Here is a 49,324-nt window from a genome sequence, read left to right on the forward strand (position 1 = left end):
GTTCGATGGCGAAATGGATGCCAAGCTGGACATCACCATGCCTGAGTCGCTCGACCTCTCCGTGACCCATCAACTGGATGATCGCTGGACGCTGTACGCTGGCGGTGTATGGACACGCTGGAGCCGCCTGGAAGGTATCGAGGCGCGCAACAGCAACCCGGTCAGCCCGCGCTTTGCCGCCATCAGCGAAGAACTGAACTGGGAAAACACCTGGTCCTTCTCAGTGGGCACGGCCTATCAACTGAACCCGCAATGGGTACTGCGCAGCGGTCTGGCCCTGGACCCATCGCCAACCAGCAACGCACACCGCAACGTGCGAATCCCGGTCGGCAACCGCAAGATCTTCACTCTGGGCGCTGGCTGGTCCCCGAACGCTGACGTCACCCTCGACCTTGCGTATGCCTACCTCTGGGAAAACACCGCCAGCGTGCATCAGAAAGCCGGCTCGGAAATCGCTCCTGGCGTCCTGCTCAAGCAGGAATACAACGCCAAGTACGACAACAGCGCCCACGGCCTGACTGCTCAATTGACCTATCGGTTCTGAGTTTCCGACAGGCAAAAAGAACCCCGCCCCGGGGTTCTTTTTGCCTAACCGCACACTATCAACTCAGCTCACCTGGCGTTCAATCTGTGGCGCCAGACAAAGCTATGGCATCCGTTCTGCGCTTTGTGTGCAGCATTCGCAACTGCGTATCGAGCCGGTCGATCACGGCCTGGGGATTGGCCCAGTAGGCGAGCGACCATAGTCGCAGTATGTTCCAACCCAGCCCCGCCAATACGCTACCGCGTACCAGTTCGCGGTCACGAGCGGTAGCGGCTCGGCGGTAGGTGTCGCCATCGCACTCAATACCTCCCAGGAAATAGTCCGGGGCATCAGGATCGACTACGCCCAGGTCGATACGGAACTGCGACACCCCGATCTGCGGTCGAATGGTCCAGCCGCGCTGACGCAGATCCTCAGCAACTGCGGCCTCCAACGCAGAAGCAAAGCCGCCAGTATCGCCAGGTATCGCTTCAGCCAGTGCGCGTAGACCGCGCTCGGCAAACTCGAGGAAATGCTTCAGATCACGCACCCCAATGGCTGCCGTGCGTGACAGATCGATCTGCTCGGCCCGCAGACTGGAGAACACCTTGAGTTCCATTCGCGCCCGGGTAATAGCCACGTTCAGCCGGCGCTCGCCACCGTTCTGATTCAGCGGTCCGAAATTCATACTGACCCGTCCGCTCTGATCCGGCCCGAAGGTGATGCTGAACAAAATCACATCGCGCTCATCACCCTGCACCGATTCGAGGTTCTTGACGAAAACCGGTTCGATCAGGTCTTCGGCAAAGAATCGGTCCAGTTGCGGATTACGCTGGCGGGCGGCATCCAGCAGGTCGAGAATCAGCATCTGCTGTTTCTGGTTGAAGGTCACCACCCCCAGGCTCTGCTGATTGCGTCCGGGGTCCATCAGCCGCTGCTCGATTTCAGCCACAATGGCCTCGGCCTCAGCGCGATTGGTCTGACTGGCACCGCGCTCATAACAGCCTTCCAGATAGTCCATGCTAACGGCAGTATCGGTAGTGACCGGCGAGGGAAAGGTCACCAGATTGCCGTCGTAATAGCGCTGGTTGGAGAAGGTAATCAGGCTCTCATGGCGCGAGCGGTAATGCCACGACAAGTTGATCACCGGCAGGTTACAACCGAGCATTTCATCCAGAATGCTTTCCAGATCCTGCTCCTCTTCCAGCTCCTCATCGACCTCGGCCTGCGCGGTACTGAAAAAAGCCGTGGGCGGCAATTGTCTGGGGTCACCAACCACAACAGTCTGCCGCCCCCGGGCTATGGCGCCGATGGCATCCCAGACGGTAATTTGCGAGGCTTCGTCGAAAATCACCAGATCAAACGGCGGCTGTTCTACCGGCAGATACTGGGCAATCGACAGCGGCGACATCAGCAGGCACGGGGTCAGTTGGGCGATAGCGTTGGGCGCCTCGCTCATCAGTTGGCGTAGCGCCTTGTGCCTGGTTTTCTTCTCCAGCTCACGGCGAATGATGCCGAACTCGGAATTGCGGGTAACATCTTCTCGCTCCGCCAGCCCGCTGCGCACCAAACTACGCACATACTCGGCAGTCAGCGCCCTGACCTGCTGATCAAGCTCGGCGAAGCGCTCAATGCGCCGCTCGTGCTCAATGCTGAGAAAGCGTCTGAGCAGCGGCGACCGGTCAATCATCCAGGCCGACCACCAGCGCGCATAGTTGACCTCAACCGCCTGCCTGAACTGATCGGCTGAGATCAGCCCCTCCTCCAGCGCCTGCATCACCGCGAGCAGCTCGACCTCTTCGACGTCGTACCAGAGATGCCGCCAGGCACACCAGGTCTGCAGCGGCGTTTTAGCCGTGCGAATGCGTTGATCTATCGCCTCCAGCTCTGCCAGGCTGTCGAGCTGTGCCCTCGCCCTCTGTGGCTCATAGGGGTCGACCTGTTGCACAAAATGTCCCAGTGCATCCTGCAGGTTGCTCATCAGCCCGACAAACTCACTCAGTTGCACGCCGGTAGCACGCTCTGGACGCAGCAGTTCATTGCCATGCACGACCAGCTTGTGCACCGCACTGCGTAAAGCAACCAGGGTATCGGCATCCCTGGCCAGTGCGGCAATCTCTTCGCGCAGGTTGCCGGCCAGCTCACGCAGGGTCTGCAACTGCCCGGCATCGGAGTCCAGCCCAGCCCAGCCCGGTACATCACCCAGCTCTCGCTTGAAGCCATTCAACTCGGCGTGCATCTGTTGCAGCCGATCCAGAATAGCCAGATCAGCGGCAATGTCCGGATTGGCGCCCTGCGCGCCCGCTTGTTGCTGCAACAACTTGCGGCACTGGCGCCGCCGCAGCAGCCGCAACGGCCACCAATCCTGAGTAGCCGACTGCCAGAGCCGGTGCACCTGTGCCAGATCGATACTCAGCACACGCTGGCGGTCATAACCACAGGACAATGACGCCCAGTCCTGTTCAAACGAGTGCAGCAGCTCCAGCGCCCGATCCAATGTCTGCAAGGTACTCGCCAAATCAGGGGCAAAAGCAAAGCGCAGGTCCTTGCCTGCGCTACTCAGCAGCGTTCCCGACAGTGACTTCAGATACTCGAGCGTAGCCAGATTCGGCGCGTCTTCACGCAGCCCCAACAGCAGCAAGATTCCCGGCAATTTCGTGCTCAGGCTACGCGTCGCTTCAGTCAAGGCGGCACCGGCCTCCAGCAGCGTTTGCTGCCAGGACATGCTCCACTCGGTTACGTCGATGATCTGCAACGGATGATCTTTCAGCTCACCAACCTCACCGGCCAGCACCTGCACCCGCTCCGCCAGATCGAGCTTGTAGAGATAACCACCCTCATCGTCTATGGCACTGTGCGGCCAACCAAAATCAATGACCGGCATCCGAGGATACCCGGCTGCCAGACTTATCGACTCACGCAACGTCAACCCCGGCTCGTGCCGGTGATGCAACGCATCGACCAACGCATTCAGCTCCTCACGCACCGCCGCCAACTGGCCGGTACGTTCCAGCCAACGGTCTTCGGTCGACTCACCACGGGCATCCCAGGCCACGCCGAGCTGGCGGATCACATCCAGCTTGCGCGCTTTGTTGGAATGCAGTTCCAGGCAAAATTCACCCAAGCCCTGCTCGCGCAAACGCCGATAAACCACATCCAGCGCTGCGGCCTTCTCCGAGACGAACAGCACCGTGCGCCCCAGCCCCAGGTTATGCACGATCATGTTGGCAATGGTCTGAGACTTGCCGGTGCCCGGTGGGCCGATCATGACGAAGTTCTTCCCCGCCGCAGTAGCCATCACCGCCGCCAGTTGCGACGAGTCGGCGCTTAGCGGGGTGAACTGGCGCTCTGGAGGCAACTGAGCGTCGAGCGTATGCGGCTCGACAAAATCAACCTGGGCATCGAACGGGTCACGCGGCGAGTCGATCAGGTGCCGAACCACGGCGTTATCCTTGAGCGAATCGGTACGATCGACCAGATCCTTCCACATCAGGTACTTGGCAAAGGAGAAGGTGCCCAGATAAGCCTCTTCGCGCACCTCAAAGCCGCTGACGTCACGTATCTCGCGGCGCACCCGGTTCAGAATCGCATCGATGTCGGTGCCGCTGTCATCCTCCGGCAGCGCGCCCTCAAGCCCCTGAATATCCAGTGCGAAGTCCTGGCGCAGCATCTCCAGCAGTGTGGTGTTGAAGCGTGGTTCATCGTCAGCCAGGCTGATCTTGATGCCCGATCGCACCGACTGACGGGTGATGGTGACTGGCAGCAGAATCAGCGGCGCTCGGAAACGTCGTGTGTCTGCTCCCGGGCGCTGCCAATACAGACAGCCGATGGCCAGGAACAGCGTATTCGAGCCTCCCTCCTGCAAGTCGTTACGGGCCTTGCGGTAAAGATCTACCAAGGCTCCGTCGAGCCACTGCTGATCAGCCTGCACATACAGCGTCTTGCGTGTCAGCGCTGCCAGCGCCACGGTCTCATCCAGCCGCTGGCCCGTTTGCCGGGCAACCTGCCTGGCATCACGCAGATCCTGCCCCGGCGCCGCCTGAATGGTAAACGCCTGCCCCTGGGCCATCAGGTCTTCCAGCTTGGCCGGCTGCGGCACCTCAAGCGCAATATTGGAGCGCGTGTTGCGCATGTTCAGCAGCGGATTGCGCAGGCTCAGGTCCAGCAGCCGGCGCTGCCATTGCCCAAGCCGGCCTGTCGGCAAGCCCTGATCCTGTTGCCATTCGACCACCTGGCCGAGCAACGCCGGATCGTCCGGCACCTCTTCCAACGCTGGCGCACTCAGCGTCTCTGCTGCATCGGGCTGGGCCGGGCGCGGCGTATCGACAAAACTCAGCGGCAGAATGCGCTGCTCGCGGGCATGAGCGATATCCAATACTCCCTCAAACAGCGCATCCGATTCGGCCAAATGCTGTTCGGCAGTTTTCAGCGCCATACCAAAGCTGGCGCGCCGGCACAGCAGCGTGCTCTCCATCACCAGCAGTTCACGCAACTGAACCCGTTTACGCAGAGCCAGCAAATCCTGGGTATAGGCATGGGGAAAACCTTCCGGGCGCAACCACACGCCAACATAGGCATGACCATGTTCCAGAATCAGCAGCGGCTTGAGCCCCATCTGCTCGAACAGCGCCGCCAGCAGCAAACTGGTATCCAGGCAGGTAGCGCGGCGGGCATCAACAATCGCCTCTGGCGTGCGCACCTTCTGCCCGGTGCGCTCAAAGCTCTTGGGCGGATAGGCATAATCCAGATTCAACGCCAGCAGCGCATTCCAGACTGCGGAAACCTGCAACCAGATACGCCGTGGATCGGCCACCTCATAGGGGTGCAGCACACCATCATGACCGCCCTCGCGTAGCAGATCCGAAGCGCTGCGCAGCAAACGCTCGATCGTCGGCGCATTGGGCATGCAAAAAGCCGCCAGCAGCTCGGGGCTGTTGCCGTAACCACCCCACTCGTTATACGCCAGCACCTCCAGAGTCAGCCGCTGCTCGGCCAACACCTCGCCAGTGCCGTCCAGCAGCCGGAACAGCAACTGCGCCTGCACACTCTCCTGCAACGTGCGCAGATATTGGCTATCCAGCTCCGTTGCACAATCGGTGATATGAAAAGTACCGCCCGCCGCCAAACGCTCAACCTGCCAGACACGCGGCAATACAACGCCCGGCTCGGTCTGCAGCTCAACCCGCAGCCCGGCGAAGCTGCGCTCGCTGTCATTGATCAACTCGATATCACGAATGACCGGCACGCCATTTTGCTGAAACGCCAGATTGACCTGTGGCGCAGCACTGACAGCCAGGCGAATTAGCGCAGGCTGTTGCAGTGCGGGAGTGAGTGCGTCGGGAGTGAGCTGATCCATCAGAGCGCGTCCTTGAGTGCGGTTATCGAGCAGGCATATGGGGTATTGTGCCGAAGCCTGGATTGGGTGTCATTGTTGGGCTGCTCAGGAGGGGTAAGGTTTAACCGTCAGTATTGGAGAGTCAGCTATGTGCAGACAGGCAGACAGCTTGTGCACCGCTGCAATCACACCACTCCAGATCATCTCGTAGAATGAACGCGCAAATTCTTAAATCATTTTGCGGCCCGGAATCGTTCGAGCTGCGCGACGCAGCCAAGCCGCAAAACCTCGTACTGGCCCGAGGTAAGAACGCCAGTTATCACTTCGTTTTCACCAGACAGAACCACGGCAAACTTGATGAGTTGAGCGCATTGGTCGAGCACGACCACACGTTGGCTCCGTACAGCCCGCCATACTGCACCTTACTTCTATTGATAAAGAAACGCTCGCAATACTGGCAGGAAGCGGTGCAATCATCGCCACTCTGATCGCAATGGTAAAGTTCCCGCCACTGTTGGTAGCGGTTCTACTCGCATGCTGGATCTTAAGCCGGCTGCCAACCGCCGAACCACTGACCATATGACGCCCACCCCCTTCAAACAGCCTTTTGACTGTTTGAAGGGGGCATAGGTTATTTTTTCTTTCGCAATCAAGCTCGACCGCCTACCAATTCAGACAGCCCCATTCAACGGCGCCTGCTGCAGCCGATTAAGCGCCAGCTTCAGAGTAGCCAGATCAAAAAGCTTCAGCTTACGTTGCGCCCAGCTCTCACCGGCTGGCCACTGGCTGACACCTTCTTGCAACGCCTGCGGCTCAGGTGCTACGTGCTCTTTCGCCAACAACCAGTCAACAGTAGACAGCAACTCAAGCCCGAACGGTGATTCAAAGCCATCAATCAGCTTGGATGTCCTTTCGAGGGCCGGTAAATAGGCGCTGGCCTCTGTCTTGAGGTACAGCTCCACAATTTCGCGTTTGGCATCATTGAACCAGATTGGGTCCAGCGGATCAGAATCACTTATGCGTTTATCGCTTTTCAAGTAGCTACCATCCAGAGCATCCAGCAAGTGGCGCAGACGGTCAGCGTAAGGGCCATAATTCTTGGCAACAAAGCGCAGATCTAGCGGCTCCAGTCCCTCTGCCTCGATGGCTCGCTCCAGGAACCAGGCAAGCTTCTGGATTTCCAACAGACTGCACTCCATACCCATCACCCAGTAGCGGCGAACAAGCTCAGCGATCAGGGCACGGGCAGGTGTCAGCTTTTCAACACCCTTGGCTTTGGTAACATTCTGGTAACGAGCTGTGGGCTCATAAATGATGATTTCCACACCCTCCAAGTCACCCAGAGCCTGCTCGATATGCGGTTTGACTTCGTGCCAGTTCAAGCCACCATTCCCAGCCCCCAAAGGCGGGATAGCAATGGAGCCAACCTCATACTCTTCGATAAACCTGCTCAGGTCCGCCAAACCATCGATGATCCACTGCATCTGTGACTTTGCCCGCCAATGCTTCTTGGTCGGGAAGTTGATGATCCAGCGCGGCCCCATGAGCTCGCCCGTTTCCGTGACGAACATACGACCAACCTGCACCTCACCCGCTTTGCAGGCTTTGGCATAAGCAGCCATGTTGTCAGGGAAGCGATCCTTGAACATCAGTGCGATCCCCTTGCCCATCACGCCTACGGTATTGACTGTGTTCACCAGCGCATCAACGTCCGCATCCAGCAGATTACCGGTGGTGTAACTGATCATGCTGTTCTCCAGAATCGAGCCTCAAAAATACCACTGAGGCCTGCAGTGGACACCCAATTGGACACCCGACCTCGCCACCTGTTCTTCTAACTCGCTCTTCACCTGTGGGGTGTTGCACACCACACCCAACAGCGCCTCGAGTGGAGCCTGCCGATAGATCAGCGCCTCTGCCTGGTAACGCTCAACCTTCTCAGGGTCGTTTGGATCCCGCTTGAAATTGCGCTGTTGCAGCAACGGCCAGTCGATGAATCGCAAGTCTGCGAGGTCATTATAGTAATTCGCCGTCTGGGTGTATGCATGGCGATCCGTGAAGACAAACGGCAAACCAAGCTCTGAGAGCCGATACAGGCTGGAGACCAGAATGACGATATCGGCACTGGGTACCTGAGCTACTCCTCCCCGCCCGGTAAGGATGTTGAGGAGCATGGGTGAAAAAGGGGTGAAATAGAAAGGGATAAAATCGTTAAGCTTCCCGCCGGGTGCCAACGGTACCGGGCGCGTGCCTCGACGGTCGATCAGCTCCTGGTTCCCAATAGTCACCCAGTCAGACGATCGAGCCTGGCTATTCACGGCGTGCAGCCCATTGGCCAAAATCCACGGCATATTGCGTCGGTGGGTGATCCGCCAGATCAACGCCTTGTCGGGGTTTAGGTTTTTATAGTTCATCAGCAAGCCTGCTACGATTCACCTTCTGGATGGGCAACCCCCTCTTTTCCCCTGCTTGAGCTGGATCGACTTTGAGCACTTCCGGCACCAGTTTAGCCTCCATTCCTCACTGAATTCTCCGATGCTACAGACGAGCGCATCCGGTGGTGAATCGCCACACGTACGCGTTGAGATTTCCATACCTCAGCACCCCTTACACAATCACCGCCACAAACTCGGCGACAACTCTCACTTCCCCTTCTTGTTCAGGCTCCAGAACCAGTGGCTGGTAATCCCGGTTCAAGGGCTTCAGTGTGATGCGATCATGCTGCCATTCTCCGTCATCACTGGCCACTTTCTCACTGGTATAGACTTTCAGTGTGTATTCGCCACCGTGTTCGGCGTCAGCGACACCCACGTGCCAAACCAACAGCTTGCGACCCTGCCGGCTGCCGGCGGGGACTGGCCTGAACAGGCAGTAACTGCCATCAGGCACCAGTGGCTCCATGGAGTGTCCCACGACCTGAGCCACGAACATGCCCTGCTCCAGTTTGTTATCATCGATGGCCACCCACTCCTCAGCATGTTCCGCCAGATCCACCAGTCCGTTCTGTTCCTGACTCCACGCCCCTGCTGCAGCTTTCAGGCCTATCAGGGGTACGCAATTAGCATAGGGCTCAAAGGCTGAGTCAGAGGGGCTGACCGTTTTGAAGGGCAGCACATTGCTTTTAACCTCACTAGGCTCAGCAGTTACCCTATCCGCCTGATCAAACCATGCATCATCGACAGCCAACTCCTTGGCCTTGGCCCTACCAACGACAGCCCGAGCTATCCGGCGCATGTGCTCCCGCATCACCGTTTTGTCGTAAAGCTCCTGGAACTGGATCTCGATGACTTCGTAGTCGGTATTCAGCAGCTCCTGACGGATCTGGCGGTCCTTGGCGGCTGTCTGGGCGTTGCCATGCAGGTGCTCACTCATGCCGTCCAGGTAAATGCAGACACCTTCAAACTGATCGTTTGGTTCGTGGAAATACACATCCGGACGGGTGGTAATGCCACCAGAAAGCGTTATCGGACGTTCCGTTTCAAATGTCGGCATACCGGCGGCTTTGAGCAGCGCCACCAATTGCTGTTCAGGGGGATTGCCCGGTTGCTGGGTCAGAGTTTCATCCGGCAAAACTGGCGCCAGCTCGTGGCTGAAACTCAGGGTATCGCCCCAGTCATTGAATGCTTCCAGTGCCGTATGGCGGTTCAGCTTGTCGTGATAGAAGGAGTTACGGAAATGCTGCAAGCAATCCACACAGGATGCCTCGCAGGCCGACGGGCACTCCTCGGCCAGTCGGCGCGCTGCGGCCACCACATCTGGCCAGTGGGCCAGCAACTGCTCCAGCAGGCCAGAACCACCCGGCATAGGGTCATACAGCAAGGCATCGACCGTTTCACTGCCCGGCTTGCCAATCACCTGTACCTGAAGGTCGGAAATCTCCATATCCAGCACATCGGCCGCACCCTGTCGCAGCGACTCCATGACGCTGTAGGCTGTTTCCTGGGAGGCACAGTCCTGCAGCACCAGTGCATCAGCGACCACCTCTGCGTAAAAAGCAATGTTCTGAATCGGCCGCCCGCATCGTTCGACGTGGTGCTCGTTAAACTTATCGAGTTCCTGCTGACTGCTCATGGCCGAGCGGCTGGCGCCGCAGACCAGGCACAAGGGATAGCCCAACAAGGCACCAGAGCGTACCTGGGATGCAGCGCCGACATTGACCAGGCGCATGTGCATGCCATGTTTGAGTTGCAGCTGAGACTTACCCCACTCGTAAAGACTGCCACCGGAATGCCGCCCCTGATCCTGGGCAAATACTGCCGTCGCCATCTGGAAGCGGTAATCTTCATCATCGGAAATATAGGAGTGGTGCGGTGCATCCACATCGCAGATAGCGACACCCGGAATTTGCGCTATCGACATCGAGCTGGCTTCGCTGCCCGCCTTGGATGTCGGGCCTGTCTCCTGAACAGATTCACTGGCGACATCCACGGCAAAGGTCAGCGGTTCTTCCGGAATCAGATGAAAATGCCGCGGCACAAACTTGTGGGCGTTGGCATAGATCAAGTTGCCGGGTACATACTCGCGCACAGCGAGTGCCGTGTTGCGACGTAGCTCCCAATCGCTGATATCGCTGCTGTGGCGCGGCGCCACATGGGTCAGAGTCACCGCACCGGTATCCAAGCCATAACCCGGCAGAAAGCCTTCGGCTGCCAGCACGCCGTAGGTATTGATATCGTCGACACCTTCAGCCTGATTGCGGTTACGGCGCGCCTCCCCTTTGAGCTTTTTCACCAGCCGTTCACAGCGGGCGCGTAGCGCCTCTTCGTCGGCATCCAGCGCACCCTTGCCTGCGGCGACCTTACGCAGCCGCTCCAGCTGGGCGAGCGCCCACTGCAAGCGCTGGAACAGGCGATCGATCACCCCTTGCAACTGAGGGGCAAAGTCGCCAATCACCCGTTCCAGCTGCTCACGGCTGACGACTTCGCTGTCGCTTGCCGGCCAGCCCTGCTGGAAGGCTTTCAATACGGCGTCAAGCAAAGCCGGTTGATGTGCCGCGATTTGCTCTGCCAGTGGCGCAACCGACAAAGGTGCCTCACGCACCATGCCTTCGGCAGTAAACAGATAAGGCCGGATCTGGCCTGGCAAACAAGCACCCAGCGCCTGCTCCAGATTCCTTGCCTGCGTGTCTGGCAAGCTGTTGGAGCGCAGCATCTGCAGCAGGGTGGTCAGCACTGTCGCGTTGACATGCTTGGCCACCATCACCGGGTTGCGCAGGTTGAAGCTGGGGGGCTCCACCAACCCTTCGAGCATTTTCAATGGCTCGTTGAAGTAGGCACGGTCATGGCTGGTCGTGCGGGCATAGGTCAGATCCAGCGCCATGCGGAACTGGCGCCCAGCCCGGCCGGCACGCTGCCAGTAGTTGGCCGGCAATGGCGGTACGTTGCGCATCAGCACCGCATCCAGCGCACCGATATTCACGCCCATTTCCAGGGTGGGTGTACACACCAGCGTATTGATGCGCTCACTTTCACCCTTGAAGGCATTCTCGATGCGCTCACGCTCGGGGCCGGGAATCTGCGCCGAGTGCTCGCGGGCGCGCAGCATGGAAAACTCCTGGTCCAGCAGCAGCAAATCGTAGTTGTCCGGGTTTTCCTCCTCGAACACCAGCTTGCCGTTACAACGCCAGGCCATACAGGTCATCCCCGGGTTGACCCGGGCATGCAGCCGACGGCAGGTCTGGCAGCGGTACATGCCGGTGGAGGGCACCAGCATCAGGTTATCCACGTGCACCTGGGTGGAGCCGTGACAGCCCGGCAGGTTCTTGCCACGGGCACCCTTGAGCTGAACCTGGGTGAGCAGCTCAAGCTCATCGCTACACAGGCGCCATACGTCGTGCAAAAACGCCTGAATCTGGTCATGCGGCACACCCCAGGCCGCGGCTGCCTGCTTGGCTGAGCTGTCGTAGTTACTGAACCACTGTTTGATACGGCCCTTGTCGTGCTGGCCATCCCGTTCGAATACCAGCGCCTCAGGCACACCGCGCATGATAGGCAGATAACCGCGCAACACCTCTTTCTCGCCATCCAGCCAGAACTTGGAAAACATACGGGTGATGGGATCGAACAGCATACGCCTGGAGCGGGCGCCATCAAGCAACGAGGCAATGCCTTCGCGCAGATCGTGCGCCGAGCACCCCAGGCTTGCGGCCCATTTCTGAATCACCGGGTGTGCCTCATCCAGCCCCCGGTAACGAATCTTCAGTCGGCCCAGCGGCTCCAGGCCAGTGCTTTGCCGTGCCCCCAACGTCAGCTCGCGCAGTAGCTGGGCACGCAGGAACCATTTGCGTTCCTCGGCGTGCGCCAGACTGGTTTCCGACTTGCTCTCCACCCGCCAGACTTCAGGAATCAAGGCGCGCGACAACTCGTCGTCGGCATCCAGGTACTGATCCAGCCACAGCACCAGATCACTGACCGACACCGCACCGGCACTCAGTTTCTTGTAGATCAACTCCCGCAGACGATAGCGGCGCGAACGGTCCTGCATCCACCCGGCCTGAAAGGCCGCATCCTGTCGATTGTCTGCAAATACCAGCAGACGCTTGCGCTCGGCCCGGTGAATCATGCTTTGCGCTAGTACATGCACGTCGGCCACACCGGTGGCACGCACCGGACGCGCCGGCTCACGGTAACTGCCGGTCACCCGGCGGCCGTGGGCGCCACAGGACACACAGCGGGTCAGGCGACCAATGTGGTCTTCTTTTTGTTGCACAAAATGCAGCGCCTTCAGCACCTTGTTACGGCCGCAGCCGACGCACTCCGGCAACTGCCGGTCGTGGGTGGTGCCGCAGTAGCGGCAGACAAACAGCACTTCGGTGCGCGAAGGCTCCTCCTCCCCATCCGAACCCACCTGGTGGTCCAACGAAACCGCACGCACCCCGCCCAGGGTAATGTCGGTTGCCCGCCAAGCGCGGTTCTTGCCTTCAGCGGAGCCGCCACCCGGTTCGCTGCCGGTGAAGTTGAAGTCTTCCAATCCGTGTTCGAAATAATGCTGCCCACAGGTGGTGCAGCTGGATAGCGGGAAGGGCTTCAACTCTGTGTCACGGCCTGCATCGTCGCTGATGGCATCTTCGGCAGACAGCCACAGCCTGGCAGGCTGACCCTGGCCTTCCTCGAAAGTCACCACAGCACCGCTGACGCCACGCACGAAGCCGTGCACCACCGGGCGCAGCAAAGGGCGGTCGCCATTTCGTGCCGCAGCGCCCAGCGCCAGCCAGATCAGAATTTCCTCTTCGGTAATCGGGCGACCCAGGGCTGCGTTCAAATCATCCAACAGACTGGCGACGGCCCGCGGCCTGCGCAGGGCTTCGGCAATCTGGTAGACCACCTCGTTGTGGCTGAGCCATTGGTTCAGCGCTTCACGCCAGTTATCGCCGGCCATGCGCATGCCGCTGGTGGTCTGGAACCAGATGCGGAAGGCCTGCAAGTCGGCAGCATCAACCTCGGCTTTGTCCAGGGTGCCAAGCATTTCCAGCACGGTTTTCAGCTGCATGGCCTGATCGCCATTGAACGGCGCACTCACGCTGCGCGGCTCGCCCCAGATGTCCTCTTCGTAGGCCTCTCCAATCAGCTCGACATTTCGGCCATCAATGCCAAAAAAGCGGCTGGCAAACTCGCGACCGGCCTCGATGCCGCGACGCGGATCGGCAATGGTGGCCGAGGTGGCGATGCAGGTGGTGCTGTTTTCATCCTTGCCGCAATAGGCGCGCAGTCGGCGGATCAGGCAGGCGGTTTCGGCACCACCGGCGCCGGTAAAGGTGTGCGCCTCGTCGAATACCATAAACTCCAGACGGGCGTTATCGAACAGTTCCAGGTCCTGCTGCCGGGTCAGCAGCAGTTCCAGCTGTTTGACGTTGGTCAGCAGAATGCGCGGCTGCTGGCCGTTGGTGCGCATGGCTTCGCGGCTTACCCGCTCCTCCGCGGGATGCAGGGCGACGTCGATCTTCTGCTGCTGCATCTGCTGCAACTTGCTGCGGTAATCCACCACCGTGCTGCCAGGATCGAGTCGCACACCATTCACGTCCGCTTCGGTACGCGGGGTCTTGCCCACATACATGCCAAAGGTAACGCCTGTGCCTACCAGCAGCTCGCGCATGCGTTGAAGCTGGTCTTCGGCCAGGGCGTTCATTGGGTAGACGATCACCGCCGTCACCCCCGCCTCGGCGCCGTCATCACGCAATTGCAGGCAACGGCTGATAATCGGCAACAAGAAGGACTCCGTCTTACCCGAGCCGGTACCGGTGGCCACCAGCGTGGTACGGCCATCCTTGATGGAACGGAAGGCTTTCTCCTGGTGCAAGTAGGCACCAGGGTATGGGGATAGCTGGCGAATATGCGGATGCAACACCCCTTCCTTGACCAGTTGCTCCAGGCTGGCACCCTTCATAAAGGTGCGAGACAGCGAGATAAACGGCCCCTTCAGCAGCGGCGTATTGCGGGTGTGCTCCAGGTTGAGCAGGTCGCGCATCTGCCGATACAGCCCCTCATCGGCAAAGGCATAGGTGCTGAGCTGGTAGCGCAGAAAGTCGCTGACTACGTCTTCGGTATAGGTAATGGGGTTCAGCATCAGAACAGTGCTCCCTGCGGTGATTCTGTTTTATAGACAGCCGTCGTTTCACCAACGCCCTCGGCCGGTTCTGGTTCGGGCAGCGGCACAATGCGCCTGATCAGCGCGGCATGGGCGGCGCATTCCTGCCATGAGCGCTCCACATCCTCATTGAGTTGCCAGTCATAGAAGCGCGGGCCGAGGCGCGAGGCCACCGGTTGATATTCCTGAGCACGCTCATCGTGACCTAGGCCGTAATCAGCCAGCCGCAACTGCTCCGGTATCATCCAGCCTTCGCCGTTATTCTGGGCGAGAAAGGCGTCGAGACCTTTCTCCTGCAGGTCGTGGAAGGCGATCAGTGACAGGACGGTGTGACGCAGTTCGGGGGGCAACCCTTTGCCCAGACGCCAAAAGCCTTTTGGATTAAGCCCTTTCGCAGCATCCCCAGAAAGCTGATCTGCTGGGCGATCACAATCCTTCAGAATATGACAAGCCCCTTCCCAGTCCAGACCAGCGATTGCAAATAGCGCAGCGTCAATAATAACCCTCAGCCTTGTGCGCTCATGCGCTGAAACAGCAGCCCTAACGTCAGTGCGTTCGAGTAGTTCCAGTACGGGGGAATAAATTGGATTACCTGCTGATATCAGACTGAAAGCTGCCTCTACAAGCGGCTTCGGAACATTTTGTAGCGGAGGTAGTGGTGACTCTTCTGCAATAAAATAGTTGATCGTCAAACCGCCCAGCCTGTTGCGTATTGCAAAATCGAAGACAAAAGAATCCAGACACGCAACAAGTGCGATTCCAGCTGCCTCCCCTTTATCTGGGATCAATAGCGGGACCTTGTTACCGCAAGGAAAATCCCACACAGCAGATGAAATCATCGTTCTTGAGTTAGTGGCAGAACCAACGTCCATATAGCAGGGTTTCAGGCCACGAGCAGTTTTCGGATTTCCGTTCTTGTCAGTAGCGCTGACGTAGTCTGCGAAGCTCATCAAATACTGCGGCTCAATTACCTTCTCTTCGAACGGAATATCCCGCCATACGGCCGAGCGGCCTTTGCCACTCACCCACCCCTTCTCACTGAAATCAAACTGCCCAATCATCCGCCCTTCATAGAGCGGCAACGCCACATCCTCAATCTCCTCCACCCGCATCGCCTGCTGCCCATCCCGCGACAGCACCAGCCCTGGCTCGCGATCCAGAATATGCTGCGGGCCGTGGTAATCCTGCCAGGGACCTTTCAGCCAGTGGCCGTATTCGTCGGGGCGGTAGCCCTTTTCCTCCCATTTGGGCCGCGGCGGGAACAGCTTGGAGTCGTTGGTCATGTGGAATTCGGTGGCGTATTTGATGCCCCAGCCCTTGTCACTCTGGTCGCCCAGCAGTACGCCGTTGGCGTAGATCTTTTGCAGCACGCGCAGATCCTGCTCACTGCGGATCTCCAGAATGGCCTTGGAGTAGGGCGAAAACTCCTCCACCCGCGCCCGCGGGTAGGCCAATACATGGCGCTCGGCTTGTTCCCAGTCGTCCACATTGCGATGCATAAAGGCGGCGCGGATAGCCGTGGTTACCCCACCCTTCTGCACAATCAGCGGGCAGAATTTGAAGCGCGAGTCGATATCAAAAACCTTCTCGCGGTTCTCGAAACCAAACAGCCACTGCCAGTCGCACTGCCCCAGGAACAGCTCGCGCAGGTCGGTGGTGCCCTTGTCGGTGTAGATACCACTGGGCACGATCATGCCCAGCCGCCCCTGAGTACGAAGCAGTGCGTGACTCAGCTCCAGAAACAGCTTGTAGGTGTTCAGGTCGGCCGAACCCTGATGCAGGAAGGGGTGCGCCGTATCGGCAAAGCCCTTGTGCTTTTTGCGCTGCTGCAGCCATTTTTTGTGTACGGCAGCGGAGGCCTCGAAACTGTTCTTGCCGCGCCCGCCCAGATTCAGGTCGTGTTTCTTTTTGCCATCCTTGTCTTCGGTAACGCGATCGCCAAAGGGCTTGCCGACATATTTCGCCCAGTTGGACATTCCTTTGAGATTGGCGTTGTAGGCAATCCAGTCGTGCTCCAGTTGCGGCCAGGCGCTGAAGTAGCCCAACTGCTTGGCCAGCGCATCCTGCTTGCCGTAGGCGCGGTACAGCGGGTCGTGGTTGGAGAAAAATTCCTTGGAGTTGGGCTTCTGGATTTCCCATGGCGGGTTGCCCAGCAGCGCATCAAAACCGTCCTGGCTGGCGGTGAATACATCCGGGAACTCCAGTTCCCAGTGGAAGAAGCGCTGCCGGCGCGCCACCTCGGCGGCAATGGCCAGTGCCTGCTCATCAGGGTTGGCAAACTCGCGTGGCAAGGGCGCCAGCTCGATCTGCTCACCCGGCCAGAACCACAGCGCGCACCACAGATCCATACGCGCTTTCAGGGCATGGTAATGCGGGTTGTTCAGCACCTCCTGCTGGTATATCTCGGCGCGCTTTTCGCTTTCATGCACCGGCAGGCGATGCAGTTTGCGGAACACCTTGAGTAGCTCGTCGTGCACATTGGCCGCGTCCAGCCCGCCTTCCAGGGTCAGCTGACCGCTGAGCAGCGCCTGCAATTGTTCAGGCACGGCTTTGGCTCGCGCCTTGATCGCATCGGTAAAGACGTCGCCCTTGCGCTTGCTTTTGGCGTCCTCGTACCAGTGGTTGATCAGGTTGTCCGGCTTGTTCTTCTGGTAGTCCTTATCACCGCCCTCGCGCTGCCAGGCCATGGCCGGGTAATCGCGGTACGTGTCGAACCAGGTACCGACCAGGGCGTTGCCGACCTTGAGCTTGTGGTCGAGGAAACCAAAGGGCAGATCCCGATCCATGGTTTCCACCCACAGCGCCATGCGCCCCAGTTCCACCGCCAGTGGATCAAGATCCACGCCGTACAGGCAGTTTTCCACGATGTGGCGCTTGAGCTGGGCGCGCAGAGCTTCTTCAAAACCATCATCCTTGGGGTTGAGCTTGGTCAGCTCGTCGCTGAGCAGTTCAGCCAGCTTACCGTCGGCCATGCGCGGCACACCGCCGTCTTCGCTGCGCTCGATCAGTTTGTGATGAAACAGCGACTGGGTGAGCGCTTCGGTGAGGTAGCGCAGGGCGCCAGCAAGGAAGGAGCCGGAACCCATGGCCGGATCGCACACTTTCAGGGCCAGTATCTGTTCCGGGGTTTTCGGTGCCCACTCCACCACGCTGTCCAGGCCGGTGCGCGGGTCGGTCTCGGTTTGCACGGCGTCATAGGCCAGCGGCTGCAGGGTACGGCGCACGGTGGGTGCGGCCAGTTGCGGACGGGTATAGAAGGTGCCCGCGCCCTTGCGGGTGCCACCCCAGCGCACCAGAAAAAACTGGCCGGGCGCCACAATGCGGGCGCAGAGCTGCTTGGCGGCCTTTTCCAGCGCCTGCTGGGCTTCGTCGGCAGCGGTATTGGCTTTGCGGCCACGGGGCTTTTTCACCAGCCCGGCAATCTGCGCGGCATGCTGAAGCCAGGTGTTGGCGCGCAGCAGATGATCTTCGCTGAGGGTCAGCTCTTCGCTGTCGTCACTGGTGTTGGTGTCTTCCTCTGAGTCGTCTTCGACGGCGTCCGCCTCGTCATCGCTGCTGTCATCGAGGTCAGCGGATTCTTCGACGCCCTCATCCGCCTCCTCCTCACTGTCGTCACCGGTGGAGTCTTTTTTCTTCAGCGCCTCAAACAGCTGCTTGATCGCCTTGTCATCCATGGCTTCCAACTGCGACAGGGTCAGCGCCGGCTGGTTGCCCACCGCCAGGAAGATGACCGGGTCATTGTCGGCTGCTTGCTTCAATTCAAAATCAAGCAGGCCTTCATAGAGAATGCCGATGTATTCGGAGGACAGGGTGGAGAAATCCACCGGCGCATCCACCCAGCGGCTGCTGCGGCCCTGCCGCACTTTCATCTTGGTGCGGGTCAGCAGGCGCAGCAGCTTGTGTACCTGCAGGTCGCTGACCAGATTCTGGCTACTTTCCAGCAGCGCCAGCGCGCGCGAAATGCCGTCGTCACTGGCAGGGTTGCCCGGCTCAAACAGCGCGCCACCGTATTGCGGGACACTAAGGCGTTCATGGGCCGAGCCTTCGTGGATCAGATTGAACAAGCCAATCAGGCGCGGCCAAGCACTACGGCCCTGACTCAAGCGCTCGTTGCCGCGGCCACCGGCACGCCGATCCAACTGATGACGCAGCCCTTCCAGGCTGTAGGCCTGCTGATAGATGGGGTTGTCGACCGGCATCAGCCCACGGGCTTCGGCGAACAGGGTAATAATGCAGCGCATGATGATGCGCGAGCCGGCGACGTACAGATCCTTGTAGTCGTGGGCCTGCCCCTGCTGCTGAGCCTGCTCGATAGCGACGTGGGAGGCGGTAATCAGCTCCTCGACGCCCTGACGAACACGCTCGCCCAGCACATTGGACAGTTCCGCCTGGCCCTTGCGTGAGGCGCTGATGGCCTGCAACAAGCGGTTCTGACCTTGCTCTGCCAGCAGGGTGCTGCGGTTGAGCAGCGTGCGCCAGATCAGCGTTTGCGCTGCCGGCTGGCCCTCACTGAACCACAGTTCGATATCCCATTCACACCAGGCCTCGTAATCGGCACCGGCGTGCACCAACCGCCACTGCCGGCCATTGGTGACCAGTGCCAATGCCTGCCCGGTACGGCGCAGCCATTCCACCACCCGGCCAAGCAACTGTTTTGAACGCCCGACACCCAGGCGGCTGGCAAATTGCCGTGAACCGCTATCGTCGGGGGTAAACACGGCCAGGGTTTCGCCGTTTGGCCCCAGCCACAGGCGGCGGGGTTTGATCTGAACACCAGTGAAGCTGCGTACCGCCCAGCGGCTGTCGACAGCCTGGGCTTTTTGCCACTCTTCGGCAGGCAGACCAGAAAGATCCTGCAGGATGTAATCCAGCAGGTTGCCCAGACTCTCGCTGCTGCCATCAAAGGCCGTGAGGGCGCGGCGAAGCTTTTCAGCCTGGTAATCGGACATGGCCGCGGCTGATTCAGGAAAGAACTCATCCAGCTTGGCTGGGGATATCAACAGGCCACCGTGCCGGAGCTGTGCCCATCCTTCTGCATGCAGGCTCATGCCCCCACCTCCGGAAAACGAATTTCAATGGTGACCGGGAATACCTGGGCTTCGCCACGCAGGGCAAAGCGACGCGGCAGCACCTGTTCAAGAATGCGGGTTTTCTCCTGACTCAAGCGCTCCTGCAGATCACCAAACTGGTTCTGACGTCGTTTAAGCTCATCCTCCAGATCCCGCAGGCGCTTTTCAGCCAGGGCGTCGGCATCGTCGAGCAGGCTGTATTGAATGTGAGTGGCACGTTGGGCTTCAATTTCGCGCTTGAGCTTGTCGATACTCTGCACTTTCTGCAGGGCTGCGACTTCACGGATGCGCTGCTCGAAGGCCTCTTTTTCATGGGCTTTGGCCTGGTCATAGGCAGACTTCAGCTGGGTGCGCAGAGTCTGAGTCAGCTCGCGGCGATAGCTAACCAGCAAGGTTCTAATGTCGTCTTCGATGTCATCCCAAAGATCACGGGCAGCGGCCATATCAGCGGCACTTTGCTGGCCCAGCTGGCCGCAGTGCGGCCCGTTGTAGGGTAACGGCTGCCCCAGTGCACTGTTTTGCACCGGCAGTGCGAGGGTGCGCGTCCAGTGGTGAAAGGTTTCACGCAGATCGTTGACGGCCATTTCTTCAACCGTGAACAGCACCAGAGCCTGAGCGCCGGCGGGGACTTCGCCCCGGCTCACCAGCCAGCGGCTGGGCGGCTGAAAGTCAGCCTGGCCACCGGGGAAGCGCAGACGCGCAAAGGCATTGAGCGACTGACGCAGCAACGGATGCCCCAGATGCAGCAGCACCGTGTCTGGCGAGGGGCGAAATACCGGCCGGCCATTGATGTTGTGAATGAAAAAGCGGTTATCAAACACCAGCCAGGGCATAGCGCCACTGACGCCCTTTTGTGAGGGCAACCGCAGACTGTCATCGACGATGGCCTGCCAGCGGCTGGGCAGTGGTGTGCGCAGCCGCATACGGCCCAGTGCATCCGGCCCATCCAGCACATCACGGGTAGCCCCAAGACCCATGGCAATACCCAACGTTGCCTTGAGGGTGTCGGGGCTTAAATCCAGGTCATCCAGCAGCTGCTGAAGGCGCTGTTTTTCCTCTTCGCCGCGCTCTTCGGTGTGAACCTTGGCATCTTCCGTTGCGTTGCGCCGGCTGTTGATCTGCAGATCCAGATCACCCAGCACATCCTGATCTTCATTCATCTCCATCATGCGGCGCTGGAAGGCGGCATCAAAGAGTTCACCAACTGACCCCAGATCCTCGCGGATATCGTTGACCTTGCCGAGTACGCGGGCAACAAACTGCAGATCGCTGTCGTCTTCGCTGGTGAAGTGAAAAATCGTTACATCCCTGGACTGGCCGTGACGATCGATACGGCCATTGCGCTGTTCAAGGCGTGATGGATTCCAGGGGATTTCGTAGTGCATCAGCAGCCGGGCGGTGTGCTGCAGATTGAGGCCTTCAGAGGCTGCATCGGTAGCCACCAGAATACGTACCGGAGAGTCCGGGTCGTTAAAGGCGCGCTTGACGGCCTCGCGCTCATCCTCATGCATGCCACCGTAGAGCTGACAGATACTGCCGGGCTCGGTGCTGTATTCGGCATTCAGGCGATTGGCCAGATAATCGAGAGTGGTTTTGTACTCGGTAAAGATGATCAGACGCTCATCACCTTTCCACTGGTCGGCATTACGCAGTTCCTTGCCAATCAGTTCACGCAAACGCTCGAAGCGTGCATCCGATTTCGGCCTGGCCTTGATAACAGGCTGCTTATCCAGCCCCAGTGACGTGAGCGCATTATCGATCGCCTCAATTTCTGGCTGCAGCAGCTCGACATAGGGATGCATCCAGGCGCCGACCACCTGAGCGGCATGTCGGCTGCGGCTCTCGCGCTCCTGATCATCGTCGATGTCTTCTTCACTGGCGCGGCGAGCCGCTGCCACTTCGGCGGCCTGCAGTGCTTCCTTGGCGGCCAGACCTTCCTTGAAGCGCAGCCAGCTGTCGGCGAAGGCCACCGGACACGACAGCAAGCGCTTGCGAAGTATCTCAATGGCAAAATTGAGCACCATGCGTGCCTCGGGCGCAGTGCGGATGATGCCTTTCAGCTGCGTACAGAACTTGCGAACGGCAACCGCCAACTCCTGTTCCGGCTTGAACATATAAAGCGGCAGCGGTTCAAGATAACGCTTGGCAAATCGAGGCGCGCGGCCTGCCTGACGATCCTGATCGTTGATTTCACTTTTCAGTCGGCGGATCAGCACATCGCCGATCATTTTGCGTTCTTTGTCTGTGAAGTCAGGGGTTTGAGTGAAGCGCACCGGGTCCAACTGCTCGAGCAGGCCGGAGAAGCAACGGGTATGTCCGTTATGCGGAGTCGCAGTGAGGAACAGCCGGTGCTCGAAATACGGCGTCAGCACCCGCAGCATCTTGGCCAAGTCGCTGTCTTCACCAAAGTTGGACGGCATCAGGTTGTGCGCTTCATCGACAATCAGCAAATCCCAGGGCAGCTGCGCCCCACCCCGCTGCTTGATGGACTCGCAGTTGGCAATGAACTGTTCCAGCACATCCGGCTGACGCAGATAGTGATAGGACGTGATGATCCGCGGCAGTGCCCGCCAGGGGTTGGCGTCCAGCCCCATTTCCTTTTGCAGCTTGTGAGTGGCAGCCTTGTCGACAATGTCGAAGCCCAGGGAGAACTTCTCTTCCATCTCCTGCTGCCACTGGGTGCGCAGCGATGCCGGGGTAATGATCAGCACCCGCCGAATGCGACGCTTACGAATCAGCTCGGCGAGGATCAACCCAGCTTCGATAGTTTTACCCAAACCCACGTCATCGGCCAACAACAGCGATACACGCGGCATGCGCATGGCCCTGGCCAGCGGCACCAGCTGAAAATCATCAACACTCACGGCACCGTATACAGGAGCAGTCGGTACCGGTTCGGAGCGCTCAGCCGGATTGCTGGCTGACAGAAACGGCGTCAAGGCACTCCAGCGAGCTGCCCGCTGCAGGGCCAGAAACTCGTCCTGCTGCATCGGCGCTTCGCGGTCTAGTCTGGGTAATGCGTTGGGTTCCAGCACCACCGGCGAGCGCTCTCGCTCCCACAATAGGGATTCCTCGGAATCACCGTCGGCATCGCTGAACTCGATGGTGACCAGATGCAGCAAAGCTGAGCTTTTGCTGTCGTTAAACGGCTCGACGGCGGAGATAACGCCACGACGGTTGCGAACGGTGGCGAGCATGCCAACACGAGGAATAGTCGTATGCCCCCCCAAGTCCTTGGATGTTACTTCTTGCATTTACTGCTCCATTCTTTGGCTAGCGCAATTCCCGCCTACGCTCTACGGGGTAGCAACCAATACAACTCGATGTTTCGCACGAGATTACGGAAGCGCTTTCTTTCCATCTTCAGCTTCAGCTTCAGAGGTATTGAGCATTCATACTTGGATATTGAGTGGCGCCAACCGGAAGGTCAAGGTAGGTAACTTCCACACGGCCGCCTCAAACCTGCGCTCCTGCGCGCGCAGACACCCCGGAGAGGCAAATAAAACTAGTAGATACTGTCACCCAGCATGTTGCTGTGCAAATAACGATCAGCTGCACGAGGCCGCCAAGTCAGACGTCCAGCTTTCAGACATGTAGGGGTATTTGTAGGGGTATAAATCAATAAAGGAAAAACCATCAGCCATAAAAAAATCCAGTCACCGCTAAGTGACTGGATTTTTTCTGAAGTTGGTCGGGACGGAGTGATTCGAACACTCGACCCCTTGCACCCCATGCCGGAGGTCGACCTTATAAAGCATTGATTTTATTAGGATAAATTTGAGCGCTCGCTGCAGCTACTGCTCTACTTTATACAACGGTTTTCAACGATTTCCCGCAAAAGTCCCTGAGCAGATCGGCACCGCCCCAAAAGCCCACTGGCGCTGTTTTCTGTCCAACGACGGCGCTCCCACTCAGCCCCGGCTTACTCAACAAAGCTTCGAAAGCTCGCCCGGTAATCTGCGGATTCCACGGTCATCTGGCCACCCATTCCATGAGCATCTGACCACCGATTCCACGGTGATCCGGCCACCCATTCCACGCGCATCCGGCCACTGATTCCACGGCCATCCGGCCACCCAACCGGGTAGGCAGCTACGCAGGATTTCTTCACTACCATCGACCTCTTTTTCGAAGCAGAGAGGTTGTCGTGGAGCGTTTATCCATGCGTAAGATTCGCGAAGTACTACGTCTCAAGTTCGAGGTCGGACTATCGGCTCGCCAGATTGCGGTCAGCGTGCAGGTCGGTCGTGTCACCGTCGGCGACTACCTCAATCGTTTTGCCGCCAGCGGCCTCACCTGGCCCTGTTCGTTGTCCGATGCCGAGTTGGAGCAGCAACTGTTCCCGCCGGCCCCGACGGTTGCCAGTGAGAAGCGGCCTTTACCCGATTGGGCATGGGTGCATGCCGAACTGCGCCGCCCCGGCGTAACCCTGGCGCTGCTCTGGCAGGAGTACCGCCTGAGCCAGCCGCAGGGCTTTCAGTACAGCTGGTTCTGCGAGCACTACCGGGCCTGGCAGGGCAAGCTGGACGTGGTGATGCGTCAGGAACATCGCGTCGGCGAGAAGCTGTTCGTCGATTACGCCGGGCAGACGGTGCCGGTGATCGACCGCCACAGCGGCGAGATCCGCCAGGCGCAGGTGTTCGTTGCGGTACTTGGTGCATCCAGCTACACCTTCGCCGAAGCCACCTGGTCGCAGCAGCTGCCGGACTGGCTGGGCTCACATGCCCGCTGCTTCGCCTTCCTCGGTGGCGTGCCGGAGATCGTGGTGCCGGACAACCTGCGAAGCGCGGTGAGTAAGAGCCATCGCTACGAGCCGGACATCAACCCGAGCTACCGCGATCTGGCCGAGCATTATGGCGTGGCGGTGGTGCCGGCGCGGGCGCGTAAGCCGCGCGACAAGGCCAAGGCCGAAGTCGGCGTGCAGGTGGTCGAGCGCTGGATCCTCGCCGCCCTGCGCAACCGCCAGTTCTTCTCCCTGGATGAACTCAACAGCGCTATCGCCGGGTTGCTGGAGCGGCTCAACCGACGACCGTTTCGCAAGCTGCCGGGCTCCCGGCAGTCGGCCTTCGAAGCTCTGGATCGTCCGGCGCTGCGCCCCCTGCCGGAGCAACCCTACGTCTACGCCGAGTGGAAGAAGGCGCGGGTGCACATCGACTACCACGTCGAGGTCGATGGGCATTACTACTCGGTGCCGTATCAACTGGTGAAGAAGCAGCTGGAGGTACGGCTGACGGCGCGCACCGTCGAGTTTTTCCACGCCAATCAGCGGGTGGCCAGCCACCTGCGCTCACCGCACAAGGGCCGGCACAGCACACAGGCCGAGCACATGCCCAAGAGCCATCGCGAGCACGCCGAGTGGACGCCACAACGGCTGATCCGCTGGGCTGAGCAGACCGGGCCGAACACGGCCAGCGTGATCAGCCACATCCTCGAACGGCGCATCCATCCGCAGCAGGGTTACCGGGCCTGCCTGGGCATCCTGCGCCTGGGCAAGACCCATGGCGAAGTGCGTCTGGAGCTGGCCTGCCGACGCGCCCTCAGCCTCGGTGCGTGCAGCTACAAGAGCCTCGAATCGATCCTGCGCCAGGGTTTGGAAAACCTGCCGCTGGCTCAAGCCAACCTGCCCCTGCTGCCGGACGACCACGCCAACCTGCGCGGCCCCGGCTACTACCACTGACCCCAAGGAATCCCATCATGCTGCCCCATCCGACCCTGGACAAGCTGCAAACCCTGCGCCTGCACGGCATGCTCAAGGCGCTGAACGAACAACTGAAAACCCCGGACATCGACAGCCTGAGCTTCGAGGAACGCCTCGGCCTGCTGGTCGACCGCGAACTGACCGAACGCGACGACAAGCGCCTGAGCAGCCGCCTGCGTCAGGCCAGGTTACGCCACAACGCCTGCCTCGAAGACATCGACTACCGCAGCCCGCGCGGGCTGGATAAGGCGCTGATCCTGCAACTGAGCGGCGGCCAGTGGCTACGCGACGGCCTCAACCTGATCATCAGCGGCCCCACCGGCGTGGGCAAAACCTGGCTGGCCTGCGCCCTGGCCCACCAGGCCTGCCGAGAGGGCTACAGCGTGCGTTACCTGCGCTTGCCGCGCCTACTGGAGGAGTTGGGCCTGGCTCACGGCGACGGGCGCTTCGCCAAGCTGATGAGCAGCTACGCCAAGACCGACCTGCTGATCCTCGATGACTGGGGTCTGGCCCCGTTCACCGCCGAACAGCGTCGCGACATGCTGGAGCTACTGGATGATCGCTACGGCCAGCGCTCGACCCTGGTCACCAGCCAGATGCCGGTGGACAACTGGCACGAACTGATCGGCGATCCGACCCTGGCCGACGCCATCCTCGACCGCCTGGTGCACAACGCTTATCGGATCAATCTGAAGGGGGAATCGATGCGCAAACAGACGAAGAAATTGACGACACCGAGCGCCTCAGACTAACAATGCAACCCCTGCGTCGCTGCGCTCCGACTGCCCGGCCGGATGGCCGTGGAACAGGTGGCCAGATGGCCGTGGAATGCCTGGCCAGATGAGCGTGGACTGGGTGGCCGGATGGCGTGGAATCCGCAGTAATCGGTCGGCTTAAGGTGAACGTGCCGATCTAGATCCCCGTTCAGAATGAACAGACGCGGCCCCTCCCTGAACTGAAACACCCGGTACAGGTGGAACTGCTCGCAGACCTCCCTGGAGAACTCCAGCTCGTTGTGGCTAACCAGAAATGATGATCCCAAGCCGCCGTTTGTGGTTTTCACCTCGATGAAGCGGTGACGCTCATCGTCTTCAAACGACAAGATATCGAACCCGGCCCCGTCACCCTGGGAGTCCGATACCCAGTCCAATCGTTGGAACAGCTCCGGGCGCCCTGACTCATTAAGGCGCTGTTGTTCGAACTCAATGACCCATTGCTCACCTGCCCTACCCAGCTTCCGATTGGCCTCATCACGCGCGGCGTAATCAAGTTTACGGGGCATCCGGTTTGGCACCTTGCTCGGAGCGCGAACAAGTGCCTCGCGCTTCGGGGCCTCGACAAGGGCTGCGAGGTAGGTCCTTTCACCGGGGAGCTTCACCTCCTCCAATGCATCAACGATGGTAGCGACCGCCTGCTGATTTTTGAGGACATAGGCCTGCACGGACTTGCGCAGCAGAAGCTGGCTATTACCGCGGGGCTTGTATCCGTTGATGTATGGCAGCCCCAGCGCGTCTAGAACGGCGCTGATGTTTTGATGCTTTAGCTCGACAGAAGACTTGCTGCGACCATTGAGTAATCGGCGCAGAGCTTGGTTGTGCTCGGACTTGTTGTAGCTCTGCCCGTCCGCTTCTGCGCGCAGCATCTCAAAGTAGTCGCGCACAGTGGCTTCGACTTCAGCTTCAGACCAGTCCTCGCCGGTTCGGATGATGGTGAAGCCAAGACTGGAGAGCAGCGGAACGACAGTCGCTTCCCCACCGGAAAAACTGTCAGCAGTCAGAGGGCCCTTGTCGGGAAACTGTTTACCGTAGGCGACACCGGCAATGGCTTTGGAATCGCAGTCGACACCAGTTTTCGGATCGCGCACCAGAAAATCTCTGGACTTACCAAAGCCATAGCGTTCAAGAAATTTTGTGCGGCCCAGCTGAACAAATTCGTCGATAGCAGCCTGCACCGCAGAAGGGCTTCGAAGCAGAGAGAGCTGTGACATAACCAGCAAGTCCTTATGTGGCAGAGGTAAGCCCCTCAAGGAGCTTATCGCGTTCAGATGGAGGGACAACCAAGCTTGGCCGTGAGGCTGCAGACCGCACGCGGTCACCTAACGTTAGCTAGTTGTTCTTTTAAACCAACCGAGTCCCAATCAGAGCCCCATCGATTGCATCATCTCACTTTCACTAACCGCCTCTGGTGTCACTACCGCGTCTTTAAGCATCAGCTTTCCGCGCAATAAGCGGTCAAGGTGTACATCGAAGGAATCAAACTGGGGGTGAGTAACGGCAGGCAGATGGATGAACACAGGCTTGGTTTGGCCGATCCGGTAAACCCGATCGGACGCTTGCGCTTCTTTAGCCGGGTTCCAATGACGCTCTAAATGCACCACATGGTTGGCCCCAATCACCGTCAAACCGACACCAGCGGCTACTGGCGACATGATCAGGATGTTGAAGCCACTTTTCGCCTCAAACTCGGCAATTAGCTTCTTGCGCGTCATATCCTCGGCGCGAGTCGCCACAGCCTGGGTGTCGCCATTGATCACCGCTACATTCAGGTCATAGATCTGATCCAGCCAGAACTTGAGGACTCGTTGCAGGCGCTTGGTCATCATGAACAGGATGACCTTTTCACGCTTGCTACTGATCTCATCGAGTAACTGCAGCAGCACCTCCAGCTTGCCGGACTCTATCATCAGTTGTCGCGCCTGCTTGCCATCCTCGCTGTACAGCGCCGACTCATTCTCCAGCCGTGGGTGCAGGGAAATGGAGCGAAGCTGAGTCAAAGCCGCCAGTGCGGTACCACGCATATCCTCAGCGCTTGCACGACGAGCCCGATAGCTGTCGAGGACTTCGTCGTAGGCCTGCAACTGGATGCCTTTCATCACCACACCCAACTGCGCCGCATACCGTTGCAGGCCATGATCGGCTTGCTCGACACCACTGAGAATAGTCTTGGCTGGCAGGCCTTTGAGCTGATCCTCTTTAACCCGCCGCAACATGAATATGCCTACAGCACGCCGCAGCTGCTCGCCCAAACGCGCCCGTACCTCATCACGCTCTTCATCGCTTGCAGCCAGAATTGGCTTGATCCAGGTATCGCGGAAGCTTTCCCAGCCACCAAGTAAGCCAGGCTGCACCGTATGCATCAGGCACCAGAAATCGCCCAGGCTATTTTCTACCGGTGTTCCAGTCGCCAACAGTTTGAAATCCGCCTTGAGCCCTTTAGCGGCAATAGTCTGCAGTGCATTGGGGTTCTTGATGTTCTGCGCCTCGTCGAAGATGACCATGCCCCAGTCGATTCGGCACAAGGAGAACTGATAATCACGCAGGGTCTGATAGGTCGTGAGCACCAAGCGACGATCCATGTCCAGACGATGCACGCCTGCTTCCGGCCCCACATGCAGTGCATAGCGAATGCTCTGCTCATCCAGCATGCCGCTGCTGTTATCAATCATCGACGCCAACTGCACCGACTCTCGCTCAGCACCTTTGACACGATAGTCACGCAGACTACGCCCCGACTGCAGCACCACCACATCGCGGAACGGGATGCTGGCGAAGGTCTTACCGACTTCATCCTCCCAGTTTTCCAGCAGGCTCAGTGGCGCCACCACCAGAACCGGTTTCTGCGGCTTGTCAGCCGCGCGCTGACTGGCCAGATACTCCCCGACTGCGACCAGCGACATGTATGTCTTGCCGAGCCCCATGTCATCTGCAAGCAAACCACCCTGCAGGCGATAGAGATCATCAGTTTCATCCTGCAACGCTGCGCCCATCAGCTTCAGCATCCACTCGATCCCCTCACGCTGATGAGGGAACGGCTCCCGGGCATAGGCCGACCAATCTGGCACCACCAGCGGCGTCGCAGCAGCAGCCTTACGCAACAGCGCAGAATTAATCTCGTCGGCATCCTTGAGAATGACCCCGACTTTCTCCTTGTCCTCCCCAGGGAGAACACCCTCCTCGCTGTGCGGCTCGCTATCGCTCACATGAGCCATGTTCTGGCGAGCCCTGGCCAGCTCTTGCTGAACAGTCGGCGCGTCAGAGATATCGATTACCTCACCCGCGAACGACAGACTCGTCGCGCCCTGTTCATTAGCCGCCTGCAGTACCTCCTCGAAGCGCTGCAAATCCTCAGGAGACTGAATCAGCTTGCTCAGGATCGCTGCAGGTGCCGGGCGCTTATCAAGCGCAAACCAGTCATTCTTGGTTGCATCCAGGACACCGAAATCCATGTGCTGAAGCTTGCCAATACCCGCAACCCGGGCAGAAAAGCCCACCTCAAGATTGACCAGCGCAGCATCGAGAAACGCCGTTGGCGTGGCAATAAACTCGTTGACCTGATCAGCCGGGATACGTTTGTTGGCCAGCACATTGCGGATGCCATCCATCCGCGCCTGATCCAGCAGCAACACACGATTGTCGATGCGCAGCACACCACCATCGGCGGTCATATCCAACTGCGACCAGCGTTTTTCCAGCTGGTCAGCACTGGAGCCATCCCCAAGGCTCGGGCAGAGTTGGAGGCTGCCATCTGGTAAACGCGTAGCGATAACTCCGATGTTCTGAGGCACCACCACATCCAGCCGCTCAAAGTGGCTAAGATCAATACGCATCCCGCTGCGCGCAGCGGTCTGCAGCTCGGCCATCAGGCGCAGATTAGCCGCCTCTCCTCGCTGTTCTGGGCCTAAAGACTCATGCAGTTCCCAAGCCTGCAACCCCATAATTTCAGCCGGCGTCAGCCAATAGCACTCACTGCTGGTCAGGTACAGATAGGGGCCTTTGCGACTGAAGCTGGCAGGGCCGTCTGGCATTTCCAGCGTGATCGCCACACGAAAACCACTGTTGCCCGTGCGCCCACTAATCGAAGTGAGAAAGCGTCCGGGCAGACGTCTTGGCAAGCGCAGGATCTCGGCCTGCTCCAAATCCATCCCGGCAATATCTTCTGCACCGATGTGAAAACCGTTGGCCGTGTTTTCGGCAATCCCTTGCTCAACCAGCATGTTGAGCACGATCAGCTGAATCTTTTCTAAAGCACTGCCCTGCCCGGCTTGCAGTGCCTTGAAGGCCGGCAAGGGCAGGTAGAAATTCAAGCCATTGGAATCAGGCTGAGACTGAAAGCCTTGCTGAGTACTGAGCGCCCCGTCCCGCTCACCAATCAGCGACCGAAAAATATCCATCAAGCTCATTTATTCAGCCCTGTCCTGTTCATCCAACGCCTCAAGCGCGAGACGTGCCGCCTCATTCACCGTCCAGCCGAACTGCTCATCACGCGTGCACATGTCCTTCAACGGGCCATACAAAATCTGATTGATTTCACGCGAGTCCACACCGAAAACATTCGCTGCATATCGGACTTTGTCACCGGGGTTGTCCACGAAGTAGCGCAGTATCTTCAGTGCAGAGGGTTTCAAGCCTGTCAATAATCCTTCACCTACCAGAGACGGACGTGCCGTTGCAGGAGCAGCCGCATCAGGTGAACTGACGGAGTGCGACACTACCGGATCATGCTGCTGGTTGCCTCGCCGTACTGTGGCCGCCTCTTCTCTAGGAATAGCTCTGGAGTCCCTCGCAATCATCTCTGCAGGCTTACGCCCCTGAGGCGCTGACATCGTTGTCGCGCCAGTATTGCCAACACGTGAACGCGCCGGCTCTGCAGGAAAATCTGTCTGACTTGGAGGCGGCACGGGTGTTCGCTTGGCATTGACCACAGGCATACCAAATTTACGCAGGTAAGGCTGGTAGTCACTGCGATTGAGCAACTGCTCGATATCTAGAGCGATGCCGTTATCAGCCAGGAAGCTGAATACCCGGTTCTGCCAGGAAAGAGGGGGGTGATGCGTGAAGGCATCATAGGGCAACTCAGGATACAGTCGCTTGTAGGCCTTAGGAACAGCCGTAGTCAGATCGGAATGACTGAAGCTGGAGCGCTCGTAGGAACGCAAAGCCTCCCCCGGTGCGGCGAGATAGACCCAGATCTTAAAACTGTGGGAACCCTCGACCAGATGAAAGTCTCCGCAATCGAGATAGATGACCGCCTTGTCATTCATCTGCCCGTCCATGCTGGCAAAACTGGTTTGCACATCTTTACCGAGAATGCGCTTAACCGAATGCTGTGCCCGCCCGCCAAGCAGCAAGCGGGTATTGCGGATCAGTTTGAGCTTAAACAGCCCCTCTAGGAACTGCTTGCGTGCAGGGAACATGCGCTGCAGATCGTCGTTCTGCGTTTCGATTCCAAACTGTTCCACCGCCTGCAAAAACAGCCGTAAATCTTCCTTGGACAACCAGCCCCGAACCTTCTGCACCCGCTCCTCACCGAGGAACTGCCACCACTCGCGGTAATTGGGGGAGTTACGTGAGATCCGAGGATCCCCCGCCAGATTCAGAATAAAGTTCTGCCAGACCTCACCCGGCTCCTGTCCGGCACGATCGATCAGAATCTCCAGCGCAACATGGCCGATACGACGCTCGCCCTCGTACGGAGCCTTGGACACAGCGGGCTTCTGCAGCTCATCCAGCACGGGGTCGTATTCACCGGGCGAAAGCCCTCGTAGGGTTTCCAGGTAGAAGTGGGCCCGGCAGATATCGCCATAACGCCCGTCATCAAAGCCCTGCAATCCCATGACCTCAAAGGTCTCGCCCAGCTCATGGCCGCTGTCGCGCACCCGCTCAACCAGTTGGACTGGCCCGTCAGGCGGCAACAACCAATGACCATCACGCTTGAGCGTTACCAGCGGATCAGCCTGGGGGCCACTTACTTTGGGCTCGGGCAGTAAATGCAGTTGCTGGAGCAAAATCTGCTCAAGCTGCTTACGCAGCCCATCGTGCTCATCCAGCTTGTCGAAGCGACGAAAGTAAAACTGAGCCAACTGCTGCAAGGTGATACGTGTCAGTCTCGGCTGCTGAGCATCGACCAGCACCGAAAGCAGACGCGAACTAAGCAAACGCCTACCCATGGCCTCGTCATTAAGCCACAACCAGGTCAACGCACGCGCAGTAAGACGACGTTTTAGCAGCTCAGGCAAGCCATCAAAACGCCCCGTACTCGCCATGTCGCGCAATCGCGCCAACATGGCGTCAAAGGCGTCGCTCTTGCCACTCGCAGCCTTCATTCGAGCGACCTTTTCGACCAGCACCGTCCAACGCTCCCGCACCACGGGCGCCCATTCAGCGACCGGCATGTGAACAGGAGGTAGCTTCACGGCTTGACCTCCTCCAGACGCTCACGCACCTGCTCGTACTGAGCGCTGTCGGGACGACGAATGGTGAAACGGATATCGATGCGTCGATTGCGCTTGAAGTCATCCTCAGTCTGCTGGTCAACCAACACGGGGCGGGTTTCGCCGTAACCGCTGACCGAGAACAGTGGCTTGCCATCCTTGTTCTTCAACCTTGCCAATTGCTCATCGGGGGACAGCGCGCTGCCCCAGAACTGCCAGAGAGAAATGGCACGAAAGGTCGATAGCCCCCAGTTGCCTTTGCCCATAAAGCCCTGGAGCGGACGATTGTCCGTATGCCCCTCGATGAAGATCGTATCGAGGAACTCGACTCGATCCTCTCGCGAGATCACCTCATTTATGACCTTGCCGATCTCCAGAGCACGTGCCTGATAGGCGGCATGAATGTCATAGGCACCGGTGTCGAAACCCAGCAAATCGTTGGGAATACTCAGGACCGTATGGTTCTCGCTCACCTCGACCTTGATGCCGCGCTCGCGCAGAGCCTCCACGGCCTCATCAAGAATGGTGCGGCGCACCTGCTCTGCTTTTTTCAGCTCGACCAGTTCCTGCTCGAACTGCACCTGGCGCTCTTTCAGCTCCTTCTGAATTTCCATCAACTGCAGGATCAGAATTACAGAGGCCAGAATGAAGATCACCAGCAACGCCGACATGATGTCCGAGAAGGACATCCAATAAGGGTTCTCTTCGTCGACGCTCACTTCCTTGGATTTACCCAGGCGCATCAGCGTGCCTCCAGCTCATCCAGAATGCTGCTCATGGCTTGCACCGTTCGATGCATCTGGTCGGCGTAGCTGAGCGACACCTCGTTCCACTTGTTCATGCGATCATCGATTTGCGTCCGGACTTCGCCGGCATAGCTGCGCAGCCATTCCTCGGCTTGCTTCTCTACCGCCTCGACCTGCTCACGCAGCTTTTCACCCAGCGCGGTGAATTCGTGGCGTACGCCAGAGAGAAACTCCTGCTGAGCGGATTTCATCTCTCCAAACCCATTACGCGCCTCACCTGCTGCTTGCTCGAAACGCTGCGCCCCCTCCAGCAACGTGGCCTGCAGCTGCGCCAGGGTAGAGGCCTGGCTTTGTAACTGCGCCGCGAGCTCGGCATTCTGTTGGCCAGCTTTCTCGACACCATGAGTAACGGCCTCCAGTCGCTGCCCCAAGGTATCGGCGGCCTGGCGCAGATTCGCGGATAGAAGCCCAAGCTGATTCGCACTGCTGTCCAGATGTTTGCTGCTTTGTGCCGTCGCTTCCGATACCTGCTTGAGCTGGCCCAGCAACTGTTGATGCTGATCCGCCATTAGGCGGCTTTGCTGCTGGGTCGCCTGCACAGCGCTGGCCAGACCTGAGAGCAGTTCCTGTTGATGGGTCGACACCTGATCGAGCTGCTCCTGGAAGCGCTGTTGGCGTGCCTGCTCACGCTGCTCTGCCGCGCCCATTTGCGAATCGAGCTGGGTGTTGAGGTTCATCATCAAACGAGAGAACACCTTCTCCAGATTGCTGTGGCGCTCGTTGCCCGCCTCAGCCATCGCTTGCATCTGCTCGCGGGTTGAGCTGGAAAATTGCTCCAACATCGCCGTCTGGCTGCTGCTAGCCTGGCCAAGCAGGCGCTCGAACAGCACCTGGCGCTCCTCGTCGCGCTGCTGGGCAGCACCCAACTGGGTTTGCAACTGGTTCGTCAGCCCCGACATCAACTCGGCAAAGCGTCGCTCCATCTGTGCCTGGCGCTCCTCGGCAGAACCACTGATGCGCTGCAGCTGCGTCTCGAAGGCCGCACTCTGTTGCTGAGCCACTTCCATCTGTCGACCCTGCTGTTCATTCAGGCTGCTGAACAGTTGGTTCAAGCGCTCACTCATGCCACTGACGGCAGCGTTCACGTCAGCCGCCGCCTGCTGCATCTGCAAGCCCTGCTCACGGCCCACAGAGGTCATGCCGTCCATGAAATTACCCACCAGCTTTTCCAGCACCTGCGTGGACTGCTGGCTGGTGGTGCTGACCAGGGTCTGAATGGCTGGCGCCATGATGTTGTTCAGGGCATCGGTCAGCGCCGTCTGCATCGCTTCGCTCATGCCATTGAGCGTTTCCTGCAGACGATCGCCAATACGCTCGTGTAACTCCTGCAGCGCTTCCTTGCTCTCCTTGCCGTACTCGGCGATATGCACCAGCGACTGCTCGGCGGGAATACGCGGATAGAGGAAATCGATGTCGTGCTGCAGCTGCTGTATCTGGCCTAGCGCTGAACGCTCGAACATTTTTTCGACAAAGTTCAGCAACAGGCTGAAGAACACCCCCCATACCGACGTCATGAAGGCTACGGCAGCACCGGAAATCAGCTTGTTGATGCCGCCCTTGAGCGACTCGATCTCATCCGAGGTGCCGACCAATCCTTCCAGCCCCACCGTCAGGCCCACGAATGTGCCGAGCACACCGATGGCCACCAGGAAGCTCGGTGCAGCAGCCAGCAAGCGGCTAGCTGTCAGGCCGGGAGCCAAGGTTCTGGCATTGAAGAAATGCTCGGCATCCAGCGTATTGAACAGATGCTTCTGATCGGACGACAGCACCAGGCTTTCGTCGAACTCACGCCACAGCATGCCGACATTGGGCGCGTCCAAGCCCTGCGCCTTTTGCATGGTTTCACGTCGGCTAAGTGCCAGGGTTTCCTTGCTTTGCCCTTCAAGCAAAGAACGCAGGGCACGCAGCCGGGTACGAAAACGGCGGAAGTGAACAAACAGGAAGTAAAGCGACAAGACGAAAATTACTGCCGTCGCAGACCAAAACCAGGCACTGATGCCATTGGGATTGGCGCTGAACATATGGGCGAAATCAGGGATCAAGTGTTGCAGCAGGTCCATCATCTCAGGTCACCAAAATCGAAATGCGAATAGCCAGTGGTTCAGTGTGTCTTCGGCAGTGGCCAAATCTTCAGCGCATAGGCAAACAGGCTGTCCGCCCGCGACACGATCTCGTCCTCATCCCAGGCATCGTTGTCGTCATAGCGCTGGAAGTGGGTGTTGAGCATCAGCAGGCTGGTGGTGACGATCTCCTGACGCTTCACGGCGAAGGGTTCGTTGCTCAGGGCGGAGTTGAAGGCCTGGGTCACCAGCGTGAGGTTGCCAAAACTGTGCAGCAGGCGGTTGCGCTTTTCCTGATTCTCCGGTGTGTCGTCCGCTAGCGGCCAGTTCGTCTGCCACTTCTGCGGCAACACATGCTCCACGGTCAGGCCATCGGGCAGCACCAGACTCTCCTGCTTGCTGCCGCGCATGGTCAGCTCCAGCGCTTCGAGAACCGCGCGCACCTTGCCGGTATTGCGCCCCTGATAGAGACGACGGTGGTACCAGTCGCGGGCGAAGGTCTCGTCATCCGGCCAGCACTGGCTTTCGCCCTGAAGGGACAGCAGCTTGCTGCGCAGGGTCGCGGCATCGGTCTTCTGCTCGCGCACCATCTCCGCCAGCAGGCGGTTGAGGAAGGTGCGGTTGTAGCTCTTGGTGGTGTAGCCACAGATAAAGCGGCGCACCAGGTAAGACTCCAGGTCACCGATGGCCTGCAGGAGCTCGGCGGAATCCGGCTTATGGTGCTCCAGCAGGTACAGCACCAGCGGTGTCACCGTGGACACATCCAGCAGCTTCAGGCGCCGGCAGAACAGATCGAAGCGGCTCGCCTGCCCCGGCACCATAAAGGTCTGGAAATACCCCGCCAGGTGCGTGATGCGCGCCAGCTCGCGCTGGGTGTCGCGCGGCTCGTCCTGCCACCAGTCCTTGAACTCGTTGAACACATGGGCCACCTTCAGGTCCTCGCATTTGCGCATGCCCACGTAGTGGTACAGCAACAGATCCAGGCGCGAGTTCTTCAGGCGGCCCTGGCGTTCCTGCTGCTTCCAGAACTTGGCGCCCTTGCCGGTGCTGGTATCCACGGTCTCGTCGAAGTGCTGCCAGCCCTGGCGATATAGCTCATCCACGTCCTCGCCGTTACGGGTGGCGTGGAGGAAGATGAAGTTACGAATCAGGTCGCTCGGCAGCAGCGGCGCACCACGGGCATTGAGGGTTTCGAAGATGATCTGCGGATCGTCCTCGTCCTCCAGCTCCAGCGACATGATCTGGAAGCCCTCGCGCAGGGCGGCAAGGAGCGTGTGCCCACGCTCGGCGTCGAGCGGCAACTCGGCGCCAGGCAGTTTTAGCTGGTTGTCCGAATCGATGGAGTTCATCACCACATCCACCACTCGGGTGTCATCGTCAGCCGCGGCCCCCGGCAGCGGGTCGTCGTAGCGCAAGCCGCGCAGATGGCAGGCCACCATGGCATGGAAGAACAGGTAGGCACGCACCATCGCCGGGCGCTCCTGATGCTGCCGGCCGACCTTGGCCGGGAAGCGCTCGCAGATCTTCTCGACGCTACCCAGCTCGGCCAGGGCCTGCATCACATCGCGGCCGACATTGGTCGGCAGCACCTTGAGCGTGTCGCTGGCCTGACGGTACTTGCCGATATTCTGTGTCAGCGGCTTGAGGTCATAGCTCAGCGCATCGTCACCCAGCGGTGCCACCAGGTCGCGAAACGCCAACAACAGAATCTGCAGGGTGGTGATGCGTTGCTGACCGTCGATCACATCGCGGTTGCCCACCGCATCACTGCTGCCGCCCTTGAGGCTGCCAATCACCACGGTACCGAGAAAGTGCCGGCGCAGCGGCCTGAGCTTACCCGCCCCCACCGCTTGAGCATCGGCCCGATGCTGGACGATGGCCTCCAGGCGGTCGATCAGGTCCTCCCACAGCGGCTGCACCTGCTCGTTCAGCGACCACACATAACCCCGCTGAAAGAGGGGGATCAGATACTGCTGCCGGTCATTAAACAGTTCAGTGACGGTTTTCTTGTCGGGGCGCATGGGACGTCCTTATCAATATTCTTGTGCTTGTCAGGCCACGGCCTGCTCGACCAGGGCATTGGCCAGCTGCTCGTGCACCTGGCGGGCCTGGTTAAGACGGGCTTTGAGTTGGTCGCACAGCGCCATCAATTGATCGACTTTGGCGACGATGCGGTGTTGTTCGGTGAGAGGAGGCAAGGGGAATGCACATGCTCGAAGCTGAGTCATGTTGATTGACGCAAGATTCGTGGTCTGTTTTGAGGAGCCCGCAAAATAGTCTCTGGCCGGAGTCGAGTTCAGATACATCTCGGCCCAGCGAGGCTCCCAATCCTCGACAATCGCTCGTGCCCGAAAAACATGATTTTGGTGCAAACATTCAGGCAACTCTTCACGCCAAATAGCAGTGCGACCAACTTTATCCCAGTCACCGCCCTCAGTAATTAGGAGGTCGCCGTTTCTAAGCAGGTATTTTTCAACCTCATCTTCAGGCACTTCGACTTCCTTAATTTGATCCAGCTCCAGTTTTCCGCGCTGAACATTGGCTACCCGGAGATAGGGTTTGGAGACCAGTCTGCGGTTAGAAAGTTTTCTCCCGAGAGTGACACCGCCAGTCACGTGCAAAACATCATCAATGCATTGCCACTCCCACCCATCTGGAACATCAAAGGGTGGTTCAGGCATTAAGTCAGCATCCAAGTCCTTTTGCTTTCGAGCTTTTGATTCAGCTAGAAATCGGCGCTTCTCGAATTGAATTCGTCCTACAAGTTCACAGGCAGGCTCATCACTTGGATCTTGCGGCACCAGTTTGCCCATCACCGCCAGTTGCATCAGGGTTTGCTTGAGGGCGTCGATGCTGGACTCGGTGGTGAACAGGGTGTGGAAGTGTTCGGCCAGGCGCTGCCAGCTTTGCGCAAAGTCCCTGGCATCGCGGGCCTGGGCGAGGCTGTCCAGCAGCGCCTGCACCAGTTGGGCGTGAGCGCTGTCGGCGTCGGCCTGCTGGGCTTCCAGCCGGTCACACAGGGCCATCAGCTCATCGACTTTGGCGATGATGCGGTGTTGTTCGGCGAGGGGCGGAACCGGAACAAGCAGGCGGGGTATATCACCCAGATTCAGCTTATTTGTATGGCTACCTCCAGCCTTAATCTGGTCATACTGACGGTACATCAAGGGACTTGATAGCACGCAGTGAAAATACCGGGAAAGCTCCGTTTTCTTCGGCAGTTTCAATAGACCAACGCTCACGAATAAGCTGAAGGGAACCTCCGTATCCACAATGGTTGGCCGTCCAAGCGTGCCAATCCTGCATAGCAAAATGTCTCCCAGTTCAGGGTTGCAGCGTGCATTTATTGCTATGTGCTCTTCTTGTGAAATGTATTTGCAGTTATCAAAAGAAATAGTTGTCCCATCAATGTCTTTCACAGAAATGAACGGGACGCCTGAGCTTATATACGTGGGGGTATGGTGTGTTCCGTCAGTAATAAGCAATGCCAGCGTCGCTGTACTGGCCCATTCCCATCCTGCAGGTAACTCAAAGGGTTGGTCTTCTTCAGCTATCGCCGTCAGCGGTTTTTGCTTTTTGATTTGGCCCTCAGCCACCAAGCGCGCCTTTTCCTCGGCAATGCGCTTGAGCAACTCACTGGCCGGCTCATCTCTTGGATCTTGTGGTACCAACTTGCCGCGCACCGCCAGTTCCAGAATCAGCTCGCGCAGTTTCCTGATGCCATTGGGCGCACCGGCCAGCAGCGGCAGATTGTCGGTCAGCAACGCCGTCATACCTGGCGCTCCAGGGCTTCGGCCAGCACTGCCTTGAGCTGGTCGCGCAGCTCGCCGATCTCGCCTTGCAGCGCCGCGTAGTTTCGCAGCAGCTCGTCCGGATCGTGGCTGATCTGCTCGCCCACATGCGGGTTCTTACAGTCCAGGTTCCAGTTGCGCGCCTTGAGCTCGTCTAGGCTGACCTTCCAGGCGAACTCGTTTTCCACCCGCGCGGCAAAACCATCGGCCTCGCTGCCCCACCAGGCCTCCTCCACCGCGAACTCCTCGATGCGCATGGGCTTTGTCTTGGAGTAGCTCTTGTAACCGGCCGGGTACTGGTGCTCGTAGAACCACACGTCCTTGGTCGGTGTGCCCTTGGTGAAGAACAGCAGGTTGGTCTTGATGCCGGTGTAGGGGTTGAACACGCCGTTGGGCAGGCGAACGATGGTGTGCAGGTTGCACTCTGTCAGCAGCTTTTCCTTGATGCGGCTCTTGATGCCTTCGCCGAACAGAAAGCCATCGGGCAGCACCACGGCGGCGCGGCCACCGTCTTTGAGCAGGTGCATGATCAGCACCAGGAACAGGTCGGCGGTTTCGCGGGTACGGAAGGCGGTGGGGAAGTTGGTTTCGATGCCGTCTTCTTCCATGCCGCCGAACGGCGGGTTGGCAACGATGCAGTCGACCCGCTCGCCCGGCCCCCAGCTGATCAGCGGGCGGCTCAGGGTGTTGTCGTGCTTGATCTGGCTGGGCACTTCGATGCCATGCAGGATCATATTGGTGGTGGCCAGCAGATGCGGCAGCGGCTTTTTCTCAACGCCGAAGATGCTGGCCTGCAGTACGCGCTCGTCCTCGGCAGTTTTCACGTAGCGGCTGCGCTTGTGCTCGATGGTGCAGGTAAGGAAGCCGCCAGTGCCGCAGGCCGGGTCCATGACCTTGTCGTGCAGCTTGGGGTCGACCATGCGCACCATAAATTCGGTGACCGGGCGCGGCGTGTAGAACTCACCGGCGTTGCCGGCATTCTGCAGGTCGCGCAGCAACTGCTCGTACATGTCGCCGAAGGCATGACGCTCTTGCGCCTTGTTGAAGTCCACGCCCTCCTGGATCTTGTTGATCACCTGGCGGATAAGCTGGCCGGACTTCATGTAGTTGTAGGCATCCTCGAATACCCCGCGCACCACGTAGGCGGCCGGGGTGGTGCTGTATTCGTGGAGGTTCTGCAGCTGCGGGAACAGGTTGTTGTCGATGAAGCTCTTAAGCTCGTCACCAGTAATGCCTTCCGGGTCGGCAGCCCAGGTGCGCCAGCGGCAGCTTTCTGGAATCGGCGAGCGGTAGGCGTCATCCAGCAGTTCCCACTCCTGCTCACGGTCGTCGAATATCTTAAGGAACAACATCCACACGAGCTGGCCGATGCGCTGGGCGTCGCCGTCGACGCCGACGTCCTTGCGCATGATGTCCTGGATGGATTTGATGGTGCTGCTAATCGACATGCTTACTTCCTAAACAGGTGTTCACGGTGCCAGGCCAGATAGGCGCGATGACGCGACTCGATCTGGCGCAGGCGAAGTTCGGGGGTGATGTTGAGCGCACGGGCGCTGTCGGGATCGAGATCCTCACCAATCAGGATCTGCCCCTGGTCGTCGAAGCTGATCAGACCCTGGTCGAATGCGAGATCGAGGTTGGGGGTGAGCAGCAGGCCGTTGAATGGATCGAGCCGCTCGGCCGGGCTGGCAGCGCGCCAGGGTTTGATATGCGAGGCGCGCAGCAGCTCCGGTACGCTGCAATCGGTTACTGCACAACCACCCCAGTAGGCCAACAGATCATCGCGATAACCACTCTGACCGACGCGGACCTTGATCAGGGCGTCACGCTCGGTGTCGGTCACTGCCTGGTCTTGCGAGTCACAGTCATTCAGCAAGAGCACGTTGGTATGGCTGGGCTCCTGAGTCGCAGTATCTGACGCCTTACCCAGAAGATGCACCAACAACCGCTCCAGGGCGGCGACGTGCCGAAAGCCAAGATCCAAGCCGTAGGCGATATCAGTAGCCCCACCGTTACGGCGCTTGGGAAAGCCCCGCAGGTTGCTGTTGTGGTAGTAACGCCCATCGCTGCGTTCAACACCGCTGATGGCTAGCAGCTCAGGTAGCTGGCTTTCGTAATCCGGATGCAATACCAACGGTGTCTTTGGCCGTGCTTGAGCGCTGGTGCTTTGTTTGACGAATAACGGCTGAGGCAGCAACGGATGTTCCATACGTAGCACTTTCAGGCCTGATTGCACTGGTCGAGTGAACCCCTGGCGCTCCAGCGTCATCATCAGTTGCTGAATTGTCAGCGAGTCACCGCCCGCATCTGTGGTCGAACCTTCGTTCCGATGCATGGACTCGCTCTCGACCCAACCCAGTTGCTGCAGCGCCTCGACTAGCTCGGGGTACATATGAGCTCGGCTATGAGACGTACCTGGATCGTCATCAAAACTGGCAAGGACGTACACCAGAAAGCTCGGACGCGGGACGCCCAGGGCATCAGCCAACTTTCCAGCCAAAAGGCCGTATTGCAAATTTGCAGCGCTGTAACCCGGGAACCCCACCAGAGCAGCGAGTTCGGACATGGTGATTGCGTGGCCAGGAGCCTGCGCATGCCCGATGAGCATGCGCCGCTGCTTCTCAGTGATTGCGGGCGCAAGGCTTTGCAATGCATGCCGGTATTCGTCAGTGCTCACCGGCCTGATAGCTCGGGCAGGCGTAACAGTCGGTGGGCTGTCCATGGCAGAGGCCAGGAAAGTACGCCACTGCCCCTTGTCCTTAAGCTCCATACTCGGTCCTTAAAACACGCGGATAAGCCGGCCGCCTATCAGGATGCATAGAGCTCACTCTCCAACTCCTGAATCGCCTGCTGATAACCAGGCTTACCGCCAAACGCCCTGACCAACTCAATCGGCGCACCGATCTGGCTGAAAGGATCGAGCTGGAGAATCTTGATGTCTTCGATGTGCTCGATGCCGGTATCGGCGTACTTGTCCAACAAAGCCTCCAGCACCTGGCGGGCGGCGCCGGAGTATTTAGCGAAATAGTTGCGTTTTTTCACCTGTTCGGCGCGCTCCTTGCGGGTCAGCGGCGGTTGGTCGAAGGCGATATGGCAGATCAGGTCGAAGGGGTCGAGCGGCTGGCCGCGCTTGGCCTGCACTTCCTCGTCCAGGGCTTCCCACATCACACCTTGGGCTGCGAGCTCGTCAATGATGGCCTTCTTCTGCTCGGCATCCGTCCAGCGGCGCAGGAAGTCATCCAGAGACGCGAACTGCTTTTTCACGCAGCTGCGGGTGTAGTCGCGCAGCGATTCGGTGATCAGCTTGCCGTCCGGGCCGTAGTACTGCACACGTTCGGCAATGACGTGGATCGGCACGTTGTCGATCACGTACTTGATGCGTTTTTTGCCCTCTTCGCCGCCATCGGTTTCGTCGCCCTCGGGCAGCCAATCGCCACCGTCGACGATGCCTTCTTCATCCGCCAGAGGACTATCTGGCGGCACGGGTGAGTCATCGCCTTCAGGGCTGTAGATCACCACAGGTTCGCCATCGAATGCAGGATCGGCGAACAGCTCGGTGGCTTTCTTGAAGTCCATGATGGTGAACCAGAACTTGCCGTAGTCCTCGTTGATGCGCGTGCCGCGCCCGATGATCTGCTTGAATTCGGTCATCGACTTGATGTGCTGATCGAGGACGATCAGCTTGCAGGTTTGCGCATCGACGCCAGTGGTCATCAGCTTGCTGGTGGTGGCGATGACCGGATAGCGCGCTTCCGGGTTGATGAAGTTGTCCAGCTCGGCCTTGCCTTCCTGGTCATCGCCGGTGATGCGCATGACGTACTTGCGATTCTCAGCGATGCGCTCGGGGTTGAGGTTGACCAGGGCCTGGCGCATGCGCTCGGCGTGGTTGATGTCATCGCAGAAGATGATGGTCTTCTGGAACGGGTCGGTGGCCTTGAGGAACTCGGTGACCTTCTGCGCCACCATCTGGGTACGCGCTTCGATGACCAAATGGCGATCCATATCCTTGAGGTCGTAGATGCGGTCTTCGATCAGCTCGCCGTTCTTGTCGAGCATGCCCTTGGGAGGGCGCCAGCCCTGCAGGTCCTTGTCGAAGTCGATGCGCACCACTTTATAGGGGGCGAGGAAGCCGTCCTCGATGCCTTGCTTCAAGGTGTAGCTGTACACCGGCTCACCGAAATAGGTGATGCTGGAAACGTCCTTGGTTTCCTTTGGCGTGGCGGTCAGGCCAACGTGAGTGGCGCTGGAGAAGTACTCGAGGATTTCGCGCCAGGCGGAATCTTCCGCAGCGCTGCCACGGTGGCATTCGTCAATCACCACCAGATCAAAGAAGTCCGGGGAGAACTGCTTGTAGACGTTCTTTTCTTCTTCGGAGCCAGTCACTGCCTGGTACAGCGACAGGTAGATCTCGTAGGACTTCTCGATCTGGCGCTTGGCGATTTTTGTCATCGCCTGGCCGAAGGGCTTGAAGTCGTTGTTCTTGGTCTGGTCGACCAGAATATTGCGGTCGGCGAGGAAGAGGATGCGTTTCTTCTGCTTCGACTTCCACAGCCGCCAGATGATCTGAAACGCGGTGTAGGTCTTGCCGGTGCCGGTGGCCATCACCAGCAGCACGCGATCCTGGCCACGCGCTACGGCCTCAACCGTGCGGTTGATGGCATTCATCTGGTAGTAGCGCGGCATGCGCCCGGAGCCGTCGTCGTAGTAAGGCGCCTCGATCTTTTGCCGAGCGGCGCCATCCAGGCTTTTCCATTGGCAATACCGCTGCCAGAGCTCGTCCGGGCCGGGAAACTGCTCAAGACTCAGCTCGGTTTCAACCTGCGCGCCGGTACCGCTGCGGTCATGGAACAGAAAGCCATCGCCGTTGCTGGAGAACACGAACGGCACGTCGAGCGCCTCAGCATAGCCGAGGGCCTGTTGCATGCCGGAGCCGAGCGAGTGCTTGTTATCCTTCGCCTCAATTACGGCAATGGGCAGGTTCTGCTGGTGATAGAGGATGTAGTCAGCTCGGCGCGACTCGCCACGGCTGTGCATTTTGCCGCGCACGATAATGCGTCCCTTGGTGAAGCTGACTTCCTCACGTACCTGCTTATGCAAATCCCAGCCAGCGTTGCCAATGGCTGGTGAAATGAATTTGCTGCAGATATCACGCTCGGAAAGCGATTTCTTGTCCATGCTCCGGCCTTAAACGAAACCAATGCGCATGCTCAGGTCATGAGCATCAGGTGATCGAACCAGATGGCAGTAATAGACGTCGGAGGACTTCAAAACGTATGCAACCGCTATAAATGGCCTTCCCTGAGGTACTTCGGCCTGCCCTGGTGCGATGCCCGTCACAATATCCATCTGCCACTACCGGGTAAAGATTAAAAGCAACCTGCCAACCACCGAGCTGACTCACATCAGCAGCTGAAATGCTCAGTTCCCCTAATGCAATCTGTCGCGCAGGCACCCTTACGGGAAATGCTCCTGTAGATCACATCTGCAGGCTATTCCTTCACGCGAGGTTACGTTTCGGCAAGATGGCACAACGCATCCGCCATGTTTCAACTTACTGGAATCACGGCTCATGCCAGGCTCTCCAGCCATGGGCGAACTATTACCTTGCGCTCATCCAGACTGAGTGTGGCCACCCCGTCTTTTACCAATGCCTTCCTGTCCCCCGTATGTGGGTTGGTGACATAGGTACTAATGCTCGGTAGCGTATTCGGGTTTGCACTCCAACGCAGGTTGAATGCCGCCAGCCTGGGAAACCAGAACTGACTGGCGTATGGCAGGTTGTCGTGAATCCACCAGGCCAGCGGCGTCCAGTCCTTGCGCTCCTCATACCAGGACAGCAATGCCGGCACCACGATGCAGGCAGTCGCGCCCAGATTCCCTTCAGGGTCCGGATAATCCCATATGTGCTCCGCGTAGTTTTTTTCGTTGGCGGCACAGCTGTACTGGTTGTTGTTCTCGGCCCCTTTAGCGTTGACTGCCGGAGCCCTGTAAGCCGAGCGAATGACGATCCGCCCAAAGCGCTCCTGAAGTGGCTCCAACAGCTGTTCGCAAAGCCCTCGCCCGGCTTCAATGGCGCGATCAGGATAATCCGGAATGTTGGGGATGCCCTCGATCTGGCTGATTTCCGAGTAGAGGAAATCGCGCATGAAAAAGTGCTTGGATAGCCGGACGCGCCCCAGCTCTTCTAGGGCCTGTACCGATGATGGCTTATTCATCCTGGTGTGCTCCGCTGCGACTAAATATCCATTGCTTCCGGTAAATCAACGCTACCTGTAGATCATCAGCTGTCGTGCCGCATCTGCATAGCTTGCCCCTGAGCAAACTCAAGCTGACGCTTCAACTGCTCGACATGCGCCCTTTCGGCTCGCAGGCCGGCCGTCAGCTCACGTATTTCGTCCTCTTGCTGATGCACCCGCATCTGAAGGTACTCCAGCTTGGTCTGTGAGGCATGCAAGTTGGCACGTGCTTCGCGCTGCTTAAGAATCTGCCAGTACAGCGCAGCTCCGGCACCTTGGACAATTACTAAGCAAACACCTACGACTAGTCACGACACCCCAAGTCCAAACACGCTTCGCTCTCCCTGCTGGCCCGCCATGTTACGGCGAGCTTGAATGACAGCGCCACGATATGTAGCTTTTAACGACGTATCTATAGTGTTTGCCCGTACAGGTAAAGTTTTCGTGCAGATGGAGAGACCATGAAACGCAAACAGGAAATCGAGTCCGTACGCTGGGATCTGGCGCTGCGCTATCGCCTGATCGAGACGGTGGTGTGGTGGGAAGGCCGTTTGACAACGAACCACCTGATGCAGAGCTTTGGCATCAGCCGGCAGCAAGCGTCGAAGGACATCAATTCCTACATCACCGACTACGCGCCGCAGAACCTGGAATATGACAAGCATTTGAAGGGGTATGTGCCGAGCAGCCACTTCAGACCGCTGTTTATAGATGACAGTGCCAGCGCCTATTTGCACCTGCTCAACCAGAACCATGACCGTGCACCACACATCGAAGGACTGGCATTGGCCTATGCGCATACCGAAGTGCTGCAGGTGCCGGATCGCACGGTGCGTCCGGAGCTGCTGCGCCCGCTTCTGCGCGCCTGCCGCGAAGGGCTGCGGCTGGAATGTGAGTACGTGTCTTTCACAACTCCGGACGGTGAAACGCGCCTGATCGCCCCCCACACACTGATCTACACAGGTATGCGCTGGCATGTGCGGGCGTATTGCGAGAAGAACAGGGATTATCGCGACTTCGTGCTCAGCCGCTTTCGCGGTGTGCCGGAGTTGATGGACGACGAGACCGAAAATACTCGCGAACAAGATCCGGGTTGGAGCACGCGGGTGCAAGTCATCATCGAGCCGGACTCACGCCTGAAACCCGAGCAGCGAACGATTATCGAAGCAGACTACGGTATGCGTGATGGACAACTGGTGATCGAGACCCGAGGCGCGTTAGTGCAGTACGTGTTGCAGCGCTATCAAATCGATACAACCAAGGTGCACACAAAACCGACAGCGCAGCAGATTGTGGTGGTGAATTTGGATGATTTGCAGGGGTGGATTTATCACTGAGCTCAGGGTTTAACCTGTAAACATTCTGCACATACCTCATGTCAGGGTGCACAGCCAAGCCCACGGGGCGTGCCACTGCTCAACGTACTCTCGCTGAAATCCGAAACTACGCCACAGCAGGTTGCCATCCTGAAACCCTCGGNACGTTCCCTATGGTACTGTTCGTGAGATCCCTTGATGCGGCCGGACTAAAACATCGACTGATGGAGTGCCAGACGCCTCCGCTTCGCGATGCACTCGAACCGAAGAGATATCCAACTCCTCCACAAGCGCTTCTTGATCCCGCTGGCCGGTTAGTTGACCTACCAGCTCCCACTGCTGATCGAGCTCTTCATTGATAGCCTGCATGCGCTCGATCATGCGCTTGGCTGAATTCTGCAGTGCTGCATCCTGGCTTCGCAGTTGCTCGAAGGCCATAGCGGTTACGGATGCGGTCATGTGGGTCATGCTGCGAGCCATGAGGCCCAGCAACTGTATCAACTGCTCTTCCCTGGCAGACATGGCGTACTCCTCTATAGGCTAATTACCAGCGTAGCCGATGGGCTCGTTGAGTCCGAAGGTAGGACTGTAAGCCAATAGCCATAGATGGAGTACGACCTCAGCCCTACCGGCAACGAGATTGACTGCCCCACCTCTCAATCAACTACGCCACAGTAGGTTGCCATCCTGAAACCCTCGGGCTAGAGTGCGCCCGTCGTGGTAAATCCCACGGCCGGGTGTAGCAACCTGGGATACCAAGATGCGGCAGCGTCATAGCGCATAGCCAGTGCCTCGGCACTGCGTTATCGCGTCTCTATGGCGGGCCGTACGGGGCAGGCTTTTGCCTGGCCGGTTCCCTTGGTTCCCGGTTTGCTACCCCCGTGCGGTCCGCCTCCATATTGTGTAGCAACGATTGGTCGCGGCTCCTTAATCGAACCAAGGAGCATAAGGAAANCGGTTACCGGTTTCTGACCCCCGTACGGTCTGCCACCATACTGCGTCAGAACAGTGGGTGGCGGCTCCTTAATCAAACCGAGGAGCATAAGGAAAATGCGCTACCCCTTTTTTACCCGAGAGCTCCGCCTTGGGCTTCAGGTCTTGCTGTCCACCTCTGATCTGGAGGTGCGCCATGGCTGAGTTCGAATCCTGCGTTGTACCTTTTCCGCTGCAGCGAAGCCCGCTGCATGAATCCGAACGCTCTCCCCTAACCTCTGAAGCTGCCGCTGAACTGCGTGGCGTGATGCTCGGCAATCTGCTCGATCAACTGGCTGAACCTGAAGGCTTGCAACCGGCGGATCTGCGCGTGCGCATCGCTGCTTACTCAGCGCTGGCTCTGCTCGATGAAATGGTCGTGCTCTACCGCCGTGCCCTCTCCGAGGTTCGAGGAGGTGCCAGATGAGCAAGGGCGTCACGACGTTCCTTCCACCTAATGACGGCCATCCTGGCATGGAGCTCACCTGGGCTGCCGATTGCAGAGAGGCATTCGACCAGGGCGTGANCCCTCCGAAGCTGCCGCCGAACTGCGTGGTGTGATGCTCGGCAATCTGCTCGATCAACTGGCTGAACCTGAAGGCTTGCAGCCCGCGGATCTGCGTGTGCGCATCGCTGCATATTCAGCGCTGGCTCTGCTCGATGAGATGGTCGTGCTCTATCGCCGCGCCCTCTCTGATGTTCGAGGAGGTGGCAGATGAGTAAGGGGGTGATGACCTACCTTCCACCTCACGACGGCCATCCAGGTATGGAGATCACCTGGGCTGCAGATTGCAGAGAGGCATTCGACCAGGGCGTGAAGCTGGCACAGACCTGGCTCGACCATGCCCGCAGTGGATGGCTCTGGGCAGTGATGATCGCGGAGCGCGACCTGCTGCCCTGCGCTATTGAAAGGCGAGCTTTTGAGGTGGGTTTCCTGAGTCGTATCCACCAGCGTATTTGCTCGCATCTTCGCTGCGGTGAGCAGGCCGAGATCTATACCGCGGGTGATTGTTTTGGCCACAGAAAGACCCTGACGCTCGCCGAAGCGAGCTGTCAGGGCTGACCTGAGCCATGGCAAATGCCAATGAAGAGGCCTGTTAAAACAGACCAGGAAGGAAGGTTCTGAGCTAACGGAGTGCATGGGGTCAGCATCCTGCCTGTTTGCACTTCGTTAGCCCAGCGACCAGAGGGTATTTCTATAGCGGCCATCTGCCAACCCAGCAGGATGGGTCATTGGTCACATAGCGAGAACTTGTCTCCCGCCTCTCGCACTGGCTGTTGCACACCATGGCTGCATTTCTGCTGCTCGCCAACAACGCCTCTGGGCGTTTTAGACCGTATCGATAGAGCCTGCGCGCTTCGCTTGCTGGTGGCGCCTGTGAGATCTGCGGAATGGCGGTCTTGCTGTTTCCTNGGGGCAGAGTACTGACTGTTTGCACTTCGTTAGCCCAGAGACCGGAGAGTATTTCGGTAGCGGCCGTCTGCCAATCGTTTTGATGGGGCACTGGCTATAAGTGGCGACCAGCCTCGTTCCTTTCTCGTTGTTGGTGCAGGTCATCTCTGCAGTTCTACGGCCCGCCACAACATCACTTGGCATCTTTGGTTGGGCCGACAGAGCCTGCGCGCTGCGCTTGCTGGTGTCGCCTGTGAGATCGGTGGAATGGCGGTCTTGCTGTTTCCTAACACCCTATCACGGCGTTCTCGCCGTCAAGGGCTGCATGCGCT

The 49,324-nt window shown here is 58.8% G+C and carries 26 protein-coding genes and 2 pseudogenes (1 of these 28 only partly in view); 10 read left to right on the forward strand and 18 right to left on the reverse strand.

Going from position 1 to position 49,324, the window contains the following annotated elements:
- Window positions 1–544, forward strand: the 3' end of a protein-coding gene (locus tag C2846_RS08250; protein ID WP_119701212.1) for an OmpP1/FadL family transporter. The gene continues 734 nt to the left of window position 1, outside the view; only the last 544 of its 1,278 coding nucleotides appear in the window; the start codon falls outside the window, past its left edge; its stop codon occupies window positions 542–544.
- 79 nt (window positions 545–623) lie between these two features.
- Here C2846_RS08250 and C2846_RS08255 read toward each other — a convergent pair whose 3' ends face one another.
- Window positions 624–5,879 carry a DUF4011 domain-containing protein gene (locus tag C2846_RS08255; RefSeq protein ID WP_119701213.1) on the reverse strand — a complete coding sequence of 1,752 codons (5,256 nt, stop codon included), beginning with the start codon at window positions 5,877–5,879 and terminating at the stop codon, window positions 624–626.
- Window positions 5,880–6,124: 245 nt separating this feature from the next.
- On the opposite strand from C2846_RS08255, the pseudogene C2846_RS08260 reads away from it, so the two are divergent.
- A pseudogene (locus C2846_RS08260) lies at window positions 6,125–6,265 on the forward strand (NADPH:quinone oxidoreductase); the annotation flags it as partial.
- A 264-nt stretch (window positions 6,266–6,529) separates the two neighbouring features.
- Here the strand turns inward: C2846_RS08260 and darG are convergent.
- The 5 genes from darG to drmD all read right to left on the reverse strand — a co-directional run bounded on the left by darG (window position 6,530) and on the right by drmD (window position 22,764).
- Entirely contained in the window at window positions 6,530–7,606 is a 1,077-nt protein-coding gene (darG, locus tag C2846_RS08265; protein ID WP_119701214.1) for a type II toxin-antitoxin system antitoxin DNA ADP-ribosyl glycohydrolase DarG, read from the reverse strand.
- A 21-nt stretch (window positions 7,607–7,627) separates the two neighbouring features.
- Entirely contained in the window at window positions 7,628–8,272 is a 645-nt protein-coding gene (gene darT, locus C2846_RS08270) for a type II toxin-antitoxin system toxin DNA ADP-ribosyl transferase DarT (protein WP_119701215.1), read from the reverse strand.
- 193 nt (window positions 8,273–8,465) lie between these two features.
- Window positions 8,466–14,420, reverse strand: a complete 5,955-nt coding sequence (locus C2846_RS08275; protein WP_119701216.1) for a DEAD/DEAH box helicase — start codon at window positions 14,418–14,420, stop codon at window positions 8,466–8,468.
- Window positions 14,420–19,489, reverse strand: coding sequence for an Eco57I restriction-modification methylase domain-containing protein (locus C2846_RS08280; RefSeq protein ID WP_205890137.1), 5,070 nt, complete (start codon window positions 19,487–19,489; stop codon window positions 14,420–14,422). Before C2846_RS08280 ends, C2846_RS08275 begins: the two co-directional genes overlap by 1 nt.
- The gene (gene drmD, locus C2846_RS08285; RefSeq protein WP_240638173.1) at window positions 19,486–22,764 is read right to left on the reverse strand and encodes a DISARM system SNF2-like helicase DrmD; all 3,279 of its coding nucleotides are present in this window, start codon (window positions 22,762–22,764) and stop codon (window positions 19,486–19,488) included. Before drmD ends, C2846_RS08280 begins: the two co-directional genes overlap by 4 nt.
- Window positions 22,765–23,672: 908 nt before the next feature.
- Here drmD and istA point away from each other — a divergent pair.
- Both istA and istB read left to right on the forward strand, forming a co-directional pair.
- Window positions 23,673–25,187 (forward strand): IS21 family transposase, encoded by a 1,515-nt coding sequence (gene istA, locus C2846_RS08290; protein WP_119701217.1) that lies wholly within the window; start codon window positions 23,673–23,675, stop codon window positions 25,185–25,187.
- Window positions 25,188–25,204: 17 nt separating this feature from the next.
- On the forward strand, window positions 25,205–25,960 hold the full coding sequence (gene istB, locus C2846_RS08295) for an IS21-like element helper ATPase IstB (protein WP_003298407.1): 756 nt from the start codon (window positions 25,205–25,207) through the stop codon (window positions 25,958–25,960).
- Here the strand turns inward: istB and C2846_RS08300 are convergent.
- From C2846_RS08300 to C2846_RS08355, 11 genes are all read right to left on the reverse strand, one after another.
- Window positions 25,957–27,195, reverse strand: a complete 1,239-nt coding sequence (locus C2846_RS08300; protein WP_240638174.1) for a protein NO VEIN domain-containing protein — start codon at window positions 27,193–27,195, stop codon at window positions 25,957–25,959. The genes istB and C2846_RS08300 overlap by 4 nt on opposite strands.
- Window positions 27,196–27,345: 150 nt before the next feature.
- Window positions 27,346–30,387 carry a DEAD/DEAH box helicase gene (locus C2846_RS08305; protein WP_119701218.1) on the reverse strand — a complete coding sequence of 1,014 codons (3,042 nt, stop codon included), beginning with the start codon at window positions 30,385–30,387 and terminating at the stop codon, window positions 27,346–27,348.
- Window positions 30,388–32,400 (reverse strand): EH signature domain-containing protein, encoded by a 2,013-nt coding sequence (locus tag C2846_RS08310; RefSeq protein WP_119701219.1) that lies wholly within the window; start codon window positions 32,398–32,400, stop codon window positions 30,388–30,390.
- Window positions 32,397–33,161: an OmpA/MotB family protein gene (locus C2846_RS08315; RefSeq protein WP_031692745.1), complete on the reverse strand. Its 765-nt coding sequence runs from the start codon at window positions 33,159–33,161 to the stop codon at window positions 32,397–32,399. The genes C2846_RS08310 and C2846_RS08315 overlap by 4 nt, the downstream gene beginning before the upstream one ends.
- The gene (gene zorA / locus C2846_RS08320) at window positions 33,161–35,287 is read right to left on the reverse strand and encodes an anti-phage ZorAB system protein ZorA (protein WP_119701220.1); all 2,127 of its coding nucleotides are present in this window, start codon (window positions 35,285–35,287) and stop codon (window positions 33,161–33,163) included. The genes C2846_RS08315 and zorA overlap by 1 nt, the downstream gene beginning before the upstream one ends.
- Before the next feature lie 38 nt (window positions 35,288–35,325).
- Window positions 35,326–37,305 carry a DUF262 domain-containing protein gene (locus tag C2846_RS08325; RefSeq protein WP_119701221.1) on the reverse strand — a complete coding sequence of 660 codons (1,980 nt, stop codon included), beginning with the start codon at window positions 37,303–37,305 and terminating at the stop codon, window positions 35,326–35,328.
- A gap of 30 nt (window positions 37,306–37,335) precedes the next feature.
- Window positions 37,336–39,057: a restriction endonuclease subunit S gene (locus C2846_RS18735; RefSeq protein WP_205890139.1), complete on the reverse strand. Its 1,722-nt coding sequence runs from the start codon at window positions 39,055–39,057 to the stop codon at window positions 37,336–37,338.
- Window positions 39,054–40,523, reverse strand: a complete 1,470-nt coding sequence (locus C2846_RS08340) for a type I restriction-modification system subunit M (RefSeq protein WP_119701222.1) — start codon at window positions 40,521–40,523, stop codon at window positions 39,054–39,056. The genes C2846_RS18735 and C2846_RS08340 overlap by 4 nt, the downstream gene beginning before the upstream one ends.
- Before the next feature lie 2 nt (window positions 40,524–40,525).
- Complete coding sequence (locus C2846_RS08345) at window positions 40,526–41,467, reverse strand: HNH endonuclease (RefSeq protein WP_119701254.1); 942 nt, start codon at window positions 41,465–41,467, stop codon at window positions 40,526–40,528.
- Between the two features lie 416 nt (window positions 41,468–41,883).
- Window positions 41,884–44,250, reverse strand: coding sequence for an EcoAI/FtnUII family type I restriction enzme subunit R (gene hsdR / locus C2846_RS08350; RefSeq protein WP_119701223.1), 2,367 nt, complete (start codon window positions 44,248–44,250; stop codon window positions 41,884–41,886).
- 392 nt (window positions 44,251–44,642) lie between these two features.
- Entirely contained in the window at window positions 44,643–45,290 is a 648-nt protein-coding gene (locus tag C2846_RS08355) for a peptidase M15 (protein WP_119701224.1), read from the reverse strand.
- A 74-nt stretch (window positions 45,291–45,364) separates the two neighbouring features.
- Between C2846_RS08355 and C2846_RS18635 the strand changes: the two genes are divergently transcribed.
- Window positions 45,365–45,520, forward strand: coding sequence for a hypothetical protein (locus C2846_RS18635; protein ID WP_012077901.1), 156 nt, complete (start codon window positions 45,365–45,367; stop codon window positions 45,518–45,520).
- A 252-nt stretch (window positions 45,521–45,772) separates the two neighbouring features.
- Window positions 45,773–46,648 carry a WYL domain-containing protein gene (locus C2846_RS08365; protein WP_119701226.1) on the forward strand — a complete coding sequence of 292 codons (876 nt, stop codon included), beginning with the start codon at window positions 45,773–45,775 and terminating at the stop codon, window positions 46,646–46,648.
- Window positions 46,649–46,798: 150 nt separating this feature from the next.
- Here C2846_RS08365 and C2846_RS08370 read toward each other — a convergent pair whose 3' ends face one another.
- Window positions 46,799–47,149: a hypothetical protein gene (locus tag C2846_RS08370; protein WP_119701227.1), complete on the reverse strand. Its 351-nt coding sequence runs from the start codon at window positions 47,147–47,149 to the stop codon at window positions 46,799–46,801.
- A gap of 607 nt (window positions 47,150–47,756) precedes the next feature.
- On the opposite strand from C2846_RS08370, the gene C2846_RS08375 reads away from it, so the two are divergent.
- The 4 genes and pseudogenes from C2846_RS08375 (at window position 47,757) to C2846_RS08380 (ending at window position 48,662) form a co-directional block, all read left to right on the forward strand.
- Window positions 47,757–48,026, forward strand: coding sequence for a hypothetical protein (locus C2846_RS08375; protein WP_119701228.1), 270 nt, complete (start codon window positions 47,757–47,759; stop codon window positions 48,024–48,026).
- Window positions 48,023–48,124: pseudogene (locus C2846_RS18985) on the forward strand (LasR-specific antiactivator QslA); the annotation flags it as partial. The gene C2846_RS08375 and the pseudogene C2846_RS18985, both read left to right, overlap by 4 nt.
- Before the next feature lie 35 nt (window positions 48,125–48,159).
- A complete protein-coding gene (locus tag C2846_RS18990) occupies window positions 48,160–48,318 on the forward strand; it encodes a hypothetical protein (RefSeq protein WP_014596866.1) in 159 nt (52 codons plus the stop codon).
- Window positions 48,315–48,662, forward strand: a complete 348-nt coding sequence (locus C2846_RS08380; protein WP_119701229.1) for a LasR-specific antiactivator QslA — start codon at window positions 48,315–48,317, stop codon at window positions 48,660–48,662. Before C2846_RS18990 ends, C2846_RS08380 begins: the two co-directional genes overlap by 4 nt.
- The last annotated feature ends 662 nt before the right edge of the window (window positions 48,663–49,324 follow it).

It is taken from the genome of Pseudomonas jilinensis (assembly GCF_003586265.1).
GTDB lineage: Bacteria > Pseudomonadota > Gammaproteobacteria > Pseudomonadales > Pseudomonadaceae > Halopseudomonas > Halopseudomonas phragmitis.

Bases quoted from the DNA above. Each gene is read 5' to 3' on its own strand.
- darT (WP_119701215.1), bottom strand. From the start codon at position 8,272: ATGAACTATAAAAACCTAAACCCCGACAAGGCGTTGATCTGGCGGATC.
- istB (WP_003298407.1), top strand. From the start codon at position 25,205: ATGCTGCCCCATCCGACCCTGGACAAGCTGCAAACCCTGCGCCTGCAC.
- C2846_RS08375 (WP_119701228.1), top strand. From the start codon at position 47,757: ATGGCTGAGTTCGAATCCTGCGTTGTACCTTTTCCGCTGCAGCGAAGC.
- C2846_RS08300 (WP_240638174.1), bottom strand. From the start codon at position 27,195: ATGTCACAGCTCTCTCTGCTTCGAAGCCCTTCTGCGGTGCAGGCTGCT.
- drmD (WP_240638173.1), bottom strand. From the start codon at position 22,764: ATGCAAGAAGTAACATCCAAGGACTTGGGGGGGCATACGACTATTCCT.
- C2846_RS08315 (WP_031692745.1), bottom strand. From the start codon at position 33,161: ATGCGCCTGGGTAAATCCAAGGAAGTGAGCGTCGACGAAGAGAACCCT.
- C2846_RS08305 (WP_119701218.1), bottom strand. From the start codon at position 30,387: ATGAGCTTGATGGATATTTTTCGGTCGCTGATTGGTGAGCGGGACGGG.
- C2846_RS08355 (WP_119701224.1), bottom strand. From the start codon at position 45,290: ATGAATAAGCCATCATCGGTACAGGCCCTAGAAGAGCTGGGGCGCGTC.
- C2846_RS18990 (WP_014596866.1), top strand. From the start codon at position 48,160: ATGCTCGGCAATCTGCTCGATCAACTGGCTGAACCTGAAGGCTTGCAG.
- C2846_RS08275 (WP_119701216.1), bottom strand. From the start codon at position 14,420: ATGCTGAACCCCATTACCTATACCGAAGACGTAGTCAGCGACTTTCTG.
- C2846_RS08340 (WP_119701222.1), bottom strand. From the start codon at position 40,523: ATGTCGATTAGCAGCACCATCAAATCCATCCAGGACATCATGCGCAAG.
- C2846_RS08325 (WP_119701221.1), bottom strand. From the start codon at position 37,305: ATGCGCCCCGACAAGAAAACCGTCACTGAACTGTTTAATGACCGGCAG.
- C2846_RS08365 (WP_119701226.1), top strand. From the start codon at position 45,773: ATGAAACGCAAACAGGAAATCGAGTCCGTACGCTGGGATCTGGCGCTG.
- C2846_RS08380 (WP_119701229.1), top strand. From the start codon at position 48,315: ATGAGTAAGGGGGTGATGACCTACCTTCCACCTCACGACGGCCATCCA.
- C2846_RS08280 (WP_205890137.1), bottom strand. From the start codon at position 19,489: ATGAGCCTGCATGCAGAAGGATGGGCACAGCTCCGGCACGGTGGCCTG.
- zorA (WP_119701220.1), bottom strand. From the start codon at position 35,287: ATGATGGACCTGCTGCAACACTTGATCCCTGATTTCGCCCATATGTTC.
- C2846_RS18735 (WP_205890139.1), bottom strand. From the start codon at position 39,057: ATGACGGCGTTGCTGACCGACAATCTGCCGCTGCTGGCCGGTGCGCCC.
- istA (WP_119701217.1), top strand. From the start codon at position 23,673: ATGCGTAAGATTCGCGAAGTACTACGTCTCAAGTTCGAGGTCGGACTA.
- hsdR (WP_119701223.1), bottom strand. From the start codon at position 44,250: ATGGACAAGAAATCGCTTTCCGAGCGTGATATCTGCAGCAAATTCATT.
- C2846_RS08255 (WP_119701213.1), bottom strand. From the start codon at position 5,879: ATGGATCAGCTCACTCCCGACGCACTCACTCCCGCACTGCAACAGCCT.
- darG (WP_119701214.1), bottom strand. From the start codon at position 7,606: ATGATCAGTTACACCACCGGTAATCTGCTGGATGCGGACGTTGATGCG.
- C2846_RS08345 (WP_119701254.1), bottom strand. From the start codon at position 41,467: ATGTACCCCGAGCTAGTCGAGGCGCTGCAGCAACTGGGTTGGGTCGAG.
- C2846_RS08370 (WP_119701227.1), bottom strand. From the start codon at position 47,149: ATGTCTGCCAGGGAAGAGCAGTTGATACAGTTGCTGGGCCTCATGGCT.